This is a genomic window from Pseudomonas sp. UBA1879, from assembly GCF_002338065.1.
GTDB lineage: Bacteria > Pseudomonadota > Gammaproteobacteria > Pseudomonadales > Pseudomonadaceae > Aquipseudomonas.
In genome coordinates this window covers 1-57,671 of sequence record NZ_DDHJ01000024.1, presented here as the reverse complement: position 1 = coordinate 57,671, position 57,671 = coordinate 1, and the positions used below count along the sequence as shown (strand labels likewise).

Below are 57,671 nucleotides of genomic sequence, written 5' to 3'. Positions count from 1 at the left end.
CAAGAAATCGTGCTGTTCATCATGGGCGGCGTGTTCGTGATGGAGACCCTGTCAGTCGTCATTCAGGTTGCGTCCTTTAAATTGACCGGCCGCCGCGTTTTCCGCATGGCGCCGATCCATCACCACTTTGAACTCAAGGGCTGGCCCGAGCCGCGCGTGATCGTCCGTTTCTGGATCATCACCGTGATTCTCGTGTTGATCGGTCTTGCCACGTTGAAACTGAGGTAATTGAAGTGTCGCTGATCGCTTCTTCTCACTTCCGCATCGTTGTCGGTCTCGGCAAAAGCGGCATGTCCCTGGTTCGCTACCTGGCGAACCGGGGCGTGTCGTTCGCCGTCGCCGATACGCGGGAGAATCCTCCGGAGTTGGCGACGTTGCGTCGCGACTACCCGCAGGTGGAAGTGCGTTGCGGCGAGCTCGACGTCGAATTCCTCTGCCGCGCCGACGAGTTGTACGTAAGCCCCGGCCTCGCGCTGGCAACCCCTGCCTTGCAGCAGGCGGCCGCTCGGGGTGTGAAGCTGTCCGGCGACATCGAGCTGTTCGCCCGCGCTGCAAAGGCGCCGATTGTCGCGATCAGCGGCTCCAACGCGAAAAGCACCGTGACCACGCTGGTCGGCGAAATGGCCGTTGCGGCTGGGAAACGCGTGGCGGTCGGCGGCAACCTCGGTACGCCCGCGCTGGACCTGCTCAGCGATGACGTCGAGCTGTACGTGATGGAGCTGTCCAGCTTCCAGCTGGAAACCACAGATCACTTGGGCGCTGAAGTCGCCACGGTGCTCAACGTCAGCGAAGACCACATGGACCGCTACAGCGGCCTGCCGGCTTACCATCTGGCCAAACACCGGATTTTCCGGGGTGCGCGGCAAGTGGTGGTGAATCGTCAGGACGCGCTTTCGCGACCATTGATCGGGGAAGGCGTGCCGTGCTGGACCTTTGGTCTGAACAGGCCTGACATCAATGGCTTCGGTCTGCGAGAAGAGAACGGCGAAAAGTACCTGGCATTCCAGTTCGAGAACCTGATGCCGGTCAGCGAATTGAAAATCCGTGGCGCGCACAACCAGTCCAACGCATTGGCCTCGCTGGCCCTCGGCCACGCCGCCGGTCTGCCGTTCGAGCCGATGCTCCAGGCCCTGCGCAACTTTGGCGGGCTGGTGCATCGTTGCCAATGGCTGCGCGAGCGCAACGGTGTCAGCTATTACGACGATTCCAAGGCCACCAACGTCGGCGCTGCGCTGGCCGCCATCGAAGGCCTGGGCGAAGACATCCCCGGCCAGTTGGTACTGATCGCAGGGGGCGACGGCAAAGGTGCTGATTTCTCTGCGCTGAAAAACCCGGTCGCCACCCATTGCCGCGCCGTCGTCCTGCTGGGACGCGACGCTGAACTGCTCGCCACGACGTTTGGCGATTCAGTGCCTTTGATACGCGTCAAAACATTGGAAGAAGCTGTGCAACGTGCTGCTGAATGCGCGCAAGAAGGGGACGCCGTGTTGCTGTCGCCTGCCTGCGCAAGCCTGGATATGTTCAAGAATTTCGAAGAGCGCGGACGTGTGTTCGCCCAGGCCGTGGGGGACTTGTCATGATCTTTGGCGTGATCAAGCCTTACCCGTCGCCGATCATCAGCGGCCGTGGCGTGGACGTCGATTTCCCGATGCTCGCCGGCTGCCTGGCGCTGCTGGGCCTGGGGCTGGTGATGATCACTTCTGCGTCGTCCGAAGTGGCCGCCGTGCAGTCGGGCAACGCGCTGTACATGATGACCCGTCATCTGATCTATCTGGTGTTGGGCCTCGGTGCCTGCATCGCCACCATGATGATCCCGGTCGCGACCTGGCAGCGCCTTGGCTGGTTGATGCTGATTGGCGCCTTTGGCTTGCTGGTAATGGTGATCGTGCCCGGCATCGGCCGCGAGGTGAACGGCTCGATGCGCTGGATCGGCTTCGGCATGTTTAACGTGCAGCCGTCAGAAATCGCCAAGGTGTTCGTGGTGATTTTCCTTGCGGGCTATCTGATTCGTCGCCAGCAGGAGGTGCGCGAGAGCTGGATGGGCTTCTTCAAGCCATTCATCGTCCTGCTGCCGATGGCCGGTCTGCTGCTGATGGAGCCTGACTTCGGTGCCACTGTCGTCATGATGGGGTCGGCGGCTGCGATGCTGTTCCTGGGCGGTGTGGGCCTGTTCCGTTTCACGTTGATGGTGGCGCTGGCCGTTGGCGCGGTGTTTGTGCTGGTTCAGGCACAGCCGTATCGGATGGCGCGTTTGATCACCTTTACCGACCCGTGGTCGGATCAGTTCGGCTCGGGCTACCAGCTGACTCAAGCGCTCATCGCTTTTGGTCGCGGCGAGTGGTTCGGCGTCGGTCTGGGCAACAGCGTACAGAAGCAGTTCTACCTGCCGGAAGCGCACACTGACTTCGTGTTCTCGGTACTCGCTGAAGAACTGGGCGTCGTGGGTTCGCTGGCCACTGTTGCGCTGTTCGTGTTCGTGAGTATTCGCGCCATGTACATCGGCATGTGGGCCGAGCGCGCCAAGCAGTTCTTCGCCGCGTACACCGCCTACGGTCTGGCCTTCCTGTGGATCGGTCAGTTCTTGATCAACATCGGCGTGAACGTGGGCCTGTTGCCGACCAAGGGGCTGACCCTGCCATTCCTGAGCTACGGCGGCAGTTCGTTGATCATTTGCTGCGCCAGCCTGGGCCTGTTGCTGCGCATCGAATGGGAATCGCGCAACAACATGGGCAGTGAAGAGGCTGAATTCAAAGAGAGCGATTTTGCCGAGGAGCCTGCCCATGGCCGTCGGTAATGTGCTGATCATGGCGGGCGGTACCGGCGGACACGTGTTCCCGGCGCTGGCGTGCGCTCGCGAATTCCAGGCGCGCGGCTACACCGTGCACTGGCTCGGGACGCCCCGTGGCATCGAAAACGAACTGGTGCCCGCGGCGGGTTTGCAACTGCACCTGATCAACGTCACCGGTCTGCGAGGCAAGGGGCGGCTGTCGCTGCTCAAGGCGCCGTTCATGCTGGTCAAGGCCTTGTGGCAGGCGCGCAACGTGGTGCGCAAGCTGAAGCCAGTGTGTGTCGTCGGTTTCGGTGGCTACGTGACCGGGCCGGGTGGTCTGGCGGCCAAGCTGGCGGGCGTGCCGCTGATCATCCACGAGCAGAACGCCGTGGCCGGAACCGCCAACCGCAGCCTGGCGTCCTTCGCCGCTCGCGTGTGTGAAGCGTTCCCGCAGACGTTCGCGGCCTCAGCCAAGCGCCGCACCACTGGCAATCCGGTGCGTGCCGAGCTGTTCTTCGAAACGCCGCGTCAGGCGCTGATCGGACGCAAGCCCCGGTTGCTGGTGCTGGGCGGAAGCCTGGGCGCCGAGCCGCTGAACAAACTGCTGCCTGAAGCGCTGGCTCAGGTGCCGTCGGAGCTGCGACCTGAAGTGTTCCATCAGGCCGGCAAGCAGCACGATGAAGTCACCGCTGAGCGTTATCGCGCGGTAGGTGTCGAGGCGCAGGTCGCCCCCTTCATCAAGGACATGGCTCAGGCCTATGGCTGGGCCGATCTGGTGGTGTGTCGCGCGGGCGCGCTGACCATCAGTGAACTGGCGGCCGCTGGCTTGCCTTCGTTGCTGGTGCCGCTGCCCCATGCGATCGACGATCACCAGTCGCGCAATGCTGATTATCTGGCCCGCGAAGGCGCTGCCTTCGTGATGCCGCAAAGAACAACTGGCGCCGCCGAGATGGCCGCTCGCCTGACAGAGGTTTTGATGCAACCCGAACAACTGAAACGCATGGCTACCACGGCTCGCCAATTGGCCAAGCCGGATGCCACCAACACCGTTGTCGACGTCTGCCTGGAGGTGGCCCATGGTTGAGAACCAGCGCGCCATGCCACAGCCGGAAATGCGCCGTATCCGCCGCATCCACTTCGTCGGCATCGGCGGTGTGGGCATGTGCGGGATCGCCGAGGTATTGCTGAACCTGGGTTACGAAGTGTCCGGTTCCGACCTCAAGGCATCGCCGGTGACCGAGCGTCTCGAATCGTTCGGCGCGCATATCTTCATTGGTCATCGTGCTGAAAACTCGGCAGCGGCAGACGTGCTGGTGGTGTCCAGTGCCGTCAACACCTCCAACCCGGAAGTGGCGACCGCCCTTGAGCGCCGTATTCCTGTCGTGCCACGCGCCGAAATGCTCGCCGAACTGATGCGCTATCGGCACGGCATCGCGGTTGCCGGGACCCACGGCAAAACCACCACTACCAGCCTGATCGCGTCGGTGTTTGCAGCCGGCGGACTGGACCCGACATTCGTGATCGGTGGCCGCTTGAACGCGGCTGGCACCAACGCCCAACTGGGCACCAGCCGCTATCTGATCGCCGAAGCCGACGAAAGCGATGCCAGCTTCCTGCACCTGCAGCCACTGGTCGCCGTGGTCACCAACATCGACGCCGACCACATGGCAACCTACGAAGGCGACTTCAACAAACTGAAGAAAACCTTCGTCGAGTTCCTGCACAACCTGCCGTTCTACGGGCTGGCCGTGGTCTGCACTGACGACCCGGTTGTGCGCGACATCCTGCCGGCGGTGAAACGCCCGGTCATGACCTATGGCTTCAACGAAGACGCCGACGTGCGCGCGATCAACGTGCGTCAGGACGGCATGCGCACCCACTTCACCGTTCTGCGCCGCGACCGCGAGCCGCTGGATGTGTCGGTGAACATGCCGGGCAACCACAACGTCCTCAACTCGCTGGCAACCATCGCCATCGCGACGGACGAAGGCATCACTGACGAAGCCATCATTCAGGGCCTGTCAGGCTTCCAGGGCGTGGGCCGTCGCTTCCAGGTCTACGGCGAACTGCCGGTGGAAGGCGGCAACGTGATGCTGGTGGACGACTATGGTCACCACCCGCGTGAAGTCGCTGCGGTCATCAATGCCGTGCGCGGTGGCTGGCCGGATCGTCGTCTGGTCATGGTTTACCAGCCGCACCGTTACAGCCGTACCCGCGATCTGTATGACGATTTCGTGCAGGTGCTCAACGACGCCAACGTCCTGCTGTTGATGGAAGTCTACCCGGCGGGTGAAGAGCCGATTCCGGGCGCGGACAGCCGTCAACTGGCCCACAGCATTCGTCAGCGTGGCCAGTTGGACCCGATCTACATCGAGCGGGGCGTTGAGCTGGCCCCGCTGGTCAAACCACTGCTGCGCGCGGGCGACATCCTGCTGTGCCAGGGCGCCGGTGACATTGGCGGTCTCGCACCGCAATTGCTCAAGAGCCCGCTGTTTGCGGGTGCCATCGTGGCCTCAACCGAAGGTAAGCTGAAATGACAGCCGCCGCGCCCGTCTCCCTGTTCTCGACCCTTGAGCCAAAAAGCTTCGGCCGCGTTGCCGTGCTTTTTGGTGGCAAGAGTGCGGAGCGGGAGGTTTCCCTCAAATCCGGCAACGCAGTGCTCGAAGCGCTGCTGAGTGCGGGCGTCGATGCCTTCGGGATCGATGTGGGCGACGATTTCCTTCAGCGACTGGCCAGCGAGACCATGGACCGCGCGTTCATCGTGCTGCACGGTCGCGGTGGCGAAGACGGCACCATGCAGGGCCTGCTCGAATGCCTGGAGATCCCGTACACCGGCAGCGGCGTGCTGGCGTCGGCGCTGGCGATGGACAAGCTGCGCACCAAGCAGGTCTGGCAGAGCCTGGGCCTGCCGACGCCGCGTCATGCTGTGCTGACCAGCGAATCGGACTGTATTTCTGCGGCGACGGAACTGGGCTTTCCTTTGATCGTCAAACCCGCTCATGAAGGCTCCAGTATCGGTATGGCCAAGGTGACCCGCGTCGAAGAATTGATCGACGCCTGGAATACCGCCAGTACCTACGATTCAAACGTGTTGGTCGAACAATGGATTCAAGGTCCAGAGTTCACTGTCGCTTCTCTACGCGGGCAAGTGCTGCCCCCCATCCGCCTGGGCACTCCCCACACTTTCTACGACTACGACGCCAAGTACCTGGCTTCCGATACCCAGTACCGGATCCCGTGCGGCCTCGACGCAGCCAAAGAACAGGAACTCAAGGCGCTGACCGCCCGTGCCTGCGACGCCGTGGGCATCACCGGCTGGGCACGCACAGACGTCATGCAGGACGCCGAAGGCCGATTCTGGCTACTGGAAGTCAACACCGTGCCCGGCATGACCGACCACAGCCTAGTCCCCATGGCAGCTCAGGCTGCGGGGCTCGATTTTAAACAGTTGGTGTTGGCGATTCTGGCCGACAGTGTCCAGGTGCGGGGGTAAGTCATGCTCGGCGCGACGCTACGTCATCAGCAATCCACTCCGAGCCGCAAGCCGGTGCCTCGCGGCGCCAGTCGTATGGTGGCCAAAGAGCCACTGTCGGCCCGTATTCCGAAGCCAAATTTCGGTTTCCTGCGCAGCCTGATGTGGCCAGTGCTACTGGTTGTGCTGGCTTTCGGCACTTACGAGGCAGCGCAGCGTCTATTGCCCTACGCCGATCGGCCTATCTCGCGGATCAACGTTCAGGGCGACCTGAGCTACATCAGCCAGCAGGCCGTGCAGCAGCGGATTGCGCCGTACGTGGCCACCAGTTTTTTCAACATCGACCTCGCCGGGATGCGTACCGAGCTTGAGCAGATGCCCTGGATTGCCCACGCCGAAGTGCGACGTGTGTGGCCCGATCAGGTGGTGATTCGCCTGGAAGAGCAATTACCGGTTGCGCGCTGGGGCGATTCGGCCCTGCTGAACAACCAGGGTCAGGCCTTCACCCCGCGTGAGCTGGCCAATTACGAACACCTTCCGCAGTTGTTCGGGCCTCAACGGGCTCAACAGCAGGTGATGCAGCAGTACCAAGTATTGAGCCAGATGTTGCGCCCGCTGGGCTTCTCTATCGCTCGGTTGGAATTGCGCGAGCGAGGCAGCTGGTTCCTCACCACTGGCGCAGGCAATGCAGGCCCCGGCCTGGAGCTGCTGCTGGGACGAGGCAATCTGGTTGAGAAGATGCGCCGCTTTATCGCCATCTACGAAAAAACGCTGAAAGAACAGATCACGAACATTGCGCGAGTAGACCTGCGTTACAACAACGGTTTGGCCGTTGGGTGGCGTGAGCAGGCGCCAGCGCCAACGACGGACAAACCCGCCGTCGCGAAGAATTGATAAGAGGCAGGACCCATGGCAAACGTGCAAAGCGGCAAAATGATCGTCGGATTGGATATCGGCACCTCCAAAGTGGTGGCGCTGGTAGGCGAAGTCGCGGCTGATGGCACGCTGGAAATCGTCGGTATCGGCACCCACCCATCGCGCGGCCTGAAGAAGGGCGTGGTGGTGAACATCGAGTCGACCGTGCAGTCGATTCAGCGCGCAGTGGAAGAAGCGCAGCTGATGGCTGGCTGCCGCATTCACTCGGCGTTCGTCGGTGTGGCGGGCAACCACATTCGCAGCCTGAATTCCCACGGCATCGTGGCGATCCGCGACCGCGAAGTGAGTTCGGCTGACCTGGAGCGCGTCCTCGACGCGGCTCAGGCGGTGGCGATCCCGGCGGACCAGCGCGTCCTGCACACCCTGCCGCAAGACTACGTGATCGATAACCAGGAAGGCGTTCGCGAGCCGCTGGGCATGTCGGGCGTGCGTCTGGAAGCCAAGGTTCACGTCGTGACCTGCGCCGTGAATGCCGCGCAGAACATCGAGAAGTGCGTGCGCCGCTGCGGTCTCGAAGTCGACGACATCATCCTCGAGCAACTGGCCTCGGCGTACTCGGTGCTGACCGACGACGAGAAAGAGCTGGGCGTGTGCCTGGTGGACATCGGCGGCGGCACCACTGACATCGCGATCTTCACCGAAGGCGCGATCCGTCACACGGCGGTGATCCCGATCGCGGGTGATCAAGTCACCAACGACATCGCCATGGCCCTGCGCACCCCGACGCAGTACGCCGAAGAGATCAAGATCCGTTACGCCTGCGCCCTGGCCAAGCTGGCCGGTGCCGGTGAAACCATCAAAGTGCCGAGCGTGGGCGACCGTCCACCGCGCGAACTGTCACGTCAGGCGCTGGCCGAAGTGGTCGAGCCGCGTTACGACGAGCTGTTCACCCTGATCCAGGCTGAACTGCGCCGCAGCGGTTACGAGGACCTGATTCCGGCTGGCATCGTGCTGACCGGCGGTACCTCGAAGATGGAAGGCGCGGTCGAGCTGGCCGAGGAGATTTTCCACATGCCGGTGCGCTTGGGCGTACCGCACAGCATCAAGGGTCTGGCGGACGTCGTTCGCAACCCGATTTACTCCACCGGTGTTGGCTTGCTGCTGTACGGGCTGCAAAAGCAGTCCGACGGCATCTCGCTTTCAGGGCTTTCCAACACGGGTAGCAGTTATAGCGATGAACCTAAGGCACCCGTGTTTGAGCGTCTCAAGCGCTGGGTCCAGGGGAATTTCTAAGATTCAAAAAGTGGTAGGCAGGCAACAGGCGACATAAAACTAGAGAACTGAAGGAGAGGGAACATGTTCGAGCTCGTAGACAACATCCCACAAAGCCCGGTAATTAAAGTTATCGGCGTTGGTGGCGGCGGCGGCAACGCGGTCAATCACATGGTCAAGAGCAACATCGAAGGCGTCGAGTTCATCTGCGCCAACACCGATGCTCAAGCACTGAAGAACATTGGCGCACGTACCATTCTGCAACTGGGTACCGGCGTGACCAAGGGCCTGGGTGCAGGTGCCAACCCTGAAGTCGGTCGTCAGGCGGCACTGGAAGATCGTGAGCGCATTGCGGAAGTTCTGCAGGGCACCAACATGGTCTTCATCACCACCGGCATGGGTGGCGGTACCGGTACCGGTGCAGCGCCGATCATCGCCGAAGTGGCCAAGGAAATGGGCATTCTGACCGTCGCGGTCGTGACCCGTCCGTTCCCGTTCGAAGGCCGCAAGCGCATGCAGATCGCCGATGAAGGCATCCGCGCGCTGTCCGAAAGCGTCGACTCGTTGATCACCATTCCCAACGAGAAGCTGCTGACCATTCTGGGTAAAGACGCAAGCCTCTTGTCGGCTTTCGCCAAGGCAGACGATGTACTGGCCGGTGCCGTTCGCGGTATCTCCGACATCATCAAGCGTCCAGGCATGATCAACGTCGACTTCGCCGACGTACGCACCGTGATGTCCGAAATGGGCATGGCGATGATGGGCACTGGCGCCGCCAGCGGTCCTAACCGTGCGCGTGAAGCCACCGAAGCGGCCATTCGCAACCCACTGCTCGAAGACGTGAACCTGCAGGGTGCTCGCGGCATTCTGGTCAACATCACTGCCGGTCCTGACCTGTCTCTGGGCGAGTACTCCGACGTGGGTAGCATCATCGAAGCGTTCGCCTCCGAGCACGCCATGGTCAAGGTCGGTACCGTTATCGATCCGGACATGCGCGACGAGCTGCACGTGACCGTGGTTGCCACTGGCCTGGGTGCCAAAATCGAGAAACCTGTGAAGGTCATCGACAACACCCTGCAGACCGCTCAAGCCGCCCCAGTGCAGCAACAAGCCGTTCGCCAGGAGCAGCCGTCGGTGAATTACCGCGATCTGGACCGTCCTACCGTGATGCGCAATCAGGCACACGCAGGCGCGACAGCAGCGGCAAAAATGAACCCGCAAGACGATCTGGATTACCTGGATATTCCAGCCTTCCTGCGTCGTCAGGCTGATTGATGAGTTCTATCAGGGGTATGAGGGTGATTGGTGTTCAGCAAAGGCGAGGTCTGCTATCATCGCCAGCCTTTGTTGATACTAATTCGCGATATGCGCTGAAGCGGCCAATGCCATGATTAAACAACGCACCCTGAAGAATATTATCCGTGCCACAGGTATCGGCCTGCACTCGGGGGAAAAGGTTTACCTGACCCTCAAACCTGCACCTGTGAACGCTGGCATTGTGTTTTTCCGTACCGACCTCGAGCCGGTTGTCCAGATCAACGCACACGCGCTGAATGTGGGCGATACCACGCTTTCCACAACGCTGTTCAACGGCGACGTGAAGGTCGATACGGTCGAGCACTTGCTATCGGCCATGGCTGGCCTTGGCATCGATAACGCCTACGTTGAACTTTCTGCCTCCGAAGTTCCCATCATGGATGGCAGCGCAGGTCCTTTCGTATTCCTGATTCAATCGGCTGGCCTGGAAGAACAGGACGCGCCGAAGAAATTCATCCGGATTCTGAAAGAAGTCCGCGTTGAAGAAGACGGCAAGTCTGCCAAGTTTGTGCCGTTCGAAGGTTTCAAGGTGGGCTTCGAAATCGATTTCGACCACCCTTACCTGAAGAATCGCACGCAAACTGCCTGTGTCGACTTTTCAAGCACCTCTTTCGTAAAAGAAGTCAGCCGTGCGCGTACATTCGGTTTCATGAAAGACATCGAATATCTGCGTAAACACAACCTTGCGCTGGGCGGGAGCGTCGAAAACGCAATCGTCGTGGACAAGGACGGCGTGTTGAACGAAGACGGTCTGCGTTACGAGGACGAATTCGTCAAACACAAGATTCTGGATGCCATCGGTGACCTGTATCTGTTGGGCAACAGCCTGATCGGCGAGTACCAGGGCTTCAAGTCGGGACACGGCCTGAACAATCGTCTGCTGCGTGCCTTGATTGCACAGAGCGACGCTTATGAAGTCGTGACCTTCGAAGATGCCAGTACCGCACCGATCTCGTACATGCGCCCTGTAGCGGCGGTGTAACAGTCTCTTCTTCTCAGTTTCACTATTTAAGGCCACCGTTGGGTGGCCTTTTTTTATGGGGGCTTTTTGTCGGCACCCGTTTGCTGCGGGTCTTATAGAGCCCCGGAGGCAGGAGAGAAGCAAGGTGTAAGGCAGTCACGATAGATGTGCCTGATATACCGCCTCGCTGCCGTCGCTACTCCGGCGGCGCCTACCGGCTCAGCGGCAGTCTTCGATTGGGCGAAACGCGCCTGCAACCGGCAAGCACGGCGTATTCAATTTGGCGCCCATAAAAAAGCCCCGCCGAAGCGAGGCTTTTTCAGTTCAGGCGTTCATCACGCCACGAACTGCTCCGCGTAATGGCAAGCCACTTGACGGTTATCCACAGTCCGCAATTCCGGAACCTCTGCCACACAGCGCTCGGTCGCGTATGGGCAGCGCTTGTGGAAGGCGCAGCCTGACGGGGGATTCAGCGGGTTGGGCAGTTCGCCGACGATCTTGATCTTCGGCTTCGACGGATCCGGGTGAATCGTCGGGGTGGCCGACAGCAGCGCCTGGGTGTACGGGTGCAGGGGGCGATTATAAATCTCCTCCTTTGGCCCCATTTCGGCAGGACGCCCGAGATACATGACCAGCACGGTGTCCGCAACGTGACGCACCACCGCGAGGTTGTGCGAAATGAACACGTAACCGGTGTTGAATTCCTGCTGCAGATCCATGAACAGGTTCAGCACCTGGGCCTGAATCGACACGTCCAGCGCCGAGGTGGGTTCGTCGGCGACCAGCACTTTCGGTTGCAGCATCATCGCGCGCGCCAGGGCAATACGCTGACGCTGACCGCCCGAGAACATGTGCGGGTAGCGCTGGTAATGCTCAGGACGCAAGCCGACCTGTTTCATCATCGCCTGCACTTTCTCACGGCGCTCGGCTGCCGACAGCTTGGTATTGATCAGCAGCGGCTCGCCCAGTTGATCACCGATCTTCTGACGTGGGTTGAGCGAGGCATACGGGCTCTGGAACACCATCTGCACGTCTTTGCGCAGTTGTTTACGTTGCTCCTTGGTCGCGCCTTTGACTTCCTGACCGGCGATTTTCAACGAGCCCGAGGAGGGCTCTTCGATCAGGGTCAGGGCGCGGGCGAGGGTGGACTTGCCACAGCCAGATTCACCGACCACTGCCAGGGTCTTGCCGGCTTCCAGTTCGAACGACACGCCGTTCAGCGCGCGAACGGTTGCGTGAGGCTTGAACAGGCCTTGGGATACATCGTAGTGACGGGTGAGGTCACGGGCGGTCAATACGATTTCGCTCATTACGCCACCTCCTGATTCAGCGGGTAGAAGCAGCGGGCGAGGCTGTTGGTTTTAGGGTCCAGCGCAGGACGTTGCTGGCGGCATTTCTCTTGGACATACGGGCAGCGTGGCGACAGCAGGCAGCCGCTTGGGCGGTCGTAGCGACCGGGCACGATGCCTGGCAGTGTCGAGAGGCGCGACGCCCCCATGCTGTGCTCCGGAATCGCTGCCAGCAGGGCTTCGCTGTACGGGTGCGCAGGCACGTCGAACAGACCAGGCACCTGACCGACTTCAACCGCTTGCCCGGCGTACATCACGCACACGCGCTGGGCGGTTTCGGCCACGACCGCCAGGTCATGAGTGATGAGCACCAGTGCCATGTCCTGCTCTTTTTGCAGGGCCAGCAGCAGGTCCATGATCTGCGCCTGAATGGTCACGTCGAGCGCGGTGGTCGGCTCGTCGGCGATCAGCAGCTTGGGCTCACCGGCAATCGCCATGGCAATTGCGACGCGCTGGCTCATGCCGCCCGACAATTGGTGAGGGTAAGCGTCCAGACGCTGTGCCGCGCCCGGAATTTCCACCTTCTGCAGCAGCTCCAGCGCCCGCTGGCGTGCTGCGCGACCTGACATGCCGAGGTGCGCGCGCAGCACTTCCTCGATCTGAAAGCCCACGGTGTAGCTGGGGTTCAGCGCCGTCATCGGGTCCTGGAAGACCATCGACAAGTCTTTGCCGACGATCTGCCGACGCTGACGCGGGCTGAGTTTGAGCATGTCCTTGCCGTCGAAACTGAGCGCGTCGGCGGTGACGATGCCGGGGTGATCGATCAGGCCCATCAGCGCCATCATGGTCACGGATTTGCCCGAGCCGGATTCGCCGACGATGGCCAGGACTTCGCCTTTGTCCACGGCCAGGTCCAGGCCGTCGACGACCGGGGTGGCAGTGGCATCGCCGAAGCGAACGTTGAGGTTCTTGATTTCTAAAAGTGGCATTCGGACGTCCTCAGGCGGCGTTCTTGAGTTTCGGGTCCAGCGCATCGCGCAGTCCGTCGCCCATCAGGTTGATTGCCAGCACGCTGAGCAAAATGGTCAGACCCGGCAGGCTCACCACCCACCAGGCGCGTTCGATGTAATCGCGGGCCGAGGCAAGCATGGTGCCCCACTCAGGGGTTGGCGGCTGTACACCCAGACCCAGGAAGCCCAGCGCCGCAGCGTCGAGAATGGCCGAGGAAAAACTCAGGGTCGCCTGCACGATCAGCGGCGCCATGCAGTTCGGCAGCACGGTGATGAACATCAGGCGTGGCAGGGTGGCGCCGGCCAGACGGGCAGCGGTCACGTAGTCGCGGTTCAGTTCGCCCATGACGGCGGCGCGGGTCAGGCGCACGTAGGACGGCAGCGAGACGATGGCGATGGCGATCACGGTGTTGATCAGGCCAGGGCCGAGAATCGCGACGATGGCCACGGCCAGCAGCAGCGAAGGCAGAGCCAGCATGATGTCCATCAGGCGCATGATGGTCGGGCCGAGGACTTTCGGGAAGAAACCGGCCAGCAGGCCCATGAGGATCCCGGGAATCAGCGACATGACAACGGACGACAGGCCGATCAGCAGCGACAGGCGCGAGCCCTGGATCAGACGCGACAGCAGATCGCGCCCCAGCTCATCGGTGCCCAGCAGGAATTGCCATTGACCGCCTTCAAGCCAGACCGGTGGGGTCAGCAGAAAGTCACGGTATTGCTCGCTTGGGTCGTGAGGCGCGACCCACGGCGCGAACAGCGCGCAGAAAACAATCAGCAGCATGAACGCCAGGCCCGCAACGGCGCCTTTGTTCTTCGAGAAGTGCTGCCAGAACTCTTTGTAAACGGACGGGTAGAGCAGGCTTTGATCGACTGCTACTACGGGAGTAGGTGTGCTCATAAAAAGTGATCTCAGCGCTGGTGACGAATACGTGGGTTGGCAAAGCCGTAGAGGATGTCCACCACGAAGTTGACCAGAATCACCAGGCAGGCGATTAACAGGATGCCGTTCTGCACGACAGGGTAGTCACGGGCGCCAATGGCTTCGATCAGCCATTTGCCGATGCCCGGCCAGGAGAAGATCGTTTCGGTCAATACGGCCCCCGCGAGGAGAGTGCCCACTTGCAGGCCGAACACGGTCAGAACAGGGATCAGCGCGTTGCGCAGGCCGTGGACGAACACCACGCGGGCTGGCGACAGGCCTTTGGCGCGGGCGGTCCGCACGTAATCCTCGCGCAGCACTTCGAGCATCGAGGAGCGGGTCATCCGGGCGATCACCGCCAGCGGAATGGTGCCCAGCACGATGGCCGGAAGAATCAAGTGACGCAGGGCGTCGATGAACGAGCCTTCTTCATCGCTGAGCAGGGTGTCGATCAGCATGAAGCCGGTTTTCGGCGGAATGTCGTATAGCAGGTCGATTCGACCCGATACCGGGGTCCAGCCCAGCGACACCGAGAAGAACATGATCAGAATCAGGCCCCACCAGAAGATCGGCATCGAGTACCCCGCCAGGGAGATACCCATCACCCCATGGTCGAACAGGGATCCTCGTCGCAAGGCCGCGATGACACCGGCCAGAAGCCCGATGATGCCAGCAAATATCAGCGCCGCAATCGACAGTTCCAGGGTCGCCGGGAACAGTGATGTGAATTCGGTCCACACGCTCGTGCGCGTCCGCAGCGATTCGCCGAGGTCGCCATGGGCGAGCTTGCCGACGTAATCGATGTATTGGGCATACAGGGGCTTGTTCAGGCCAAGACGTTCCATGGCTTGGGCGTGCATTTCCGGATCGACCCGGCGTTCACCCATCATGACTTCGACCGGGTCGCCCGGAATCAGGCGAATCAGTGCGAAGGTCAGCAAGGTGATGCCGAAGAAGGTGGGTATTAGCAACCCCACTCGGCGAGCGATAAAACTAAACATCTTCTCGTGTACCTCATCTGCCGGTTAGGCGTGTTCCGGCGGGGTTCGTTTTTGCGAACCCGCCGGATTCTTCTTCTACTTCACCTGGGTGGTGGCGAAGTTATTAGTGGTCAGAGGGCTAATGTGATAGCCCTCTACGTTTTTACGCATTGCAGTGAACATCTTGGTATGCGCCATGCTGATCCATGGCTGATCCTGATTGAAGATCGCCTGTGCCTGCTCGTAGAGCGCGGCACGTTCGGCCGGGTCGGTTTTTTCCCGGGCCTGATCGATCAGGGTCTGGAACTTCTCATTGCACCAGCGTGCGTAGTTTTCGCCATTCTTGGCGGCTTCGCAGCTGAGGTTCGGCGTCAGGAAGTTATCAGGGTCGCCATTGTCGCCTGCCCAGCCCGCCGACACCATGTCGTGCTCGCCGTTTTTGGCACGTTTGAGCATTTCGCCCCATTCCATGACGCGAATATCTAACTTAATGCCGACTTTCGCCAAATCCGACTGCATCATTTGCGCGCCCAGCATCGGATTGGGGTTGGTTGGACCACCGCCATTGCGGGTGAAGAGGGTGAGCACGGTGCCCTCTGGCACGCCCGCTTCCTTCAACAAGGCACGTGCCTTGTCCAGGTCGTGGGCCGGGTTTTTCAATTCCTTGTTGTAGCCCAGCAGGGTGTCCGGGTACGGGTTGACGCCAACGGTCGCGTTGCCTTTGCCGAACAGGGCGTTGACGTAGGCTTCCTTGTCGAAGGCGATATTGATCGCTTTACGCACCCGTACATCGCTCATGTATTTGTGGGTGGTGTTCATCGCGATGTAAGACGTGGTCATCGCGTTCAGTTCGTCGACCTTCAGATTCGCATCGTTCTTGATGCTCGGAATGTCGTCCGGTTTCGGGTACAGCGCGATCTGACATTCGTTGGCCTTGAGCTTCTGCAGGCGCACGTTGTTGTCGGTGGCGATGGCCAGAACGAGTGTGTCAGCCGGTGGCTTGCCACGGAAATAATCCGGATTCGCCTTGAAACGCACTTGGGCGTCTTTGGCGTAGCGCTGGAACACGAAGGGGCCGGTGCCGATCGGCTGGCTGTTCAGGCCTTCGAGCTTGTTGCTCTTGAGCAGTTGATCAGCGTACTCGGCCGAGTAGATCGAGGAGAAGGCCATGGCGACGTCGGCCAGGAACGGCGCTTCGCGGCGGGTCAGGGTGAATTTGACGGTGCTGTCATCAACCTTCTCGACGCTCTTGAGCAGGTCTTTGAAGCCCATGCTTTCGAAGTATGGGAAACCCACGGTCGATTGTTTGTGCCACGGATGGTTTGGGTCCAGCTGACGCTGGAAACTCCAGACCACGTCGTCAGCGTTCATCTCACGCGTCGGTTTGAAGTAATCGGTGGTATGGAACTTGACGCCTTTTCGCAGGTGGAAGGTGTAATTGAGGCCGTCTTCGCTGATGTCCCAGGATTCGGCCAAGGCCGGTTCAATGTCAGTGGTGCCGGGCTTGAAGTCCACCAGACGGTTGTAAATGGTTTCCGCCGCGGCGTCCGCGGTGACGGCGGTGGTGTACAGCGCCGTGTCGAACCCTTCGGGGCTGGCTTCGGTGCAGACCACCAGAGGCTTGGCCGAAACGCCGGCCGCAGCGCTGAGCAGTGTCACCCCCAGCGCCAGTGCGACTGCGTTGCGCAATGTTGCGAGTTTGAATGTCGATTTCAAGAAAACGCCCTCGGCAAGTGATGAAGCCATTACTCAGTGGGTGTTTCGGGGCATTAAGTTCTGCATGAACCACGCCCCGAAACTGCCCAGCGGTTGATTAAAGGATGTTGAACGGGATGGTGGTCACCAGACGGAACTCGTTGATGTTGCCATCAGCCTGGTTGGCGCTCGCGCGGTGGGTGGTGTAGGTCCCGCGCATGGTCGAGGCCTTCAGCGGGCCAGACTGCAGGGTGTACGAGGCACCGACGCCGTATTCGTAGTGAGTTTCGCCGTCCATGCTGCGCACGTCATAAGCGGTGCCCTTGTAATGGGTACCGTCGATGTCGAAACCGCGGGCTTGATAGACGTTGAACTTCAGGCCCGGCACGCCGTAGTCGGCCATGTTCAGCAGGTAGCTCAGTTGCACCGACTTCTCGTTCGGTCCGTTGAAGTCCGACAGCAGGGAGTTGGCGAGGAAGATGGCGTTGCTGTCGTGGACGTAGTCGAAGTAGGTGTCACCTTCGACTTCCTGATACGCGATGCTGAAGCTGTGCGCCTTATGGGTCGCGGTCAACGACAGGGAGTAGGTGTCGTTGTCGATCGGGCCCATTTTCTTCGAGCCGGAATCTTTGGTTTTGTAGTAGTTCAGGTTGGTGCTCAGGCCGAGAACATCGGTGTCGCCTAGTTCATGCAGGAACGAGAAATAGTACTGGTGCCAGAAATCCTGGACGTTCGAGGCGTAGAAGCTGGTGGTCAGGCTCTTGAACGGTTTGTAGTCCACGCCGGCCATGTCCACGCGGTCCGCTTCGATGTTCGCGTTTGCGGTGTACTCGGAGCGAAATTTGGTCAGGCTTTGCTCGGAACGCGGGGAAACACGGTCGAAGCTGCCAGCGGTGAACGACAGGTTGTTGAATTCTTCGCTGAGGATGCTCACACCCTCGAAGCTCGACGGCAGTGCACGGTTACCGATGTACGCCAGTACCGGCGTGTTCAGCGACTGGCGGCCGGCGGTCAGCGTGGTGTTGGAGATACGTGCCTTGATGTTGCCCAGGCCCAGCTTGCTCCACTGGCCAACGGGCTCGCCGTTGTTCTTGGTCAACGTACGGTTGGAGCCACCCATCAGGTCGTCCCTGTCGCGATCCAGTGCAACAGCGTTGTAGACCGCCATCTGCGTGGCGAAACCTACAGTCCCCTGGGTGAACCCCGAGCTGTAGTCAACGATGGTGCCCTGCACCCAGTTGATACGGCGTGGATCACGATCGACCACAACGCCGTTTTCGCTGCGGCTGAAGGTGCCGCCGCGACGCAGCAGTTCGTTGGCGTACCAGTTCTTGGTCGAACCGGTGACTTTCGAGTCTTCCAGAAAGCCCTTTGCTTCGCTCTGGGCGTTGGACGTAGCCAGTGTCGTTGGTACGAATTCCTGACTGGTTGGCTCTGCCTGGGCCGCCATGCTCAAGGTGAGGGCGGAGAGGGCGAATACAGCGGTGCTGGCTTTTTTCACGTTGTGAAGCTCCCTTTTTACTTCTTTATAGAGGCCGGTTTTTATGGAGGACCGGCTTTGATGAAACGGCCTTATGGGCCTTTTTTGCGCTCGCACCGCGGTTCGCGGATAAAGCAGTGCCCAAGGCGATCACTCGCCTGTGGCACGGTTGCTCGGGTTAGTCGGCGATGCTGACGCCGGAGAAGTTATTGCGATTGAACGGGCTGACCAGGAAACCCTGGACCTCTTTGCGCAACGGCTGGATGACCGTGGAATGGGCGATTGGCGTGATCGGCACCTGGCTCTTGAGGTATTGCTGGGCCTGCTTGTAGAGGCTGACGCGCTGGTCCTTGTCCGCGGTGGAAACGGCTGACTTGATCAGGGCGTCATATTTCTCGTCGCACCACATCGAGTAGTTGTTGCCGCCAATGGAGGCGCAGCTGTACAGGGTGCCCATCCAGTTGTCCGGATCACCGTTGTCTCCAGTCCAGCCGATCAGGGAAATATCGTGCTCGCCGTTCTTGCTGCGTTTGAGGTACTCGCCCCATTCGTAGCTGACGATGGTGGCCTTGATGCCGACTTTGGCCCAATCGGCCTGGAGCATTTGTGCCATTAGCTTGGCGTTCGGGTTGTAGGGGCGCTGCACGGGCATGGCCCAGAGCGTGAGTTCGGTGCCTTCCTTCACGCCGGCGGCGCGCAACAACTCACGGGCTTTTTCAGGGTTGTAGGGCGCGTCTTGAATGGTTTCGTCGTAAGACCACTGGGTCGGCGGCATGGCGTTCTGGGCCAATTGGCCCGCACCCTGGTACACCGCGTCAATGATTGCCTTCTTGTCTACCGCCATGTCCAACGCTTGGCGAACCTGGACGTTATCCAGTGGCGCATGGCGCACGTTGTAGGCGATGTAGCCGAGGTTGAAGCCCGGTTTCTCGATCACCTGAAGGTTTTTGTCCGCCTTGATCGACTCAACGTCAGCGGGACGTGGATTGAGCGTCACCTGACATTCGTTTTTCTTGAGCTTCTGCACCCGTACGGAAGCATCTGTATTAATGGCAAAGATCAACTGATCAATCTTCACCCGGCTCGGGTCCCAGAAGTGTTTATTGGCGACGTAGCGGATCTGCGAATCTTTTTGATAACGCTGGAATACAAAGGGTCCGGTGCCGATGGGCGACTGATTGATCTCGCGAACATTGCCCGATGCCATCAGTTTGTCAGCATATTCAGCCGACAGAATTGAAGCGAAGTTCATGGCAATGTTTTGAATGAAAGCTGCGTCCACTTTGTTAAGTGTGAACACAACTGTCATCGCGTCAGTCTTTTCTACCGATTTGATGTTTTTGTCCAGCCCCATGCTGGTCAAGTACGGGAACTCGGTAGGGTAGGCGATACGAAACCGATGGTCCTTCTGCAACATGCGATTGAAGGTGAACAACACGTCGTCGGCATTGAAGTCGCGGGTCGGTGTGAAGAGCTTGTTGTGGTGGAATTTCACACCCTCACGCAAGTGAAAGGTGTAGCTCAAACCGTCCGGCGAGATATCCCAGCGCGTGGCCAAGGCAGGTACCACGCCCGTCTGGCCACGTTCGAACTCGGCGAGCCGGTTATAAATCGGCTCTGCGGCATCGTTGTCTGTGCCCGATGTGTATTGAGCGATGTCGAAACCTGCAGGACTGCCCTCAGAGCAAAACACCAAACTCTTGGCGGCCGCTTGAACAGGGGGAATAGTGGCTAATAGCCCAGCAGTTAATAATGAACACACAGCGCGGTTTTTACGCATGACAATCCTTATCGTCTAGCACTTGTATCACGTTCGAAGATGCGGAAAATCCCAGCGCAATCGTTTGCGCAAATAGAATTATCCGATCAGATAAACCGACCGACGGGAAAACGATAACTATCGGATACGGGAACTCAGGACGGTATGTCCGTCCGGCCGTACAGTAAATACTTCAGACTTCTTCAATGTTTGTAGGAAAAGTGCATATCGTTAGTAGGCAATTTCTTTCGGCTGCAAACTTACACGTCTAACGATATTCATTTTCGTTTAGCAATCACGCACATAACGGCACAGTCGCGATACCCGGAGGTAACGCGACTGTGATATCACAGAGAGGTATTACTTACCGCTGACGCTCACGCCGTAGAACGAGTTCAGACCGAATGGACTGATCTTGAAGTCCTGAACTTCCTTACGCATCGGCTGGTAAACCGTCGAGTGCGCAATAGGTGTCATCGGGACTGCGTCCTTGAGCAGGTGCTGAGCCTGTTTGTACAGCTCGGTGCGCTTGGACTGGTCGGTCGTTTCCTTGGCTTGATGGATCAGCTTGTCGAAACCGTCCTTGTCACACCATTTGGCGAAGTTGTTGCCGTTGATCGCGTCGCAACCGAACAGCGTGCCCAGCCAGTTATCCGGGTCACCGTTGTCGCCGCTCCAACCAATCAGCATCGCGCCGTTTTCGCCGTTTTTGGCGCGCTTGATGTACTCGCCCCACTCGTAGGAAACGATCTTGGCGTTGATGCCGATCTTCTTCCAGTCGTTCTGGAGCATTTCAGCCATCAGCTTGGCGTTCGGGTTGTACGGACGCTGAACCGGCATCGCCCACAGGGTGATTTCGGTGCCGTCGGCCACGCCTGCCTTTTTCAGCAGTTCTTTGGCTTTGGCGACGTCGTACGGGGCGTCTTTGATGGTGGTGTCGTAAGACCACTGGGTCGGCGGCATGGCGTTAACCGCCAATTGGCCTGCACCCTGGTAAACGGCGTCGATGATGGCTTTCTTGTCGACCGCCATGTCCAGCGCCTGACGCACTTCCAGTTTCGACAGCGGGTTCGGTTTGCTGTCGCCCTTGATTTGCGGCATGACGTTGTAGGCGATGTAACCCAGGTTGAAGCCCGCCTGATCCGGCATCTTCAGCGCAGGATCATCTTTCAGCGGCTTCAGGTCGGCTGGGCGTGGGTAAGCGGTGATCTGGCATTCGCCTTTCTTCAGCTTTTGCGCACGAACCGATGCGTCAGTGGTGATGGCGAAAATCAGGTTGTCGACTTTGACGTCTTCAGGCTTCCAGTAGTCTTTGTTTCCGGTGAAACGGATGTTGGAGTCTTTCTGGTAGCTCTTGAACACGAACGGGCCAGTGCCGATCGGCTTCTGGTTGATGTCTTCAGGCTTGCCTTCTTTGAGCAGTTGCGCAGCGTATTCAGCGGACTGAATGGACGCGAAACTCATCGCCAGGTTCTGAATGAACGCGGCATCGACCACGCCGAGGGTCATTTTGACAGTGTGATCGTCGACCTTCTCGATCTTGGTGATGTTGGTGTCCATCGCCATGTCGGTGAAGTACGGGAATTCGGTCGGGTACGCCTTACGGAACGGATCGTCCTTGTTGATCATGCGGTTGAACGTGAACAGCACGTCATCGGCATTGAAGGTACGGGTCGGTTTGAAGTACGGCGTGGTGTGGAACTTGACACCTTCACGCAGGTGGAAGGTGTAGCTCAGGCCGTCGGGGGAGACGTCCCAGCTGGTGGCCAGACCTGGAATGACGGCGGTGCCGCCCCGTTCGAACTGGCTCAGACGGTTGAAAACGGTCTCGGCCGAAGCGTCGAAGTCGGTGCCTGTGGTGTATTGACCTGGGTCGAAACCAGCGGGGCTGCCTTCGGAGCAGAACACCAGGTTCGATGCTGCTTGAGCGAAGGGAGCGCTGGCGATCAAACCTGCGCCGAGAAGAAACGGAATGACCGCTTTTTTGAGCATGGTGGCCTCAGTTGTTGTCATTTTTTAGTTGAGGGTACGACCTCGTGGGTCGGTCCCGCGGATACTTATGCAGGCGCCATACCCAAAGCAAGATGCTGGCGCCAAACACGTGTCAAAGAGTGGCACGAACGTACACGAATGTCGCAAAACTATAATTTATGGCGCGGGTGAACGTTTGCGTGTCGCATATTGACATTTCCCCTGCGCATTTCTGGTGCATCGCCCCGTGGCAAATGCACCCGTATGTCTCGCAAGTGTTACTTCGCTGTTGGTGCCAGATGATGCTATTTGGCCAGGCTTACCCCGTAGAAGGGTGTCAGGCCAAATGGGCTGAGTTTGAAGTCCTGCACCTCCTTGCGCATGGGCTGAAAGACTTTGGAGTTGGCGATCGGGGTGATCGGCACGTCGTTTTTCAGAATGTTCTGGGCCTGCTGGTACAGCTTGATCCGCTCGTCGCGGTTGCTGGTCAGCTTCGCCTGCGTGACCAATTTGTCGTAGCTCGGGTTGCACCATTTGGCATAGTTGCTGCCTTTAACAGCCGCACAGCTGTAGAGCACGCCCAGCCAGTTGTCCGGGTCACCGTTGTCGCCTGTCCAACCATAGATCATCACGTCGTGCTCGCCAGCCTTGGCGCGCTTGATGTACTCGCCCCATTCGTAGCTGACGATGTTGGCTTTGATGCCGATCTTGGCCCAGTCCGACTGAATCATCTGCGCTGACATGCGTGCGTTCGGGTTCGACGCCCGCTGCACGGTCATGGCCCACAGGTTGATCTGGGTCCCTGGTGCAACGCCCGCTTCCTTGAGCAGCTGCCTGGCTTTTTCAGGGTTATAGGGCGCGTCCTTGATGTTCGGGTCATAGCCCCATTGCGCCGGCGGCAGGGCGTTCTGCGCCAATTGACCTGCGCCTTGATACACCGCCTTGATGATCGCGGGTTTGTCGATTGCCATGTCCAGCGCTTGACGCACCTTGAGTTGATCCAGCGGCGCATGGGTGACGTTGTACGCCAGAAAACCGAGGTTGAAACCGGGCTGACTCAGCACTTTCAGGTTCGGGTCTTTCTGCGCTTCTTCGATGTCCTGCGGACGCGGGTAGCCGCTGATCTGGCATTCGCCGGTCTTGAGTTTCTGCAAGCGGGTGGCCGCGTCGGTGTTGATCGAGAAGATCAGGTTGTCGAGCTTCACGTCCTCCGGCTTCCAGTAATCCTTATTGCCGACGAAACGGATCTGCGCATCTTTCTGATAGCGCTTGAACACGAAGGGCCCGGTGCCGATCGGCTTCTGGTTGATGTCTTCGGCCTTGCCTTCCTTGAGCAACTGCGCCGCATATTCGGCGGACTGAATCGACGCGAAGCTCATGGCCAGGTTCTGGATGAATGCGGCATCGATGTTGTTCAGATGGAATCTGACGGTGTGATCGTCGACTTTCTCCACCTGTTTGATGGTCTTGTTCATGTCCATGTCGGTGAAGTACGGCGACTCGGACGGATACGCCTTGCGGAATGGGTCATCGGCATTGAGCAGACGATTGAAGGTGAACAGCACGTCGTCGGCATCGAAGTTGCGCGTGGGTTTGAAGTAATCGGTGGTGTGGAATTTCACCCCCTCACGCAAATGAAAGGTATAGGTCAGGCCGTCTCCAGACACGTCCCACTGAGTGGCCAGCCCAGGCTCGACTTCCGTACCGCCGCGTTTGAACTGGGTCAGGCGGTTGAACACGGTTTCGGCCGACGCATCGAACTCCGTGCCACTGGTGTACTGGCTGGGATCGAAGCCTGCAGGGCTGGCTTCGGAGCAATAGACCAGCGTGCTGGCGGCGTGCACAGACGGCACGCACAGCGCCACGGCGGCAGCCAGAAGCAGCGGTTTAAAGGTTTTCTCCATGTGAACCTCATGCAAGTGCGGCATTCATGCCGGAATCATCGACGGATGATAGACAGCGCAGAATGCCGCAGGGTTGAGCGTTCGAACAAGAAAACCCTTAGACCTATTTGATGATGCCTAATGCCTGATAAAGCGCATAAAGCGCAGAGCCGGCGGGGGTGAGTTTCAGTAATACCCAGAGGGGCGAATCCTTATCCTGGAACTCGCCTCTCATGAAGTTCAGGTACGCGGCGCCATCCTTGGCCAGACGATCAAGCGTGGCTTGTCCCGTATCAGCGAGTTGCTCATGAATGGCGCGCAGCTCGAACTTCGAGGTGGCGCGGCGCACGTTTTCAGTGTTTTTTGCCGCCCAGTCAGCGACTGGCGCATCTTGCCACTCACTGTTGTAGGGATGTTTGAAATAGGCCGTAGCGATTGCAACGGGGTCTGCCCGGGTGTCGCCGTTCCAATGCCTGACCATGGCGGCGCCGACCGCTCTCACGGCTTCGGATGCCAGCTGGCTTGCCAGCAGGTGCAGTGGGTGTTCGGCATGGTCCTTGGCCAGCTGTGAGTGAGTCGGGTCAGTCGAACCATTGTCGTGGGGATCTTCGCCGTACCGGGTCTGCCAGTCCTTGATGTTTTCCCCGAATCGCGTCAGCACACCTTGCATGACGATGCCAAGCGCATTGCCGAGCACAGAGGCCGGTCCTGTCAGGTAGGCTGCGCTTCGTTGAACGAACTCTGCGAAGGGCAGGCCGACCCATCCATCACGAGCGTTCAGAAAGGCCTGGAAGTGCGCGAGGTAGGACGGGTTCTCATGCTCTTCGAGAAGAATCAACAACATCTGTTCGCGAGGGCTTCGGTCACCCGGTTTGATCGGCCTATAGGTGAGGTCGTCCAGCGAGAAAAGAATCTTGCCCATAGGCCCGGCCACGCTGGCCAGGACATCGGTAGCGCCGAACATCCCTGTCACGAGTGGCAGGCGCGCCTCACACTCGGCGGGAGAGGTCCATGGCAGCACCTCGGAATGGCCATTTTTGATCAGCGCCAGCTCCACGAAGTTGGAGTGGGCGAAAAAGTCTTCAAGTACATGCAACGCCGAGCCGAATGCGCGCAAGCCCCAAGGCTTGCGCGGGTGTTCCATGGCGAATCGCAGCTCGCGCGCCATGAAGTCGACCGACCTGCCGATGTAGCGCTTCATCGATGTTGCGTAATCAATTTGCAGCAGAGGATCACCGTCAAACACCAGCGGTTCAAAATCCTGGTCCCTTGACTTCGGGTCCGGTGTATTGCGGTCGACGACGCGTGGATTGTCGATGTGTTCACTGGGGCGGTACACACCGAGCACATCGGGGGTCACCCGGTATAAGTCCCCGCCAGCCTGGCGAATGTCCCCGAATCGTTTCAGGGAAAGCACGTCGACGATCCGGGTAAGGGCGTCTCGGGACAGCACGTCGGGGAAGTCCTTAGGGGCGCTGGCCGCCCGAACGATCTTGGGATCGAGCAACTGCGAATAATCCCGCAGCCAGTTGCCAAAATAGAGGGTGTTCAGTTCATAGGGGCTCATCTCCAGGTCATACAGCACGGACTCGATCGTCTCGTGGGTATGGTGATGTTCATCGCCGTCTCCGGCTTCGAAGCGTTCGCGCTCGGGGTGCGGGTGGAGGAGGTTTGAGGTTTCGTTGAGGTTCGAGTAGCGCCACAAGATGCGGATGCGCGCGTCAGTCCATTGCACTTCGATTCCCAGCGGTTGGCTGGTCGATCCGTGCCGGTAGCTGGCAATGCGCACACGTTCGGTATCGAACTGGCCGATCGTAGCCATCGCAATGGAGAACCGGCTGCCTTCTTCACCACTTGCGTCGTTGGCGATCGGCGTTGCGCCGTCATCCAGATCAGGGGTGAGGTCGTTGCGCAGAACGTTGTCGATGTGGTGGCCGAACTCATGAAGCAACACGTCGAGAAAATCGGCGCCCTGTCCATTTTCCAATGCGTTGTGGATAACCTCGCTGTGAATGCGGATCACCTTTTCGCGGTTGCTGTAGTCGGCCAGGTAGTCGCCGTCTTCGATGAGAATGACCGGGTTGTCGATTTCTCCGGCAATCAGCCGGTCCTGCAGGGCGCGGTAAACACTCTCGGGTATGTCCTGGCCAAAGATGCGGGCCATCTGCTTGGCGAAATCATCAGCAGAGAGGGTCGCCGCCACCTGGGTCAGCAGATCCAGGGCGAACGTGCTGCGCACGGCGGTTTCTGGCTGGTCGAGGAAACGAGGTGTCGCGAGTTGAAAAGCCATGATGGATTCTTCCGTGAATCAGTAATGAGCGACCGGTCGGGCGTTTTGAGGCCGGGACAATCCGGGCAGTCAGACGCTCCAGTCGTGAAATGTTTTGTAGTGCTACGGGGGGCGAGTGTACGGATCTGGCGGGGTGTGCAAATCAGACAGGGCGCGGCTCTGCGTAGGACCCGTTAGCAGGTGAATGGAGAAGGGGCGACTGGACGTCAGGAAAAGGGCGGGGGTAGAAAGAAGGACCCGCGGCAGCCCTTGACTGCCGCGGGTTGTTGTCAAGGTATCGCGACTTCGATCACCCCGTCGGCGGTGACGCTGACCTGGCTAGTGCCGGCTTCGACATCAGGCGTTGGCGCAGCGTCGGAGCGGGCGGCGGCTTTCATCATCATGACCGGCGCACGCAAATAAGGCTGTGGATAACCCGAGGTGTTCAGGTTCAGGTTGACCAGCTTGTAACCGCTGCCGCCCAGGGCATCGGTGACCAACTGCGCACGGGCTTTGAAAGCTGTGACGGCGTTTTTCAACAGGGTGTCTTCGCTGGCCTTGCGCGCCGGATCAGAGATCGAGAAGTCCATGCCGCCCATTTTCATGTCGCTGCCCAGCAGTTCGCCGGTGAGTTTGGACAGCGCTGCAAAATCCGGACTTTCCAGGCGCAGCTCGGCGCGCTCACGCCAGCCGGTGATCTTCTGTCCTTTGTCGTCATAAATGGGGTAGCTGTTACGGCTGCCTTGGCGGATGGTCACTTCCTTGACTTGACGGGCTTCGCCGAGAGCTTTGTTGAGGGATTCGGTGATCCCGGCGGCGAGTTTGGCCGGGTCGGTGTTCTGGGACTCGGTGTACACGGTCACGGTCATCAGATCGCGCTGAACTTCCTGATTGACCTCGGCACGTACGGACACCTGATTGTAATGCACGTCTTCGGCCATGACGCCGGCGCTGGCCAGCGTGGCGGCGCCGAAGGTGAGGGCGATGGCAGTGGGGCGAAGGCTGAACATGTGAAACTCCTTGTTTGGCGAGCCGTCCGAGGGGCTGGTGTGAAGCGCTGGCGGACGGATGCCCATCAGACTGTCATGCCGGGTTCTTGTTCCGAAAGGACCGAGGTACCCACTATTGCGGGAGCCGGCTCGCTGGCGAAAGCGGTCTGGCTGTACCTGCTGAAGCGACGGATGCGCCGCCTTCGCCAGCAAGCCCGCTCCCACATGCGTGAGTCGATCGCTTGTCTGCGCGAAAGCCGTCTACTGTGGCGCTTTGACGCACATTGGCGGAAACCGCTGTCCCATTGGTTATACTCGCTCCGGTCTGCCTGGAGCGCTCATCAGGAGAGCTCATGCTCGCCCCCGTACAATTACTCTCTGCCACGCGTCAGAACCTTTGGCGACTGACGTTCATCCGCATTCTGGTGCTCGGCGCCCAAGCCGGTTCGGTGGGCTTTGCGTACCTGTTCAACCTGCTGCCGTTGCCATGGCTGCAACTGGACATCACCCTGGGTTTTTCCGCCATCGTCTGTCTACTGACGGCGATCAGGTTGCGCACCTCCTGGCCTGTGACCGAACTGGAATACGCCGTACAGCTGGCGTTCGACCTGTTCATCCACAGCGCGCTGCTGTTTTTTTCCGGTGGGTCGACCAATCCTTTCGTTTCCTACTATCTGGTGCCGCTGACCATTGCTGCGGTGACCCTGCCGTGGCGCTATTCGCTGATTTTGTCGGGCATCGCGTTGGCGCTGTACACGTTGATGCTGGCCAATTTCTACCCGATCGAGGCGTTCGCTGCTGCGCGGGAGAAGATGCAGATCTACGGCATGTGGCTGAGCTTTGCCCTTGCAGCGGGGGTCATCACATTTTTTGCGGCACGCATGGCCGAAGAATTGCGGCGTCAGGAACAGATGCGTGCATTGCGCCGCGAAGAAGGCGCTCGGGATCAGCAACTGCTGGCGGTGGCGACCGAGGCAGCGGGCGCTGCTCATGAGTTGGGCACGCCGCTGGCGACCATGAGCGTGCTGCTCAAAGAAATGCAGCAGGATCACAAAGATCCGGCGCTGCAAGAAGACCTGTCGGTGCTGCAGGATCAGGTCAAGCTGTGTAAGGAAACCTTGCAGCAACTCGTGCGTGCGGCTGAGGCCAATCGTCGTCTTGCCGTGCAGGAGCAGACCGTCACCCACTGGCTCGATCAGGCCCTCAACCGCTGGCACCTGATGCGCCCGGAAGCGAGCTACCGGTTTCAGCGTCTGGGGCAGGGCGACGTACCAATGGTCGCGCCGCCTCCCGATCTGACCCAAGCCCTGCTGAACTTGCTGAACAACGCCGCCGACGCCTGCCCCGAAGGGCTGGAGGTCAATCTGGACTGGAGCGCCGTGGAAATCAGCATCCGCATTCGCGATCACGGGGCAGGGGTCCCGCTGGCGGTTGCCGAACAGATCGGCAAACCTTTTTTCACCACCAAGGGCAAAGGCTTCGGCCTGGGCCTGTTCTTGAGCAAGGCCAGCGTGACCCGCGCCGGTGGCTCGGTGAAACTCTATCCCCACGAGGAAGGCGGCACGCTCACCGAGCTGCGCCTGCCCCGGAACGCAACAGGAGATGAAGCATGACTGAAGAAATCCAGGTCGAGGGCGAAGAGCTGCCGCACCTGTTGCTGGTGGACGACGACGCCACCTTTACCCGAGTGATGGCCCGGGCCATGGCGCGCCGTGGTTTTCGCGTCAGCACCGCCGGTTCCGCTGAGGAAGGTCTGAAGCTGGCACAGGAAGATCTGCCGGACTATGCCACCGTCGATTTGAAGATGGAGGGCGACTCCGGTCTGGTGCTGCTGCCCAAGCTGTTGGAACTGGACCCGGAAATGCGGGTCCTGATACTGACCGGTTATTCGAGCATTGCCACCGCTGTCGAAGCCATCAAGCGCGGCGCCTGCAACTACCTGTGCAAACCCGCCGATGCAGACGATGTGCTGGCCGCGCTGTTGTCCGAGCACGCCGATCTCGACACCCTGGTGCCAGAGAATCCGATGTCCGTGGACCGCCTGCAGTGGGAGCACATTCAGCGCGTATTGACCGAGCACGAAGGCAATATTTCGGCCACAGCGCGAGCATTGGGGATGCATCGACGGACGTTGCAACGGAAGCTGCAGAAGCGCCCGGTCCGCCGCTAAGCGAGGATCGCTGGTTAAAGATTTATTCATGGAAGACCGTGCGTGGCGTCTGGCACATTGGTCCCGACGCCACTAAATGCCTGCCGCCGAGCCGCTGCCATGAATTTTGATATTGATGAATCCAGGGTCAATGACGCTGTGACCGGAAGCTTTTTCTCCCGGGTCTGGAAGTTGGTTGCGCCGTACTGGCGCAGCGAAGAAAAGGGCATGGCCTGGGTCTTGCTCATTGCAGTGATCGCGCTGTCGCTGTTCAGTGTGTTCATCTCCGTGCTGGTCAACCGCTGGTATCGCGATTTTTACAACGCCCTGCAAAACAAGGATCTCGGGGCGTTCACCCACCTGATTCTGTATTTCTGCGGCATCGCTGCTATCGCCATTCTTGGCGCGGTGTATCGCCTATATCTGACGCAAATGCTGACCATCCGCTGGCGTCGCTGGCTCACCGAAAAGCATTTCACCAAGTGGCTCGCCCACAAGAATTATTACCGGCTGGAGCAGGGCGGTTACACCGATAACCCTGACCAGCGTCTGTCCGAAGACCTCAACAACTTCACCTCCGATACCCTGAGCCTGAGCCTTGGCCTGCTGCGCACGGTGGTGAGTCTGGTGTCGTTCTCGGTGATCCTGTGGGGCGTGTCCGGCAGCATCGAATTGTTCGGCATCACCATCCCCGGTTACATGTTCTGGGCCGCGCTGCTTTATGCCGCCGTCGGCAGTTGGCTGACTCACCTGATCGGCAGACGCCTGATCGGCCTGAGCAACCAGCAACAGCGCTATGAGGCCGACATGCGTTTCTCACTGGTGCGGGTGCGTGAAAATGCCGAGAGCATTGCGCTGTCCGACGGCGAGGCCAACGAGAATCAACGCCTTAGCGCTCGCTTCGGCATGGTCTGGAGCAACTTCTGGACCATCATGAAAGTGCAGAAACGTCTGACGTTCTTCACCGCCGGTTACTCACAAATTGCCATCGTGTTCGCCTTCGTCGTGGCCGCGCCGCGCTATTTCGCCGGGAAGATCGAGCTGGGCGAGCTGATGCAAATCAACTCGGCGTTCGGCAACGTGCAGGAAAACTTCAGCTGGTTCATCGACGCGTATACCCAGTTGGCATCGTGGCGGGCGACCTGCGATCGTCTGCTCAGCTTCCGTCAGGCCATGGACGAAAACGAAGCCTGCGTGCCCTCCATTGATGTCGACCATCAGGGCGACGCGCTGCACGTGCAGAATCTGGGCCTGTCATTGCTGGGTGGTCGTCAGTTGCTGAACAACGCCAACATCGACATCGCCGCGGGCGAGAAGGTGATGTTGAGTGGTCGCTCCGGCAGCGGCAAAAGCACGCTGTTGCGCGCCATGGGTGGCCTGTGGAATGAGGGCCACGGCGCGGTGAAGCTACCCGCGAAACGGGCGTTCTTCTTGCCGCAGAAACCTTATCTGCCGATCGGCACGTTGCGCGAAGCCTTGAGTTATCCCCAGGCACCAGAGGTGTATCCAGCCGAGCGCTTTGCCCAGGTCCTGGACACTTGCCGTTTGAGTCATCTGGTGCCGCGGTTGGACGAGAGCAATCACTGGCAGCGCATGCTGTCGCCCGGTGAGCAGCAGCGCGTGGCATTCGCCCGGGCACTGCTGTTCGCGCCCGACTGGCTATATCTGGACGAAGCGACTTCGGCGATGGACGAAGAAGACGAAGCGACGCTGTATCAGGCAGTGCTTGATGAGCTGCCGGGCGTGACGCTGCTCAGCATCGGGCATCGCAGCAGCTTGAAACGTTTCCATCGCCGCCATGTGCGCATCGAGGATAGCCAGTTGAAGGAGCAATCCATTACCGAGACCGCGATCTGACGCAACGTTAAATGGTGAATCTGCCGCAAAAACCTACGAACTCGCCGGGTTTGTTGTGTGATCGTACAACCCGGTGAGCTATGATTGACCTTTCACCGTATTTAGAGATGCATGTTGGATATGGAAAATCAGAGTGCTCCGCCTCGCGCCCGTCGAAAGCACCGCAGCCTGGCACAAGAATTGGTCACCGAACTCTCCGAGCGCATCCGCAACGGAGCGCTCAAACGCGGTGACAAGCTGCCGACCGAGTCGGCGATCATGGAAGAGCAGGGCGTCAGCCGCACTGTCGTGCGTGAAGCCATTTCCCGATTGCAGGCGTCGGGGCTGGTCGAAACACGCCACGGCATCGGCACTTTCGTACTCGACACGCCAAGCCCGAGCGGCTTTCGGATCGATCCGGCCACCATCGTCACCTTGCGCGATGTATTGGCGATTCTCGAACTGCGAATCAGCCTCGAAGTCGAGTCAGCAGGGCTTGCGGCGCAACGTCGTTCGACCGAGCAGCTCGCCGACATGCGCGCTGCCCTCGATGCCCTCAATGAAGGCGCCTCCCACGCCAGCGATGCGGTAGGCGCGGACTTCCAGTTCCACATGGCAATAGCGCTGTCCACCGGCAACCGCTACTTCACCGACATCATGAATCACCTGGGCACCAGCATCATTCCACGCACCCGGTTGAATTCGGCGCGTCTGGCCCATGACGATCATCAGCACTACATGAACCGCCTGAGCCGCGAACACGAAGAAATCTACGACGCCATTGCGCGCCAGGATTCCGATGCTGCACGCGCCGCGATGCGCCTGCACCTGACCAACAGCCGCGAGCGGCTGCGTCATGCGCATGAAGAGGCGGAGTCGCAGCGGGCCTGAGGTTGCCCGAGCCCTCTCGCCAAGTGCAACGCCATCGGGCGGTGCGCTAACGCTGAGCAGATTGGGCAGGGCGCATCTCCCGGCGCAGGTAACGGGTCAGTAATACACAGATCCAGACGGCGATGGATGGAGTCATGCTTAGCCACATGATGGTGAAGCAATCCAGCATGTCACGCAGATCCTTGCTGCCCATTGCTTCCAGAAACCACCGGTGGGCACTCGCACCTATCCAACTGTCGAATAACCATTGCACGGGTTTCAGATTCAGAACGCAATAACCGAGCGCGATCGTGAGCACGAAAATGAATGCGACTTGGGCCATCTTTACCAAGGCGATATTTATTAGAGTGCGGAGGCGCATTTTTTATGACCTCGTACTTTCAAGGTGCGCAAGTAACGGGTCAGCAAATTACATAGCCAGATTGCCGCAGGCAACACTGCCCCGCAAGACGTGACGATAAGTGTATCCAAGGCGCCCTCGCAGCCCATCCAATCGAATTCGCTCATTAGCCAATGAAGTGCGTCTCGCCCAAAACGGGATTGTAGTATCCAGTCAGCCGGCCCCCAATTCATCATGCAGTAGGCTAAAAACAGTGTCGTCGCAAGAGTAAACGCAATCTGCAGGGCTTTTATTGCAATATGCTTAATCAACCTTCTGTTGATCACTTTTGTTTCTCCTGAATATGAGTTTCCAACGACGCGTCAGCAGAGCGCAGATCCATATCGACAATGGCAGCACGGAGCCATACGACATGAAAATCAATGCGTCCAATGTGTCTTCGATTCCTTGCCACCCCATAAAATGAAGCAGCCATTGCAGTGCATTAAAGCCGAATCGGGTTTGATACAGCCATCCCACAGGACCCAGGTTAAACAAGACATAGGCCAATAGTCTGACAAGTGCGAGCGTAATGACGATCTGTAGAGCGAAGACCATAAGCGGTAAACCAGAATTTTCATTCCCTGAAATTGATTTTTTTCCAATAGTTTGGTCACACCCCATGCAGAACAAAATTGATTAGCGCTTCCGTTTCTGTAGAAATCCCTTTGCTAATACACAGATCAAAATTGAAGGAGGTAGCGCCAGGCACAGTGAAATGAGGCTGAGTAAATCTTCGGCGTCCTCGGTACCTTGCAAATCCAACACACCCATTAACCAGAAAAAAATTTCCCGGAGCACCCCATTTTGAAGCATCCATTTAATGGGGCCCAGATTCAATACGCAATAACCGAGTGCAACTGTGAGCGCGAGCGTGAATACAATTTGGGCGATGTTGGCCAGGCTATATGTCATTAAGGTGTGGGGACGCATTTTTTATAATCTCGGGCTCTTCAAATTTTCAAGCGGCGCCTGAGCGAAGCGTATAATCAGATTGCTGGGGGCAATACTGCGCGGTATGACACCACGATGAGTGTATCCAGGGCTGTGAATGGATCCTGATACCTTCTCGACTAACCGGTTGACAAGCATTCTCACTCCCTGAAATTGATTTTTTTCAATAGTTTGGTCACAACCCTACAGATCAAAATTGACGGTGGAACCGTTGCGAGCAGCGAGATAAATACAAGTGTGTCCAATGCGTCTTCCATGCCGCTCATTCCCAAGGACTTCAGTAACCACAAGTGTGCGTGTAGTCCTATTTTGGTCTGGAGTAACCAGCTTACTGGTCCCAACGTCATCAAGCATCTTGCGAGTAAGAGCGTCAGTACAAACGTAAAGATGACTTGGGCGATTGCCGAGAGGCTTTTTTTAAAAGTCTTTGAAGGAATATATTTATACCTATGATGTTGGAATTTTCCTAAAAAGTAGGCGGATGATCTTGCAGATCAAAATGGCGAGCGGTAACGCTATGCCTAGCGCCAGGAGAGTAAGCATATCCTCTCCATCCTCAATGCCGCTGCCGCCCCACGAATGAAGTAACCATATGTACGCCTGCATGCCTCCTTTTGTCTGAAGGATCCATTTAAACGGTCCCATATTCATTGCGAAGTACGCTATGGATAAGGTCAGTGCAAGTGCAGAGCTCGTTTGCGTAAGTATCAATAAGATCTTTTTCATTGAATGGTGGTCGTGACTTCCTCGATAACTTCCAGTATGCCGTAGTATTTAATACTTTTCCCTGGCAAGGTTTCACCTGGACGGTTGCGTATGTAACCTCTAAGTACTTCAAACGCAAGGGGGGAAACAGTGTCACACAACCTTGGCTGATGCCACGCGGTCCGATTGGGTGTATTCGGAATGCACCTCTCTGAGTGTTATTGATACTGGTTTTATCATCAATCAAGTCGTCGTCCCGATACAGGCTTAGCCATTCACTTCTGTCGGTTTCTGCGATGCGGTCTTGTATAGGGTCTCTGATCCACCCTGTCCATCCCCCAGACTCTCTATCGAGAATGTAATACTTCCCAAGGGGCAAAGGACCAAGATCGGGTACATCCTGATAGCGCACATCATTAACGTAACTGGAAGCGTCTCCAGAAAACGCATCATAAGACACCCCATCACACACCAATCGGCTTAAAGGCTCACCGTTCAGTACATAGGTGCAATAGACAAGGTCGGGAGTTGTTTCTTTATTGCTCATTCCCGCCGCTCCTGATCAGGCATAAACCTTGTTAGCAACACCATCCCAACCCCCTACAATTTGTCCGCCGCCCGAGCCGTCGGAGCGTTTCTGCTGGATGTAGGCCATTTTGATTCTGGCGTAGTTCAGGCGAACGATTTCGCTTGGGAACCCGCCTTCTACGCTGCCATTGCCGACCAGCGATACCGACGAGATGATCACCTCTTCCAGCGTGATTTCCATGTACTTGACCTTATCGGCCCCGGCGCGGTTGAGTGCGATCTTCACCTCTTTGAAGTGCTTGCCGCTGCAACAGGCTTCGTGAAGCTTGGGCGTGGCTTTGTCGACGGCTTTGCGAAAGAACAAGTCGCTCATTCGAGCTCGCCCACTGGAGGCGCCGCCTGAACTGGTGGTCGTTGCCGATGCTGACTGACTGGCGCCAACGTCGAAGTCTTCCATCTCGATCCACTGGGGGAACTGGGCGTCCAGTGATTCACCTGGAATACCGTCGATCTGTAGAAAAGCGTCAATTGCCATGGGATGTCCTTGCTTTGAAATATCCGTGGAGGGGGCGAAGAGGACTGTAGCGGCGGGCCTTGCGGCATCGGAAGATGGCCGGGCGTTGATGCGGATCAACTTCAGACATGGACTACATGCAGGCGAGGCGAGAGGCTACGGAATGATCTCACCGAATCGCACTGAGGCTGAGGTCGTATGACCTCATGTGATGGACGCCGGCTTCTCGTTTCCTCCCTTTACCTTGCGTAGAGGAGCGACCCGTGGGAGTGAGCTTGCTCTCGAAGAGGTCAGTACATCCGCCATACATTCAGCAGCTTCAATCGCGCCTTCGTGAGCGAGTTCACTCCCACAGGGCGCACGTGCTCTGGCCTACCAGCGCATCTTTATATTGGCAATGACTGATTTCCCTGCCGCGCCACCACTCATCCCCTCCCCAGATAAATAATTCCGCACCCCTATTGAGAGATGTCATTCCTAGTTGTACGATGACTTACGACATCAGCACAGGTCTGGTGATCCATTCATACAATTAGCTTCCCAGGGTGTTCGAATAATGAATCCACAAGAACTGAAGTCCATCCTTTCCCACGGTCTGCTGTCCTTCCCGGTTACCGACTTCAATGCCCAGGGCGATTTCCACCGCGCTGGCTACGTCAAACGTCTTGAGTGGCTGGCCCCTTACGGCGCTTCTGCCCTGTTCGCGGCAGGCGGTACAGGTGAGTTTTTCTCCCTGACCGGCAGCGAATACTCCGAAGTCATCAAGACGGCCGTAGATACCTGTGAGAAGAGCGTGCCGATCCTGGCGGGCGTCGGTGGTCCGACCCGTCAAGCGATCCAACAGGCTCAGGAAGCTGAACGTCTGGGCGCCAAAGGCTTGCTGCTGCTGCCGCACTACCTGACTGAAGCCAGCCAGGACGGTGTGGCCCGCCACGTTGAAGAGGTGTGCAAGTCGGTCAAGATTGGTGTCGTCGTCTACAACCGTAACGTTTGCCGCCTGACCCCTGCGCTGTTGGAGCAACTGGCCGAGCGTTGCCCGAACCTGATCGGCTACAAGGACGGCCTGGGCGACATCGAGCTGATGGTTTCGATTCGCCGCCGTATGGGCGACCGTTTCTCGTACCTCGGCGGTCTGCCAACCGCAGAAGTCTACGCCGCTGCCTACAAGGCGCTGGGCGTGCCTGTGTACTCCTCCGCCGTTTTCAACTTCGTGCCAAAACTGGCCATGGACTTCTACCACGCGATCGCTAAAGACGATCACGCCACCGTGGGCAAGCTGATCGACGACTTCTTCCTGCCGTACCTGGACATTCGTAACCGCAAAGCTGGCTACGCGGTCAGCATCGTCAAGGCAGGCGCGAAAATCGCTGGCTACGACGCCGGCCCGGTCCGGGCGCCACTGACCGACCTGACGCCGGAAGAGTTCGACATGCTCGCTGCGCTGATGGACAAGCAAGGTCAGCAATAACGGCCGGCTTCCCGCAAAACCGCTGAGTGATCAGCGGTTTTTTGCCGTCGAGGCTTCGTTCATTTCAACAACGTTTCACGCAATTCGTGCGGGCAGGGCTGCCTGCGCGTGAGTTCAACTCTGGGCATCACCCGCGACACCTTGCAACGCTTCAATCGCATCTGGATTTAGGGGCAGAGGCGAGCAGCACACACATAAAAAATCGTTTAACCCGCGTAAAAAAATAATGAGTGGGAGTTTTCGAACATGCAAAAAACCAAGCCGACGCACGTCCGCTATTTGATTCTGCTCATGCTGTTTCTGGTGACCACGATCAACTACGCCGACCGTGCCACCATCGCCATCGCTGGCTCCAGTCTGCAAAAAAGCCTCGGCATCGACGCCGTTACCCTCGGTTATATCTTCTCCGCCTTTGGCTGGGCCTATGTTGCCGGTCAGATCCCTGGTGGCTGGCTGCTCGACCGTTTTGGTTCGAAGAAAATCTACGCACTGAGCATCTTCACCTGGTCGTTGTTCACCGTGCTTCAGGGCTACGTGGGTGAATTCGGCCTCTCGACCGCGATCGTCGCGTTGTTCATGCTGCGGTTTCTGGTGGGCCTGGCCGAAGCGCCTTCGTTCCCCGGCAACGCGCGTATTGTCGCGGCCTGGTTCCCGACCTCCGAGCGCGGCACCGCCTCGGCGATCTTCAACTCAGCGCAATACTTCGCCACCGTGCTGTTCGCGCCCATTATGGGCTGGATCGTTTTCAGTTTCGGTTGGCAGCATGTGTTCATCGTGATGGGCGGCATCGGCATCCTGTTCTCGCTGATCTGGCTGAAAATCATCCACAGCCCGCGCAACCACCCGATGATCAACAAGGCCGAACTCGATCACATCGCCGACAACGGCGGCATGATCGATATGGATAACGATCAGGGCAAGGGGAAAAGTGGCGGTCCGAAATGGGACTACGTGAAGCAACTGCTGACCAACCGTATGATGTTGGGCATCTATCTGGCCCAGTACTGCATCAACGGCATCACGTACTTCTTCCTGACCTGGTTTCCGGTGTACCTGGTACAAGAGCGCGGCATGACCATCCTCAAGGCCGGTTTCATCGCCTCGCTGCCCGCGATCTGCGGCTTCATCGGTGGCGTACTCGGCGGGATCATTTCCGACTGGCTGCTGCGTCGCGGCAAGTCCCTGACCTTCGCGCGTAAGGCGCCGATCATTGGCGGTCTGTTGCTCTCGACGTCGATCGTGACCTGTAACTACGTGGACATTGAGTGGGTCGTCGTGGGCTTCATGGCGCTGGCCTTCTTCGGCAAAGGCGTGGGCGCATTGGGCTGGGCGGTGATGTCTGACGCTTCGCCGAAACAAATCGCGGGGCTGTCCGGCGGGCTGTTCAACATGTTTGGCAACATCGCGTCGATCACCACCCCGATCGTCATCGGCTACATCATCAGCTCTACTGGCTCTTTCAAATGGGCGCTGGTGTTCGTCAGCGCCAACGCGCTGGTGGCGGTGATCAGCTATGTGTTCATCGTGGGCGAGATCAAACGTGTGGAATTGAAAGACACCCCAACGCAGGGTGATTTGCGAGCCAGCGACGTCGGCAGTGTTTCTCAAGCCAAAAGCTGAGCTCAAGCGCAAAAAACGAGGAAAACCGTGATGAACTTGATTCAACATGCCGACTCGCCGCGTTACATCCGCTTGCATGAGCGCGATAACGTTGTCGTCGTGGTCAATGACCAGGGCGTACCGGCGGGAACAGAGTTCGACAATGGTCTGGTGACCATCGATAACGTGCCGCAAAGCCACAAGGTCAACACCGTGGACATTCCCGAAGGCGGGGCGGTGATCCGGTACGGGCAAACCATCGGGTATGCCCTGCAGCCGATTCCCCGCGGCAGTTGGGTCAAAGAAGATCAATTGCGCATGCCGAGCGCGCCGCCGCTGGACAGCCTACCGCTGTCCACCGATGTGCCGGGCCGAGGCGAGCCGCTGGAAGGCTTCACCTTCGAGGGCTATCGCAACGCCGATGGCACGGTGGGTACGCGCAACATCCTCGGCATCACTACCACGGTCCAATGCGTCACTGGCGTGCTGGACTTCGCAGTGAAGCGCATTCGTGACGAGCTGCTGCCGAAATACCCGAACGTCGATGACGTGGTGGCCATCACCCACACCTACGGCTGTGGCGTGGCGATCACGGCCAAGGATGCTTACATTCCGATCCGCACCGTACGCAACCTGGCGCGCAACCCGAACCTGGGGGGCGAGGCGTTGGTGGTCGGCTTGGGTTGCGAGAAATTGCAGGCTGAGCAGGTGATGCATCAGAACGACCCCTCGGTCGACCTGAGTGACGAGTGGATGTATCGCCTGCAGGATTCGAAACACGGTTTCAATGAGATGATCGAGCAGATCATGGAGCTGGCCGAGGTGCGCTTGAAGAAGCTCGATCAGCGTCGTCGCGAGACGGTGCCAGCCTCCGAGCTGATTCTGGGCATGCAGTGCGGCGGCAGCGATGCGTTTTCCGGCATCACCGCCAACCCGGCGCTGGGCTACGCCTCCGATCTGCTGTTGCGCGCTGGCGCGACGGTGATGTTCTCGGAAGTGACCGAAGTGCGTGACGCGATCTACCTGCTTACCTCCCGCGCCGAAACCACCCAAGTGGCCGAAGCGCTGGTGAGCGAAATGGACTGGTACGACCGTTATCTGGCCAAGGGCGAAGCGGACCGCAGCGCCAACACCACGCCGGGCAACAAGAAGGGCGGGTTATCGAACATTGTCGAGAAGTCCTTGGGATCGATCGTCAAATCCGGCAACAGCGCGATCAACGGCGTGCTAGGCCCAGGTGAGCGGGTCAATCGCAAGGGGCTGATTTTCTGCGCTACGCCCGCCAGCGACTTCGTCTGCGGCACGCTGCAACTGGCGGCCGGGATGAACCTGCATGTGTTCACCACGGGACGCGGCACGCCGTATGGCCTCGCGATGTCGCCGGTGGTCAAGGTCTCGACCCGGACCGAGCTGGCACACCGCTGGCCGGACCTGATCGATATCGACGCCGGCCGCATCGCAACCGGTCGCGCGAGCATCGAGGAACTGGGCTGGGAGCTGTTCCACTTCTACCTCGATGTCGCCAGCGGCAAGAAGAAAACCTGGACCGAGCACTATCGTCTTCACAACGACATCACCCTGTTCAACCCGGCGCCGATCACCTGAATGACGGGCTCGTCGCCTTCAGGCAGCGCGGGTGATGTAAGTCGTTGGCACAGTGTTCTCATGCAGCGCAGATGACCTGTGGGAGTGAGCTTGCTCACGAAAGCGGTGAACCTTTCACTCAAAAGTGACTGACCCAACGCCTTCGTGAGCAAGCTCACTCCCACAGTGCTGTGCGCACGGCGCCGAACGTTCATCTCCACCCAACGCCCGATCGCGCTTCGCATCGGCCGAGGCCGTTGGTCACCTGCATGACGCACCCCTGAACTTCGTCGCGCAGGCGCCTATCCTTATTGCATGCCTCTGGAAAGCGCTCTGGCCTGCGGGCCAAGGAGATGTTCATGCGTGCTTTGACGTATCACGGCGCCCACGATGTACGTGTCGAAACCGTCGCCGATCCCATCCTCCAGGAAGCCGACGATGTGCTATTGAAGGTTACGGCCACCGCCATTTGTGGCTCGGACCTGCACTTGTATCGCGGCAAGATTCCGGCCACCGAGCAGGGCGACATCTTTGGCCATGAATTCATGGGCATCGTCGAGGAAGTGGGGCCGCAGGTGACGGCGGTCAAGCCGGGCGACCGGGTGGTGATTCCCTTCGTGATCGCGTGCGGCAGTTGCTTTTTCTGTCAGATGGACGCATTCGCCGCGTGCGAAACCACCAACACAGGGCGAGGGGCGATTCTGAATAAGAAATCCATTGCGCCTGGCGCGGCCTTGTTCGGTTACAGCCATTTGTACGGCGGCGTGCCGGGTGGGCAAGCGGAGTACGTGCGGGTGCCGAAAGGCAACGTCGGGCCGTTCAAAGTCCCGGGGACGCTCGCGGATGAAAAAGTGCTGTTCCTGTCGGACATCCTGCCCACGGCTTGGCAAGCGGTCGTCAATGCGGGCGTTAAACAGGGCTCAAGTGTGGCGATTTATGGCGCCGGGCCTGTGGGATTGCTCAGCGCCGCATGCGCGAAGATGCTCGGTGCGGAGAAGATCTTCATGGTCGATCATCACGCCTACCGTCTCGCTTACGCCCAGTTCACCTATGGCGTGATCCCGATCAACTTCGACCAGGATGACGACCCGGCGGACACCATCGTTCGCCAGACCTCGGGCATGCGTGGTGTCGATGCAGTGATCGACGCAGTGGGCTTCGAGGCTAAAGGCAGTACCACGGAAACCATCCTCGCGACCCTCAAACTGGAGGGCAGCAGCGGCAAGGCGTTGCGCCAGTGCATCGCTGCCGTGCGAAGGGGAGGGACAGTGAGCGTGCCGGGGGTTTACGCAGGCTTCATCCATGGTTTTATGTTTGGCGACGCATTCGATAAGGGGCTGACGTTCAAGATGGGCCAGACCCATGTGCATCGCTATTTGCCAGAGCTCTTGAAGCTGATCGAGGAAGGCGCATTGTCCCCGGATGCGATCATCACCCATCGGCTTTCGCTGGAAGAGGCGGCGGACGGTTACCGGATCTTCGATAAGCGCGAAGAGGACTGTCGCAAGATCATCCTCACGCCGGGGTTCGACAGTAGGGTGGATGTGTCGGCGAATGATGTGGATATGTCGGGCGCCTGATGTTTGAGGCGGTTTACAGTGTGGGAGCCAGCAAGCCGGCTCCCTCAGGTTGTGAGTCGCGTGGAGTATCAGGAATACGCCGCTGAATGATGTGGGTAATCCACCAGCCGCGAACCGATGACCATCTCGCTGATCCAGTCCGTCAACAAGGTCGTATAGGCATGCTGGCTGGTGTCGCTGCTCAGACCGTGATCGGCGCCGTCCAGCAGACGGTAGGTGAGTGAATGCGCCAGGTCGAACGCCGTGCGGTAACTCATCAACGTCGCGTGGGGTACGTAGTCGTCTTGCTCCGACTCCACCAGCAACACGTCGCCCTTGAAATCTTTACACGCGGCCAGCGCGCGGTTGTCGGCGGCGGTCACGGCCGAGCGGCGATAGTGCGCAAGTTTGTCCCGGTCCAGTGCCTGTTTCGGCATGTCCCAATCTGCGTCCCAGTACAGTGCCGGCACGCGCAGGGCGAGCCATTTGACCGGGCGCACGCTGCTGAGGATCGTCGCCAGGTACCCGCCATAACTGCTGCCAATCACCGCAATGGCGTTGTTATCCACCGCGGGATGGCTCGCCAGGCGGTCATACGCCGCCAGCAGGTCTTCCATGCTGTGTTCACGCGATACGGACGTGCGCATTTCATGAGTGCGTTCATGCCCGCGCAAGTCGAACGTCAGGCAGACGCAGCCCAACCCCGTGATGTTCTTGGCCCGTGCCAGGTCGCGCTGCTGGCTGCCGCCCCAACCGTGGACGAACAGAATGCCGGGCATTTTTGCGCCGGGGGTGAGGATGGTGCCGGAGATGGTGTCGTCGCTGACATGAATGTCGATGGTTTCACTGCGTACGGTCATAAGGCTGGACCTGTGTGAATTTGCTGATAAGACCGACGTCGGGATCGTCGCCCTCGTAGAGAAGATGGGCATTGGCGGGCAGGGTAGTCGGCCCGTAGATTTCATGGCTGGACGCGGCCATCCGTTGCAACGACGGGTCGGCTGCAAAGGCCACCAGTGCCTCGATTTCGGCAGGGCTGGCGCCACCGATCCGCCACGACTGCTCCAACACACCGGAGCAAACTTCTTCCCGCGCGTTGGTGCCATGGGCGATGTCGTAATTGCGTCGCGAGGCGAGGAAATCGGGAAAACAGTCCAGCGCCGCCTTTTCATAGCTCATGGCTTGAGTCACGGAGCGACGCACATCGTCTTCAAGATCAAGCTTGAGCAGCGTCTCGTAACCGCCACGCACCAGCCATAACTGCGAACCGCCGTAGACCGTTTCGCCGTTGTTATCTGGTGTCAGGCTTTGGGTGCCGTGGTAGCTGATCGTGATACCCGCAACCTGGATTTGACCCACGCTGTAGGTGACGACGTCGCACAGGTCCTCTTCAAGCACCAACCCCCACTCGTCGATTTCAGCCATGTCTTGCTCGGCCAGCGCATCATCAAGTTCGGCTTTAGAGGTAACCACCCTTTGTCCACGACCGGCCGTGGCCAACACCGGTTTCACGCGCACCGGGCCGTCGTTCAACAGCAGCACGCCGGCACGTCGGGCATCGGCCTCGTTGAACACGCTAAAGCCCGACAGTACGGCACCGGCGGCGTCCTTGAAGAATCGGTCAGACCAGCCTTTGGGTTTAGCGGTTGCGTCTTTGAGCAAGGGGTGGGAGATGGCTTTGGTCGCCATGAAGGGGTGATCGATGAGCCCTCCGAAGAAATCATCGACGCTGCGAATGTTCAGCGCTTCGCCTGCGGCTTTTCCGATGAGCGTGTCAGAGGGGATGTAATACAGCGCGTGATCCTTGTGCAACGCCGGATCGTAAGCCCCCACGAACTTCGCCCCCAACACGCTGGCGATCCGCTCTGCCAAGGCTTGTTGCACGACGGTTTCGTGGGTCGCCAGACGCTTGTGTGTCGCCAGCAGAACGACTTCAGACTTTGCGGTGCTGCGTGATCCGCTCATAGGCGAGCTCCCTTTAGCGGCGTGTTGCCGTAAATCGCGATTGGCCAGGCCTGACGGCTCAAGCCGCTTTGCGAATCGCGCTGATCAGTTCCTGCTTGGTCATGGTCGAGCGGCCGCGAATGTTCAACCCACGGGCGCGCTGCATCAGATCGACTTTGGTCTGCGCATCCAGGGACTGCCCACTGTTGCGAGGAGCGCCCTGTTTGGTGGCCACTGCGCGTTTGGCTGAATCCTTACGGTCATGAGATTTGGCCGTGGATGGCTTTTTCGCGCCGGACCCGCCTTTCTTTTCACCCCCGCCGGACTGCTTGTTCACTGTCGCCCACGCACGGGCTTCTGCTTCGCCTTTCGAGACGCCCTTGGACTCGTAACTGTCTTCGATATGCGCCGCTTTGCGCTTCTGCTCGGTGGTGTACTTCTCTTTGTTTTGAGTAGGCATGTTTGACTCCCGAATCCATCAAGCCGCCCGGACGACGGGCTTATCAGGTAAGAAGAGCGGCTCGCGGAGGAGTTCCGGCAAGGATGATCAATGGTCGGCGGCCGGCGCGGTCTTCGCGCTCGCGATATCGGCATCGCACGCCGGAAACGGCTGGGTATGGTCCGCCTCCTCTCGGGCTCCCATGGCCTTGTACTTTTTGCGCAGAGCGTGCAGCTCTTTTTGATCCAGATTGTCCAGGCTCAGCACTGCGTTCTGCGCGTCTTTGGTCACTCGCAGCAGCTCGTCGATTTTGATGTGCAGCTCATCCGTGTCGCGGTTCTGAGTGTTCTGTACGAGGAAAACCATCAGAAAGGTGATGATCGTCGTGGACGTGTTGATGATCAGCTGCCACGTGTCGTTGTAATGGAAGAACGGCCCGGTCACGGCCCATACACAAATCAGCACGACTGCCGCAACAAAGGTCTTCGGGCTGCCGGTCCATTTCGACAATGCCTGTGAAAACTTCGAGAATTTCATGCCTGGGTCCTTCGCTTGCGGGGTATGTGCAACAGACCGCTGCTCAGCCTTGAAATTTCTTTTTACAAAATGAAATCGGCTAGGGGAGGGCTGGGGGGTATTCCCAACCGAACACCCTGCAAGCGTTCTCAGTGCTGGCGTTTGCCAGGTCGTTGGGCGAGATGTTCATCAGCCTGGCGAGTGCCAGGCAAATATCCGGCAAATGCTCGGGACTGTTGCGCTGACCGGGGTACATCGCAGGGGCCATGTCCGGCGAGTCAGTCTCCAGCACGACGCTGTCCAGCGGCAGTTCGGCGATCACCCGGTGCATGCGCAGGGCTTGGGGCCAGGTCGCGGCGCCGCCGAGGCCAAGCTTGAAGCCAAGTTTGATGTACTCCTTCGCTTCTTCCCGGCTGCCGGCGAAGGCATGAACGATGCCGCTGCGTTTGAGCTTGAACCGTTTGAGCGTGGCAAGGGTGTCGGCGTGGCTGCGACGGACGTGGAGCAGGGCCGGGAGGTTGAAGTCGACCGCCATCTGTAGCTGGCTGTCGAACACGGCTTTCTGCCGTTCTCGATCCAGCGACTCGACGTAGTAGTCCAGCCCGATTTCGCCCACCGCGCAGAGCTTGGGATGGCCAGCCAATTCGGCCAGGCGGTCGCGCAACGCCTGGAGATGCTCGGGACGATGCTCATCCACATAGACGGGATGCAGCCCCAGCGCGGCGTAAACGGAGGGCTCGTTCAGCGCAAGATCCCACACCCGTTGCAGATTGCGCTGATAGACCCCTAACACCACCATGCGGTCTACTTGCAGCGTTCGACAGCGGCTGAGGACGGCCGCCCGATCGGCGTCGAAATCATCGAAGTCCAGATGCGTATGGGTGTCGATCAGTCGCACGCTCAGGCCCCGTGAATACGCTGCTTGAAGGTACGAACAATGGCGTGGACACCGGGCTCGTAGCGATCCTGCTCCACCGCCGACAACGCCAGGGCGAGCGCTTTTTCCGCGATCAACTGATGCTGCTGGGCCATGGCATTGACCGGCAGTGGCAGGAAGTCGAGCAGTTGGGTGTCGCCGAAGGTGCCGAGGTGCAGTTGATCCGGATTCAGGCGCCGCGCGTGCAGCAGGTCGAACACCCCTTGCAGCAGGACATAGGAGGTCGTGATCAGGGCATCGGGGAAATAGCCGAGACGATCCAGCATGTCGCCCGCGATCTGCAGACCGCAGTCACGACTGAACGCTTCGCCATGCTCGATGATCACAGCGCCTTTGAACCCCTCCAAGGCATCTTCGAAGCCGCTGGCACGGGCTTTACTGACGCTCAACTCTGGCCGTGCGCCGATGAGCGCAATGTGCTGGGGGTGGGTTTCCAGCAGGCTGCGCGTCAATTGCTGGCTGGCGTCATGGTCATCGCTGACCACCGAGCAGAAATGCGCGGGGTCCATTTCGCGGTCGATGGCGATGACGTGAATGCCGTGTTGTTGCAGGTCGCGGTAACTGTCGTCACTGGCCGGGAGGCAACTGGCGACGAACAGCGCGTCGCAGCGACGAGCGCGAAACAACTGCAACAACTGCAATTCGCTGATGGGATCGTCGTCGGAACTGGCGATCAGCAGTTGATAGCCGCGGGCGCGGGCGCCTTGTTCGAGCTGCTTGGCAATCCGGGCGTAACTGGGGTTTTCCAGGTCCGGCAGAATGAAACCCAAGGTGCGGGTATGGCGGCTACGCAGGCCGGCGGCTTGGGGATTGGGGCGAAAGCCATGGGCCTCGACCACCGCGCGCACACGCTCCACGGTCGCGTTGCTGATGCGCTGCTGCTCGGCCTTGCCGTTGATCACGTAGCTGGCGGTGGTGACGGAGACGCCGGCCAGACGCGCAATATCACTGAGTTTCAAGCGGACCTTCCTCTTATTCTTTGGCACGGACGGAATGCTTCGGATTTTCACCGATTCATCAGCATGATTACAGCAGAGCATTATCGTTTAGGTTTCAGAATGCGCTGCGCGCCAGTCGGCAGGATGCGCTTCAAACGGCCGAAGATATCGAGTAACGTGCCGGGCAACTTAGGTTAAACGATTCAGCAAGCCCTTTTATGCCATTAATTGCGCAAAATCGCTGGTCTGACGATACGAGCTCCTCAATCTCTGTCAGTCAGTCTTACAACAAGAATCACAGGAGAACGCGATGCTCGAACTGACCGTTGGGCAAATTTCCATGGGCCAGACGGCTGTGGACAAGGCCGCCGCGCTGCAATTGCTCGCCGATCTGCTAGTCGCCGACGGCCTGGTGGCGCCCGGCTATCTGCAAGGGTTGCAAGCTCGGGAACAGCAAGGCTCGACCTTTCTCGGGCAGGGCATCGCGATTCCCCATGGCACGCCGCAGACCCGCGATCAGGTGTACGCCACGGGAGTGCGCTTGATGCAGTTTCCGGAAGGCGTGGATTGGGGCGATGGGCAGACCGTGTATCTGGCCATCGGCATCGCTGCCAAATCCGACGAGCATTTGCGTCTGCTTCAGTTGCTGACCCGTGCCCTGGGTGAAACCGATCTGGGCGAAGCGCTGCGTCAGGCGAAAACCCCCGAAGCGCTGCTCAAGCTGCTGCAAGGCGCTCCGCAGGAACTGGCGCTGGATGCCCAAATGATCAGCCTGGGGGCGTCGGTCGATGATTTCGAGGAGCTGGTTTGGCGCGGTGCGCGACTGCTGCGCCGCGCCGAATGCGTGAACAACGGTTTCGCCGCCGTATTGCAACAAGTCGAGCCACTGCCGTTGGGTGACGGCCTCTGGTGGCTGCACAGCGAGCAAATGGTCAACAAACCGGGGCTGGCGTTTGTGACGCCCGACAAGGCCATGCGCCATTTGGGCCAGCCGTTGAACGGTCTGTTCTGCCTCGCCAGCCTGGGCGAATCTCACCAGGCGTTGCTCGAAAGGTTGTGTGCGCTGTTGATCGAGGGGCGCGGTCAGGAGTTGGGCCAGGCGACCAGCAGTCGTGCCGTACTGCAAGCGTTGGGCGGTGACGTTCCCCCCGACTGGCCGAGCGAGCGTGTCCCACTGGCCAATGCCCACGGGCTGCACGCGCGCCCGGCGAAGATCCTCGCGCAACTGGCCAAAAGCTTCGAGGGTGAGGTGCGTGTGCGTGTTGTCGACAGCGCCGAAAACCCTGTCTCGGTCAAAAGCCTGAGCAAACTGCTGAGCCTCGGCGTGCGTCGAGGGCAAGTGTTGGAGTTCATCGCCGAGCCCGCAATTGCCAGTGATGCCTTACCCACGCTGGTCGCGGCCGTGCGCGAGGGGCTTGGCGAAGAGGTCGAGCCGCTGCCGACTGATTCCGCGGTTCCCTCGATCGCCGCAGGGGTCGAGAAACGCCTGGACGCACCCACCGCAGGTTCGCAGCTTCAGGCCGTGCCAGCCGCGCCCGGCATCGCCACCGGCCCGGCCCATGTGCACGAATTGCCGGTATTCGATTACCCGCTACGGGGTGAGTCCTTCCACGCCGAACAGGCGCGGCTGCAGGCGGCATTGGCGCACGTGCGCGCCGACATTGAAGCGTTGATCCAACGCAGCGCCGCCAAGGCCATTCGCGAAATTTTCATTACCCATCAGGAGATGCTCGACGACCCGGCGTTGGTGGACGAGGTCGTTGTGCGGCTCAACAGGGGTGAAAGTGCCGCTGCGGCCTGGAACCAAGTGGTCGAGGCCGCCGCGCTGCAACAGGAACAACTCAAGGACGCGTTGCTCGCCGAGCGAGCAGCGGATTTGCGTGATGTAGGGCGTCGTGTGTTAGCGCAACTGTGTGGCGTCGACGATCGGGTCGAGCCGCTTGAACCTTACATTCTGGTGATGGACGAAGTCGGCCCATCCGATGTAGCGCGGCTTGATCCCGCCCGCGTCGCCGGGATTCTCACCGCGCGCGGCGGCGCCACGGCCCACAGCGCCATTGTCGCGCGCGCTTTGGGCATTCCGGCGCTGGTGGGTGCCGGAGACGCCGTGCTGTTGATCAAGTCCGGCACGGTTCTGCTGATCGATGGTCAGCGCGGGCGTCTCGACGTCGCGCCCGTTGAAGCGACGCTTCAACGGGCATTGCTTGATCGCGACACCCGCGAAGCACGTTTGAAAGCTGCGGCGGCGTTGCGCATGGAGCCGGCGATCACCCAAGACGGCCACGCCGTCGAAGTCTTCGCCAACATCGGCGACAGCGCCGGCACGCCCGCTGCGGTGGAGCAGGGGGCCGAAGGCATTGGCCTGCTGCGTACCGAATTGCTGTTCATGGCCCACAGCTCAGCGCCGGACGAAGCGACCCAGGAAGCCGAATACCGCCGCGTGCTGGACGATCTCAACGGGCGTCCTTTGGTCGTGCGCACCCTCGATGTGGGTGGCGACAAGCCGCTGTCGTATTGGCCAATCGACAAGGAAGAAAACCCCTTCCTTGGGGTGCGCGGCATTCGCCTGACCCTGCAACGTCCTGACGTGATGGAAAGTCAGCTGCGCGCCTTGTTGAGGGCCGCAGACAACCGCGCGTTGCGGATCATGTTCCCGATGGTCGGTACGGTCGAAGAATGGCATCAAGCACGGGACATGACGGAACGCCTGCGGCGGGAGATCCCGGTGGCCGACTTGCAACTGGGGATCATGATCGAAGTGCCATCGGCCGCCTTGCTGGCGCCGGTGCTGGCGCGGGAAGTGGACTTCTTCAGTATCGGCACCAACGACCTGACGCAATACACCCTGGCCATCGACCGTGGCCATCCGACCCTGTCGGCCCAGGCTGACGGTCTGCACCCAGCGGTGCTGCAACTGATCGACATCACCGTTCGCGCGGCTCACGCCCATGGCAAATGGGTCGGGGTGTGCGGCGAGCTGGCAGCCGATCCATTGGCCGTGCCGGTGCTGGTCGGGTTGGGGGTGGATGAATTGAGTGTCGCGGCGCGCAGTGTCGGCGAAGTCAAAGCCTGCGTCCGTGAATTGAATGTGACCGGCGCCCGACACCTCGCGCAGCGCGCGTTGGCGGTCGGTAGCGCCGCTGAAGTGCGTGCCCTCGTGGAGGGGCTGTAATGGCGAAGATTTTGACATTGACCATGAACCCGGCGCTCGACCTGACCGTGCAGCTGGGGCCGTTGCAGGTCGGCCAGGTCAACCGCAGCGAATGCATGCTGACCCACGCGGCTGGCAAGGGTCTCAACGTGGCGCAGGTGCTGGCGGATTTGGGGCATACGCTGACCGTGGCAGGTTTTCTCGGCGTTGATAATCAACTGCCGTTCGAATCGCTGTTCGCCAAACGTGGCTTCGTCGACGAGTTCGTGCGCGTGCAAGGCGAGACCCGCAGCAATATCAAACTTGCCGAGAGCAGCGGCCGCATCACTGACCTGAACGGGCCCGGGCCTGAAGTCAGCGCGCAGGCACAACAGGCGTTGGCCGCCCGTGTCGAACAGATTGCCAGCACTTTCGACGCGGTAGTGGTTGCGGGGAGCCTGCCACGGGGCGTCGATGCGCAGTGGTTGAAGGCGCTGCTGCTGATGCTCAACGCGAAGGGGCTGAAGGTCGCGCTGGACACCAGCGGCGAGGCCTTGCGCGCCGGGCTGGACGCATCGCCGTGGCTGATCAAGCCCAACACCGAAGAGCTGGCCGACGCGCTGGACGCGCCGATCATTTCCATCGCTGCGCAGGCACAGGCTGCGGCGGCCCTGCATCAGCGTGGTATCGAACACGTGGTGATTTCCCAAGGCTCGGAAGGCGTGCATTGGTTCAGCACCGACGTGGCGTTGCAGGCATTACCACCGAAAGTCACGGTCGCCAGCACGGTAGGGGCGGGAGATTCGCTGCTGGCAGGCATGATTCACGGCCTATTGAGCCACCATGCCCCCGAGCGCGTCTTGCGAACAGCCACTGCAATTGCGGCGATGGCAGTGACTCAGATCGGTTTTGGCATCACGGACGTCGGGCAACTCAAGCGGCTGGAAGGCGGCGTCAACGTGCGCGCCATGGACAATAGCCTCGACAGAACAAGAAAAGAGGAAGAGTGATGAAGTTAGCCATTGTCACGGCCTGCCCGAACGGCAAAATCAGCAGCGTCCTTAGTGCCCGCCTGCTCGATGCCGCTGCGCAGCGTAAAGGCTGGACGACCTGCGTCGAAGTGCACGACCCGCGTCACCCTGAAAAACAACTGTCTTCCGACGATATCCAAAGCGCTGACTGGGTGTTGGTGGTCAACACCGGCCCGCTGGACCTGAGCCGCTTCGCAGGCAAGCGTCTGTATCAATCGACGCCTTCCCGCGCGTTGCAGGACACGGATGCTTTCCTGCATTCCGCCCACGAACTGGCGACGGTGCATGTGCCCAGCGAAGGCGCGGCACCTGCCGCTGCTGCCAGCCTGAGCAAAATTCCGAAGTTGGTGGCGGTGACGGCTTGCCCGACCGGGGTTGCCCACACGTTCATGGCCGCCGAGGCCATTCAGCAGGCCGCGAAAAAACTTGGCTACGAGCTGCAAGTGGAGACCCAGGGCTCGGTGGGTGCGCGCAATCCCCTCAGCGCTCAGGCGATTGCCGACGCCGACGTGGTGTTGCTCGCAGCGGACATCGAAGTCGCCACCGAGCGTTTTGCAGGCAAACGGATCTACCGCTGCGGCACCGGCATCGCGCTCAAGCAACCTGAGGCCACCCTTGGTAAAGCGCTGGCAGAAGGCGAGGTCGAGTCGTCGGCCGTCACGTCCAAGGCCTCTGCAAAGAAAGAGAAAACCGGTGTCTACAAACACTTGCTGACGGGCGTGTCGTTCATGCTACCGATGGTGGTGGCGGGCGGGTTGCTCATCGCCCTGTCGTTCGTGTTTGGCATCACCGCGTTCAAAGAGCCGGGCACGCTGGCGGCGGCCCTGATGCAGATCGGCGGCGACGCGGCGTTCAAACTGATGGTGCCGCTGCTTGCGGGGTATATCGCCTATTCCATCGCCGATCGGCCAGGCCTGGCCCCGGGGATGATCGGCGGGCTGCTGGCCAGCACGCTGGGCGCGGGGTTCATCGGCGGCATCATCGCAGGCTTCATTGCCGGCTACGCCGCTGCGGCGATCAATCGCTACGCCAAGCTGCCTGCCAGCGTCGAGGCCTTGAAGCCGATTCTGATCATTCCGCTGTTGGCCAGTCTGGTGACCGGGCTGGTCATGATTTACGTGGTCGGCAAACCGGTGGCGGGCATGCTGGAAGGGTTGACCCATTTCCTCGACAGCATGGGCACCACCAACGCGATTCTGTTGGGCGTGTTACTGGGTGCAATGATGTGCGTCGACCTCGGGGGGCCGATCAACAAAGCGTCGTATGCGTTCTCAGTAGGGCTGCTGGCGTCTCAGAGCTACGCACCGATGGCCGCGACCATGGCCGCTGGCATGGTCCCACCGATCGGCATGGGCATCGCCAGCTTCATCGCCCGCCACAAATTCGCGCAAAGCGAGCGTGAAGCCGGCAAGGCGGCCTTCGTGCTGGGACTGTGCTTCATCTCGGAAGGCGCGATTCCGTTTGCCGCCAAAGACCCGCTGCGGGTGATCCCGGCCAGCATCGTCGGCGGCGCGCTGACGGGGGCGTTGTCGATGTTCTTCGGCTGCAAGCTCATGGCGCCCCATGGCGGTTTGTTCGTGCTGCTGATTCCGAACGCGATCAACCATGCGTTGCTGTACCTGCTGGCGATCGTCGTGGGCAGCGTGGTGACAGGCGTGCTGTATGCGGTGTTGAAGCGCCCTGAAGTCGTCGAGCTGGATGCGGTGCCTGCTGGCGCTTGATTCAGCAGCCGCCGAATGGTCTGTAGGAGTGAGCTTGCTCGCGATAGCCTTCTGTCTGTGCCGTCACTGGCGACTGACACCCCGCCATCGCGAGCAAGCTCACTCCTACAGGTGCTCTGTACAAATCTGACGCTGTCACAAACCCCCAACATTCCATTGTTACGTTCCTCTCTTTGGCATTCGCTTGAGGAACAGACATGACTCAGTTCGACCTGACCCGCCGTCGCATCATTCAAGCCGCTGGCGCCGGTCTGCTCCTGCCGGGGTTGGCCCCGGCGGTCATCGCGTCGGTCAAGGATCGGCCGAAGATGACCGATGGCGTGCAATCCGGTGATCTGCTCGGCGACCGCGCCATGGTCTGGAGTCGCAGCGATCGCCCTTCGCGCATGGTCGTCGAATGGGACACCCGCAGCATGTTCACCAACCCCCGTCGCGCCGTCTCACTGCTGGCTGATCAACGTACCGACTTCACGGCGCGGGTCGAGCTGACCGGGCTGCCCACCGATCAAGCCATTTTCTACCGGGTGTTTTTTGAAGATGCGCAAACCGGTGTCGCCAGCGAGCCGTGGTTTGGCCATCTGCGCAGTGTGCCGCAGAGCCGTCGCGACATTCGTTTCGTCTGGAGCGGCGACACTGTGGGACAGGGCTTCGGCATCAACCCTGATATCGGTGGCATGCGCATCTACGAAGCCATGCGCCTGCGTCTGCCGGACTTCTTCATTCACAGCGGTGACACGATCTACGCCGACGGCCCGGTGCCTGCCGAGGTGGTCACGGAAGGCGGGCGCATCTGGCGCAACATCACCACCGAAGAGAAGAGCAAGGTCGCTGAAACCCTCGACGAGTATCGCGGCGCCTACCGCTACAACCTGATGGACGAAAACCTGCGCCGCTTCAATGCCGAAGTGCCGCAGATCTGGCAGTGGGACGATCACGAAGTCAGCAACAACTGGTCGCCCAGCAAACAGCTGGACGAGCGCTACAAGGTCAAAGACATCCAGCTGTTGGCCGCGCGGGGGCGTCAGGCGTTTCTCGAATACGCACCGATGCGTTTGCAGAACGCCGACAACGGCGGGCGCGTGTACCGCAAGCTCAGTTATGGGCCGATGCTCGACGTGTTTGTGCTCGATATGCGCAGCTACCGCGACGGCAACGACGCCAACCTGGCCGAGACACCGGGGCCAACCACGGCGTTTCTCGGGCGCCCGCAGCTGGACTGGCTCAAGCGCGAATTACAGGCTTCGAATGCCCAGTGGAAGGTCATCGCCGCGGACATGCCGATCAGCCTGGGCGTGCCGGATGGCGAGATCAGCCCCGGGCTGATGCGCTGGGAAGCCATCGCCAACACTGATGACGGCGCGCCAAAAGGCCGTGAGCTGGAAGTCGCCGAACTGCTGGGTTTTCTGCGCCGGCAGAAGGTGCGCAACATGGTGTGGCTGACCGCTGATGTGCATTGCTGCGCGGCTCATCACTATCACCCCGATCAGGCGGTGTTTCAGGATTTCGACCCGTTCTGGGAGTTTGTCGCCGGGCCGTTGAATGCCGGCAGCTTTGGTCCTAACGCGCTGGACAAGACCTTCGGCCCGGAGCTGGTGTTCCAGAAAGCCCCACCCGCGCAGAACACCTCGCCCTTCGCCGGGTTTCAATTTTTTGGCGAGGTGAACATTGAAGGGCAAAGCGGCGAGATGACCGTGACGCTGCGGGATCTGGACGGGGTCGCGGTGTTCGAGAAGAAGCTGGCGCCTGCGGATCCAGCTTGATGTGAAACGCCGTACAACCTGTGGGAGCCGGCTTGCTGGCGAATCGGGTGGGTCAGCCAACGTCTACCTCTCTGACACGCCGCTGTCGTCCGATCGGGGGCCCGAAGCAAGCCGGTTCCCACAGGTTCCGCGGTGTCAGACAGTGCATCAAGAACCTCGCACCTATGGCAGTTGTACGATCTCCACGCAATTCCCGGTAACACTTACTTCGCCCTTCGCCTATCATTAGCCCCCTAACGACAGTTCAGGGCGCGACGTGCATGCTGGCCATTTTTTTAGAAACCCTGAACATCACCGCTCCGGTCTTCGCCATGTTGTTTCTAGGCGTGGTTCTCAAACGCGTCGGCTGGATCAACGATAGTTTCATCCACACCGCTTCCTCGCTGGTGTTCAACTGCACCATGCCGGCCTTGTTATTCCTCGGCATCATCCACGCCGACCTGCACGCGGCGCTGCAACCGGGCGTGCTGATCTACTTCATCGTCGCCACCTTGGTGGGTTTTGCGCTGGTCTGGGGCTGGGCGATCTACCGCGTGCCCTTCATCGAGCGCGGCATTTACGTGCAAGGGGCGTTTCGTGGCAACAACGGCGTTATCGGCCTCGCGCTGGCGGCCAGTATGTATGGCGATTACGGGATTTCCCTCGGCGCGATTCTCGCCGCGTTGGTGATCCTGTTCTACAACACGCTGTCGACCGTCGTGCTGGCGGTCTACAGCCCGGTGATCAAATCCGACCCTTGGAGCATCTGCAAAAGCGTCTTCGCCAACCCGCTGATCATCAGCATCATTGCCGCAACGCCTTTCGCCTATTTCGGCGTCGGCCTGCCGAAATGGCTCGACACCTCCGGCAGCTACCTGGCGCAGATGACCCTGCCGCTGGCCTTGATGTGCATTGGTGGCACGTTGTCGTTGAAGTCGTTGCGTGAAAGTGGCGGGCTGGCGGTCAGCGCAAGCCTGATGAAAATGGTCTGGCTGCCGTTGGTGTGTACCTTTGGCGCGTGGCTGCTGGGGTTTCGCCATACCGAGCTGGGGATTCTTTTTCTGTACTTCGGCGCACCCACGGCGTCTGCCAGCTTCGTCATGGCCCGGGCCGCCGAGGGCAATCATGAACTCGCCGCGTCGATCATCGTCATGACCACCCTTGCGGCGGCTGTGACGACGAACATCGGGATTTTCATTTTGCAGTGGGGTGGGTGGATTTGACCTTTTGCTTTAGCCAATACCGGTTGTGAACCCCCACTTTGCGAGCCGACTCGCCAGCAAGCCGGCTCGCACAATTCGATAGCGAAGGCTGTCAGTGTTGCCTGCGCCATGCGCGAACGGTGCTGATCAACACGCCCAGGCCTAGCACCGGCAGCGCGTAAACAATCATCAACCGTTCCAGCCGTTCGGCCAGCGGCATACCGGTAGTGAACGAGACGATGTGCAGCCCATACACCGCGTACAACCCGAGCAGCAACAGGCCTTCCAGCCGCGTGATGCGGTAGCCGGAGTAAAACAGCGGCAGGCAAAGCACCGCAACGCCGAGCATCACAGGCAGGTCGAAATCCAGCGCGTTGGGTGAGATCGACAGCGGCGTCGAGGCAATCAGCGAAGTGAGCCCCAATACGCCCAACAGGTTGAACAGGTTGCTACCGATGATGTTGCCGACCGCTATGTCCCGCTCTCCGCGCAGGGCGGCGATCAGTGAGGTCGTCAAGGCGGGGAGGGAGGTCGCGATGGCAATCACGGTCAGACCGATGACCCGCTCCGACAGACCCAGGTCCTGAGCGACGATGACCGCCGCGCCCACCAGCAAATGGCTGCCGAGAATCATCAGCGCCAAGCCACAGCCCATCAGCGACAGGCGTCCCAGGATTGGCCAGGCCCTGCGCTTCGCTGTCGCTTCCGTGGGGTTGAAATGCCGCGCGCCGTGGGCGAACTGCCGCACCACCACGCCCAGATACCCGGCCATGGCGATCAATAGAATGACGCCGTCCATGCCGCTCAACACGCCATTCCAGGCCAGTACTGCGACAAGCGCGGTGGCGCCAATCATCAACGGTAGGTCCACACGCACCAATTGGCGCGCCACCCGTAGCGGGATGATCAAAGCCGAGAGGCCCAGGGTCACCAGAACATTGAAGATGTTGCTGCCGATGACGCTGCCGATCGCGATGTCGGTGCTGTCAGTGAGCGCGGCTTGCAGGCCGACGGCCATCTGCGGCGCGCTGCTGCCGAGGGCAACGACGGTAAGGCCGAGGAACAAGGGGCGGGTTTTCAGCAGGGCAGCCAACGCCACCGCCGCACGTACCGACAGCTCGGCACCGATGATCATCATCAGCAGGCCACCGATCAGTTCTATCAGCGTGGGCAGGGGCAGGGTCGAGAGCGCGAGAATTCAGGGCACCTTTAATCGTCGAGGGCTTGCACCCGCACTTGGGCGGTTCCGCTGCGCAGCATACCCAATTGTTCGGCGGCTGCGCGCGATAGGTCGATCAACCGGCCACGGGTGTGCGGCCCACGGTCGTTGATGCGGACGATGACCTTCCGGTCGTTGTTCAAATTGGTGACCTGCACGCGGGTGCCGAACGGTAATTGGCGGTGTGCGGCGGTCAGGGAATTCTGGTCGTAGCGTTCACCGCTGGCGGTGCGCTTGCCTTGATGGCGCGCACCGTAATACGAGGCGCCGCCACTGGCGTTGTAGCCGTGTGGATCGATGATGCCTTCGCTGGCGCAACCGGCCAGCAGGGAGAGCAGCGCAAACGCGCCGAAGAGCCGCCACATGGGGTTCATTCCTTAAGGGGATGTTTTCCTGGCAATTCTAAGTTGCCGATAGAAAGCACTCGCGAGCAAGCTCACTCCTACATGACTGCGCACATGCCTGTTGGACCGCGCTTGCTCGCGAAATCGGTGTGTCATTCATCCATATAGCGACTGACACCACGCATTCGCGGGCAAGTGCGTGCCTACACGGGCAGTGCTCAGCCTTCCAGCTTGCGTTTCAACAGTTCGTTGACCTGCCCCGGGTTGGCCTTGCCTTTCGACGCTTTCATCGCTTGCCCGACGAAGAAGCCGAACATCTTGCCGCGTTTGGCTTCGTCGGCCGCGCGGTATTGTTCGACCTGTTCAGCGTTGGCTGTGAGTACGTCGTCGAGGATCGACTCGATGGCGCCACTGTCGGTGACTTGCTTCAGGCCGCGTTGCTCGATGATTTCGTCAGCGCTGCCCTCGCCATTGGCCATCGCCTCGAAGACCATCTTGGCGATCTTGCCGGAGATGGTGTTGTCGGTGATGCGCTGCAGCATGCCGCCCAATTGCTCGGCGCTGACCGGCGATTCGTCGATTTCCACACCTTGTTTGTTCAGCAGCGAACCCAGCTCGACCATGACCCAGTTGGCCGCCAGCTTGGCGTCACCGGCGATACTCACCACCTTCTCGAAGTAGTCCGCTTGTTCACGGCTGGAGGCCAGCACGCTGGCGTCGTACAGCGACAGGCCGAACTGCGACTGGAAGCGCTCGCGCTTCTGCGGCGGCAATTCCGGCAGGGTGGCGCGGGTCTGTTCGAGGAACGCGTCTTCGATGATCACCGGCAGCAGGTCAGGATCAGGGAAGTAACGGTAGTCGTTGGCTTCTTCCTTGCTGCGCATGGCGCGGGTTTCATTGGTGTTCGGGTCATACAGGCGGGTCTGCTGGATGACCTTGCCGCCGTCTTCGATCAAATCGATCTGGCGCTGGATCTCGCTGTTGATCGCCTTCTCGATGAAGCGGAACGAGTTGACGTTCTTGATCTCGCAGCGGGTACCAAACTCGACCTGGCCTTTCGGACGCACCGAGACGTTGCAGTCGCAGCGCAGCGAACCTTCGGCCATGTTGCCGTCGCAGATGCCCAGGTAACGAACCAGCGCGTGCATTGCTTTGACGTAAGCCACGGCTTCCTTGGCCGAACGCATGTCCGGTTCGGAAACGATCTCCAGCAGCGGGGTGCCCGCACGGTTGAGGTCGATACCGGTCATGCCGCTGAAGTCTTCGTGCAGGCTCTTGCCCGCATCTTCTTCCAAGTGCGCGCGGGTCACGCCGATGCGCTTGATGGTGCCGTCTTCCAGGGTGATGTCCAGATGCCCTTTGCCAACGATCGGCAGCTCCATCTGGCTGATCTGATAGCCCTTCGGCAGGTCCGGGTAGAAGTAGTTCTT

At 59.6% G+C, this 57,671-nt stretch carries 46 protein-coding genes (1 of these 46 running past the window's edge); 23 read left to right on the top strand and 23 right to left on the bottom strand.

Annotated features, from left to right (window positions below):
- The 10 genes from mraY to lpxC all read left to right on the top strand — a co-directional run.
- Positions 1-228, top strand: partial view of a phospho-N-acetylmuramoyl-pentapeptide-transferase gene (mraY, locus tag B3N48_RS25440; RefSeq protein WP_296188429.1) — the end only. Its footprint begins 855 nt before the window's first position; only the last 228 of its 1,083 coding nucleotides appear in the window; the start codon falls outside the window, past its left edge; it ends in the stop codon at positions 226-228.
- Positions 229-233: 5 nt separating this feature from the next.
- Complete coding sequence (gene murD / locus B3N48_RS25435) at positions 234-1,580, top strand: UDP-N-acetylmuramoyl-L-alanine--D-glutamate ligase (protein WP_296188428.1); 1,347 nt, start codon at positions 234-236, stop codon at positions 1,578-1,580.
- Positions 1,577-2,794: a putative lipid II flippase FtsW gene (ftsW, locus tag B3N48_RS25430; protein WP_414704285.1), complete on the top strand. Its 1,218-nt coding sequence runs from the start codon at positions 1,577-1,579 to the stop codon at positions 2,792-2,794. The genes murD and ftsW overlap by 4 nt, the downstream gene beginning before the upstream one ends.
- Positions 2,781-3,854, top strand: coding sequence for an undecaprenyldiphospho-muramoylpentapeptide beta-N-acetylglucosaminyltransferase (murG, locus tag B3N48_RS25425; protein ID WP_296188426.1), 1,074 nt, complete (start codon positions 2,781-2,783; stop codon positions 3,852-3,854). Before ftsW ends, murG begins: the two co-directional genes overlap by 14 nt.
- Entirely contained in the window at positions 3,847-5,307 is a 1,461-nt protein-coding gene (murC, locus tag B3N48_RS25420; RefSeq protein ID WP_296188425.1) for a UDP-N-acetylmuramate--L-alanine ligase, read from the top strand. Before murG ends, murC begins: the two co-directional genes overlap by 8 nt.
- Positions 5,304-6,263, top strand: a complete 960-nt coding sequence (locus tag B3N48_RS25415) for a D-alanine--D-alanine ligase (protein ID WP_296188424.1) — start codon at positions 5,304-5,306, stop codon at positions 6,261-6,263. The genes murC and B3N48_RS25415 overlap by 4 nt, the downstream gene beginning before the upstream one ends.
- 3 nt (positions 6,264-6,266) lie before the next feature.
- Positions 6,267-7,136, top strand: coding sequence for a cell division protein FtsQ/DivIB (locus tag B3N48_RS25410; protein ID WP_296188422.1), 870 nt, complete (start codon positions 6,267-6,269; stop codon positions 7,134-7,136).
- Between the two features lie 15 nt (positions 7,137-7,151).
- On the top strand, positions 7,152-8,411 hold the full coding sequence (ftsA, locus tag B3N48_RS25405; protein WP_296188420.1) for a cell division protein FtsA: 1,260 nt from the start codon (positions 7,152-7,154) through the stop codon (positions 8,409-8,411).
- A gap of 63 nt (positions 8,412-8,474) precedes the next feature.
- Entirely contained in the window at positions 8,475-9,665 is a 1,191-nt protein-coding gene (ftsZ, locus tag B3N48_RS25400; protein WP_074753941.1) for a cell division protein FtsZ, read from the top strand.
- A 112-nt stretch (positions 9,666-9,777) separates the two neighbouring features.
- Positions 9,778-10,689 (top strand): UDP-3-O-acyl-N-acetylglucosamine deacetylase, encoded by a 912-nt coding sequence (lpxC, locus tag B3N48_RS25395; RefSeq protein ID WP_296188416.1) that lies wholly within the window; start codon positions 9,778-9,780, stop codon positions 10,687-10,689.
- A 314-nt stretch (positions 10,690-11,003) separates the two neighbouring features.
- On the opposite strand, the gene B3N48_RS25390 is transcribed toward lpxC, so the two are convergent.
- The 11 genes from B3N48_RS25390 to B3N48_RS25340 all read right to left on the bottom strand — a co-directional run bounded on the left by B3N48_RS25390 (position 11,004) and on the right by B3N48_RS25340 (position 26,936).
- Positions 11,004-11,978 (bottom strand): peptide ABC transporter ATP-binding protein, encoded by a 975-nt coding sequence (locus tag B3N48_RS25390; protein ID WP_296188415.1) that lies wholly within the window; start codon positions 11,976-11,978, stop codon positions 11,004-11,006.
- Positions 11,978-12,946 carry an ABC transporter ATP-binding protein gene (locus B3N48_RS25385; RefSeq protein WP_296188412.1) on the bottom strand — a complete coding sequence of 323 codons (969 nt, stop codon included), beginning with the start codon at positions 12,944-12,946 and terminating at the stop codon, positions 11,978-11,980. The genes B3N48_RS25390 and B3N48_RS25385 overlap by 1 nt, the downstream gene beginning before the upstream one ends.
- A 10-nt stretch (positions 12,947-12,956) precedes the next feature.
- A complete protein-coding gene (locus B3N48_RS25380) occupies positions 12,957-13,868 on the bottom strand; it encodes an ABC transporter permease subunit (RefSeq protein ID WP_296188411.1) in 912 nt (303 codons plus the stop codon).
- 11 nt (positions 13,869-13,879) lie between these two features.
- On the bottom strand, positions 13,880-14,890 hold the full coding sequence (locus B3N48_RS25375) for an ABC transporter permease subunit (RefSeq protein ID WP_166593749.1): 1,011 nt from the start codon (positions 14,888-14,890) through the stop codon (positions 13,880-13,882).
- A gap of 75 nt (positions 14,891-14,965) precedes the next feature.
- A complete protein-coding gene (locus tag B3N48_RS25370) occupies positions 14,966-16,585 on the bottom strand; it encodes an ABC transporter substrate-binding protein (protein ID WP_296188407.1) in 1,620 nt (539 codons plus the stop codon).
- Between the two features lie 97 nt (positions 16,586-16,682).
- Positions 16,683-18,065, bottom strand: a complete 1,383-nt coding sequence (locus B3N48_RS25365) for an OprD family porin (protein ID WP_296188404.1) — start codon at positions 18,063-18,065, stop codon at positions 16,683-16,685.
- Positions 18,066-18,222: 157 nt separating this feature from the next.
- Entirely contained in the window at positions 18,223-19,824 is a 1,602-nt protein-coding gene (locus B3N48_RS25360; RefSeq protein WP_296188402.1) for an ABC transporter substrate-binding protein, read from the bottom strand.
- A 339-nt stretch (positions 19,825-20,163) separates the two neighbouring features.
- A complete protein-coding gene (locus tag B3N48_RS25355; RefSeq protein ID WP_296188399.1) occupies positions 20,164-21,795 on the bottom strand; it encodes an ABC transporter substrate-binding protein in 1,632 nt (543 codons plus the stop codon).
- Between the two features lie 284 nt (positions 21,796-22,079).
- Positions 22,080-23,678 (bottom strand): ABC transporter substrate-binding protein, encoded by a 1,599-nt coding sequence (locus tag B3N48_RS25350; protein ID WP_296188397.1) that lies wholly within the window; start codon positions 23,676-23,678, stop codon positions 22,080-22,082.
- Positions 23,679-23,781: 103 nt separating this feature from the next.
- A complete protein-coding gene (locus B3N48_RS25345; RefSeq protein ID WP_296188394.1) occupies positions 23,782-25,947 on the bottom strand; it encodes an HET-C-related protein in 2,166 nt (721 codons plus the stop codon).
- Positions 25,948-26,216: 269 nt separating this feature from the next.
- On the bottom strand, positions 26,217-26,936 hold the full coding sequence (locus B3N48_RS25340) for an SIMPL domain-containing protein (RefSeq protein WP_296188393.1): 720 nt from the start codon (positions 26,934-26,936) through the stop codon (positions 26,217-26,219).
- A gap of 332 nt (positions 26,937-27,268) precedes the next feature.
- Between B3N48_RS25340 and B3N48_RS25335 the strand changes: the two genes are divergently transcribed.
- From B3N48_RS25335 to B3N48_RS25320, 4 genes are all read left to right on the top strand, one after another.
- Entirely contained in the window at positions 27,269-28,528 is a 1,260-nt protein-coding gene (locus B3N48_RS25335; RefSeq protein ID WP_296188392.1) for an ATP-binding protein, read from the top strand.
- Positions 28,525-29,085, top strand: a complete 561-nt coding sequence (locus tag B3N48_RS25330) for a response regulator transcription factor (protein ID WP_296188388.1) — start codon at positions 28,525-28,527, stop codon at positions 29,083-29,085. The genes B3N48_RS25335 and B3N48_RS25330 overlap by 4 nt, the downstream gene beginning before the upstream one ends.
- A gap of 99 nt (positions 29,086-29,184) precedes the next feature.
- Complete coding sequence (locus B3N48_RS25325) at positions 29,185-30,921, top strand: ABC transporter ATP-binding protein/permease (protein ID WP_296188386.1); 1,737 nt, start codon at positions 29,185-29,187, stop codon at positions 30,919-30,921.
- A gap of 120 nt (positions 30,922-31,041) precedes the next feature.
- Positions 31,042-31,791, top strand: a complete 750-nt coding sequence (locus B3N48_RS25320) for a FadR/GntR family transcriptional regulator (protein WP_296188541.1) — start codon at positions 31,042-31,044, stop codon at positions 31,789-31,791.
- Positions 31,792-31,837: 46 nt separating this feature from the next.
- Here the strand turns inward: B3N48_RS25320 and B3N48_RS25315 are convergent, their stop codons facing one another.
- The 3 genes from B3N48_RS25315 to B3N48_RS25305 all read right to left on the bottom strand — a co-directional run bounded on the left by B3N48_RS25315 (position 31,838) and on the right by B3N48_RS25305 (position 34,892).
- The gene (locus B3N48_RS25315; protein WP_296188384.1) at positions 31,838-32,152 is read right to left on the bottom strand and encodes a hypothetical protein; all 315 of its coding nucleotides are present in this window, start codon (positions 32,150-32,152) and stop codon (positions 31,838-31,840) included.
- A gap of 1,603 nt (positions 32,153-33,755) precedes the next feature.
- A complete protein-coding gene (locus B3N48_RS25310; protein WP_414704284.1) occupies positions 33,756-34,376 on the bottom strand; it encodes a DUF2778 domain-containing protein in 621 nt (206 codons plus the stop codon).
- 15 nt (positions 34,377-34,391) lie between these two features.
- Positions 34,392-34,892 (bottom strand): Hcp family type VI secretion system effector, encoded by a 501-nt coding sequence (locus B3N48_RS25305; protein ID WP_296188381.1) that lies wholly within the window; start codon positions 34,890-34,892, stop codon positions 34,392-34,394.
- Between the two features lie 535 nt (positions 34,893-35,427).
- Between B3N48_RS25305 and kdgD the strand changes: the two genes are divergently transcribed.
- The 4 genes from kdgD (at position 35,428) to B3N48_RS25285 (ending at position 41,102) form a co-directional block, all read left to right on the top strand.
- Complete coding sequence (gene kdgD, locus B3N48_RS25300) at positions 35,428-36,339, top strand: 5-dehydro-4-deoxyglucarate dehydratase (RefSeq protein WP_296188379.1); 912 nt, start codon at positions 35,428-35,430, stop codon at positions 36,337-36,339.
- 246 nt (positions 36,340-36,585) lie between these two features.
- A complete protein-coding gene (locus tag B3N48_RS25295; RefSeq protein WP_296188377.1) occupies positions 36,586-37,959 on the top strand; it encodes an MFS transporter in 1,374 nt (457 codons plus the stop codon).
- A gap of 30 nt (positions 37,960-37,989) precedes the next feature.
- Positions 37,990-39,543 (top strand): galactarate dehydratase, encoded by a 1,554-nt coding sequence (gene garD / locus B3N48_RS25290; protein ID WP_296188375.1) that lies wholly within the window; start codon positions 37,990-37,992, stop codon positions 39,541-39,543.
- A 338-nt stretch (positions 39,544-39,881) separates the two neighbouring features.
- On the top strand, positions 39,882-41,102 hold the full coding sequence (locus B3N48_RS25285) for a zinc-dependent alcohol dehydrogenase (RefSeq protein WP_296188372.1): 1,221 nt from the start codon (positions 39,882-39,884) through the stop codon (positions 41,100-41,102).
- Between the two features lie 68 nt (positions 41,103-41,170).
- On the opposite strand, the gene B3N48_RS25280 is transcribed toward B3N48_RS25285, so the two are convergent.
- The 6 genes from B3N48_RS25280 to cra form a co-directional block, all read right to left on the bottom strand.
- On the bottom strand, positions 41,171-41,941 hold the full coding sequence (locus B3N48_RS25280) for an alpha/beta hydrolase family protein (protein ID WP_296188370.1): 771 nt from the start codon (positions 41,939-41,941) through the stop codon (positions 41,171-41,173).
- Positions 41,925-43,046 carry a DUF3182 family protein gene (locus tag B3N48_RS25275; RefSeq protein WP_296188367.1) on the bottom strand — a complete coding sequence of 374 codons (1,122 nt, stop codon included), beginning with the start codon at positions 43,044-43,046 and terminating at the stop codon, positions 41,925-41,927. Before B3N48_RS25275 ends, B3N48_RS25280 begins: the two co-directional genes overlap by 17 nt.
- Positions 43,047-43,104: 58 nt before the next feature.
- The gene (locus tag B3N48_RS25270) at positions 43,105-43,485 is read right to left on the bottom strand and encodes a Rho termination factor N-terminal domain-containing protein (protein WP_296188366.1); all 381 of its coding nucleotides are present in this window, start codon (positions 43,483-43,485) and stop codon (positions 43,105-43,107) included.
- 87 nt (positions 43,486-43,572) lie between these two features.
- Entirely contained in the window at positions 43,573-44,001 is a 429-nt protein-coding gene (locus tag B3N48_RS25265; RefSeq protein ID WP_296188363.1) for a low affinity iron permease family protein, read from the bottom strand.
- Between the two features lie 79 nt (positions 44,002-44,080).
- Positions 44,081-44,884 (bottom strand): TatD family hydrolase, encoded by an 804-nt coding sequence (locus tag B3N48_RS25260; protein ID WP_296188539.1) that lies wholly within the window; start codon positions 44,882-44,884, stop codon positions 44,081-44,083.
- Positions 44,881-45,876 carry a catabolite repressor/activator gene (cra, locus tag B3N48_RS25255; protein ID WP_296188360.1) on the bottom strand — a complete coding sequence of 332 codons (996 nt, stop codon included), beginning with the start codon at positions 45,874-45,876 and terminating at the stop codon, positions 44,881-44,883. The genes B3N48_RS25260 and cra overlap by 4 nt, the downstream gene beginning before the upstream one ends.
- A gap of 289 nt (positions 45,877-46,165) precedes the next feature.
- On the opposite strand from cra, the gene ptsP reads away from it, so the two are divergent.
- From ptsP to B3N48_RS25230, 5 genes are all read left to right on the top strand, one after another.
- Positions 46,166-49,027, top strand: a complete 2,862-nt coding sequence (gene ptsP / locus B3N48_RS25250; protein WP_296188357.1) for a phosphoenolpyruvate--protein phosphotransferase — start codon at positions 46,166-46,168, stop codon at positions 49,025-49,027.
- Positions 49,027-49,995: a 1-phosphofructokinase gene (gene pfkB / locus B3N48_RS25245; protein ID WP_296188355.1), complete on the top strand. Its 969-nt coding sequence runs from the start codon at positions 49,027-49,029 to the stop codon at positions 49,993-49,995. Before ptsP ends, pfkB begins: the two co-directional genes overlap by 1 nt.
- On the top strand, positions 49,995-51,737 hold the full coding sequence (locus tag B3N48_RS25240; RefSeq protein WP_296188353.1) for a PTS fructose-like transporter subunit IIB: 1,743 nt from the start codon (positions 49,995-49,997) through the stop codon (positions 51,735-51,737). The genes pfkB and B3N48_RS25240 overlap by 1 nt, the downstream gene beginning before the upstream one ends.
- A 197-nt stretch (positions 51,738-51,934) precedes the next feature.
- On the top strand, positions 51,935-53,497 hold the full coding sequence (locus tag B3N48_RS25235) for an alkaline phosphatase D family protein (RefSeq protein WP_296188352.1): 1,563 nt from the start codon (positions 51,935-51,937) through the stop codon (positions 53,495-53,497).
- A 260-nt stretch (positions 53,498-53,757) separates the two neighbouring features.
- Complete coding sequence (locus tag B3N48_RS25230) at positions 53,758-54,699, top strand: AEC family transporter (RefSeq protein WP_296188349.1); 942 nt, start codon at positions 53,758-53,760, stop codon at positions 54,697-54,699.
- A gap of 91 nt (positions 54,700-54,790) precedes the next feature.
- Here B3N48_RS25230 and B3N48_RS25225 read toward each other — a convergent pair whose 3' ends face one another.
- The 3 genes from B3N48_RS25225 to gatB all read right to left on the bottom strand — a co-directional run.
- The gene (locus B3N48_RS25225; RefSeq protein ID WP_296188537.1) at positions 54,791-55,843 is read right to left on the bottom strand and encodes a calcium/sodium antiporter; all 1,053 of its coding nucleotides are present in this window, start codon (positions 55,841-55,843) and stop codon (positions 54,791-54,793) included.
- Positions 55,844-55,887: 44 nt separating this feature from the next.
- Complete coding sequence (locus tag B3N48_RS25220) at positions 55,888-56,262, bottom strand: septal ring lytic transglycosylase RlpA family protein (RefSeq protein ID WP_296188347.1); 375 nt, start codon at positions 56,260-56,262, stop codon at positions 55,888-55,890.
- A 197-nt stretch (positions 56,263-56,459) separates the two neighbouring features.
- Positions 56,460-57,671, bottom strand: a 1,212-nt coding sequence (gene gatB / locus B3N48_RS25215) for an Asp-tRNA(Asn)/Glu-tRNA(Gln) amidotransferase subunit GatB (protein ID WP_296188344.1), incomplete at its 5' end; no start/stop codon positions are given.

Coding starts and splice junctions, on each gene's coding strand:
- B3N48_RS25230 (WP_296188349.1), top strand. CDS start 53,758: ATGCTGGCCATTTTTTTAGAAACCCTGAACATCACCGCTCCGGTCTTC.
- B3N48_RS25350 (WP_296188397.1), bottom strand. CDS start 23,678: ATGGAGAAAACCTTTAAACCGCTGCTTCTGGCTGCCGCCGTGGCGCTG.
- B3N48_RS25325 (WP_296188386.1), top strand. CDS start 29,185: ATGAATTTTGATATTGATGAATCCAGGGTCAATGACGCTGTGACCGGA.
- B3N48_RS25335 (WP_296188392.1), top strand. CDS start 27,269: ATGCTCGCCCCCGTACAATTACTCTCTGCCACGCGTCAGAACCTTTGG.
- B3N48_RS25415 (WP_296188424.1), top strand. CDS start 5,304: ATGACAGCCGCCGCGCCCGTCTCCCTGTTCTCGACCCTTGAGCCAAAA.
- murG (WP_296188426.1), top strand. CDS start 2,781: ATGGCCGTCGGTAATGTGCTGATCATGGCGGGCGGTACCGGCGGACAC.
- B3N48_RS25340 (WP_296188393.1), bottom strand. CDS start 26,936: ATGTTCAGCCTTCGCCCCACTGCCATCGCCCTCACCTTCGGCGCCGCC.
- B3N48_RS25275 (WP_296188367.1), bottom strand. CDS start 43,046: ATGAGCGGATCACGCAGCACCGCAAAGTCTGAAGTCGTTCTGCTGGCG.
- B3N48_RS25240 (WP_296188353.1), top strand. CDS start 49,995: ATGAAGTTAGCCATTGTCACGGCCTGCCCGAACGGCAAAATCAGCAGC.
- B3N48_RS25360 (WP_296188402.1), bottom strand. CDS start 19,824: ATGCGTAAAAACCGCGCTGTGTGTTCATTATTAACTGCTGGGCTATTA.
- B3N48_RS25270 (WP_296188366.1), bottom strand. CDS start 43,485: ATGCCTACTCAAAACAAAGAGAAGTACACCACCGAGCAGAAGCGCAAA.
- B3N48_RS25380 (WP_296188411.1), bottom strand. CDS start 13,868: ATGAGCACACCTACTCCCGTAGTAGCAGTCGATCAAAGCCTGCTCTAC.
- murC (WP_296188425.1), top strand. CDS start 3,847: ATGGTTGAGAACCAGCGCGCCATGCCACAGCCGGAAATGCGCCGTATC.
- B3N48_RS25305 (WP_296188381.1), bottom strand. CDS start 34,892: ATGGCAATTGACGCTTTTCTACAGATCGACGGTATTCCAGGTGAATCA.
- B3N48_RS25375 (WP_166593749.1), bottom strand. CDS start 14,890: ATGTTTAGTTTTATCGCTCGCCGAGTGGGGTTGCTAATACCCACCTTC.
- B3N48_RS25285 (WP_296188372.1), top strand. CDS start 39,882: ATGCGTGCTTTGACGTATCACGGCGCCCACGATGTACGTGTCGAAACC.
- B3N48_RS25220 (WP_296188347.1), bottom strand. CDS start 56,262: ATGTGGCGGCTCTTCGGCGCGTTTGCGCTGCTCTCCCTGCTGGCCGGT.
- B3N48_RS25265 (WP_296188363.1), bottom strand. CDS start 44,001: ATGAAATTCTCGAAGTTTTCACAGGCATTGTCGAAATGGACCGGCAGC.
- B3N48_RS25280 (WP_296188370.1), bottom strand. CDS start 41,941: ATGACCGTACGCAGTGAAACCATCGACATTCATGTCAGCGACGACACC.
- B3N48_RS25315 (WP_296188384.1), bottom strand. CDS start 32,152: ATGCGCCTCCGCACTCTAATAAATATCGCCTTGGTAAAGATGGCCCAA.
- B3N48_RS25330 (WP_296188388.1), top strand. CDS start 28,525: ATGACTGAAGAAATCCAGGTCGAGGGCGAAGAGCTGCCGCACCTGTTG.
- B3N48_RS25295 (WP_296188377.1), top strand. CDS start 36,586: ATGCAAAAAACCAAGCCGACGCACGTCCGCTATTTGATTCTGCTCATG.
- pfkB (WP_296188355.1), top strand. CDS start 49,027: ATGGCGAAGATTTTGACATTGACCATGAACCCGGCGCTCGACCTGACC.
- lpxC (WP_296188416.1), top strand. CDS start 9,778: ATGATTAAACAACGCACCCTGAAGAATATTATCCGTGCCACAGGTATC.
- ptsP (WP_296188357.1), top strand. CDS start 46,166: ATGCTCGAACTGACCGTTGGGCAAATTTCCATGGGCCAGACGGCTGTG.
- B3N48_RS25345 (WP_296188394.1), bottom strand. CDS start 25,947: ATGGCTTTTCAACTCGCGACACCTCGTTTCCTCGACCAGCCAGAAACC.
- B3N48_RS25310 (WP_414704284.1), bottom strand. CDS start 34,376: ATGAGCAATAAAGAAACAACTCCCGACCTTGTCTATTGCACCTATGTA.
- ftsW (WP_414704285.1), top strand. CDS start 1,577: ATGATCTTTGGCGTGATCAAGCCTTACCCGTCGCCGATCATCAGCGGC.
- garD (WP_296188375.1), top strand. CDS start 37,990: ATGAACTTGATTCAACATGCCGACTCGCCGCGTTACATCCGCTTGCAT.
- B3N48_RS25410 (WP_296188422.1), top strand. CDS start 6,267: ATGCTCGGCGCGACGCTACGTCATCAGCAATCCACTCCGAGCCGCAAG.
- B3N48_RS25235 (WP_296188352.1), top strand. CDS start 51,935: ATGACTCAGTTCGACCTGACCCGCCGTCGCATCATTCAAGCCGCTGGC.
- B3N48_RS25355 (WP_296188399.1), bottom strand. CDS start 21,795: ATGCTCAAAAAAGCGGTCATTCCGTTTCTTCTCGGCGCAGGTTTGATC.
- ftsZ (WP_074753941.1), top strand. CDS start 8,475: ATGTTCGAGCTCGTAGACAACATCCCACAAAGCCCGGTAATTAAAGTT.
- kdgD (WP_296188379.1), top strand. CDS start 35,428: ATGAATCCACAAGAACTGAAGTCCATCCTTTCCCACGGTCTGCTGTCC.
- B3N48_RS25320 (WP_296188541.1), top strand. CDS start 31,042: ATGGAAAATCAGAGTGCTCCGCCTCGCGCCCGTCGAAAGCACCGCAGC.
- ftsA (WP_296188420.1), top strand. CDS start 7,152: ATGGCAAACGTGCAAAGCGGCAAAATGATCGTCGGATTGGATATCGGC.
- B3N48_RS25390 (WP_296188415.1), bottom strand. CDS start 11,978: ATGAGCGAAATCGTATTGACCGCCCGTGACCTCACCCGTCACTACGAT.
- B3N48_RS25385 (WP_296188412.1), bottom strand. CDS start 12,946: ATGCCACTTTTAGAAATCAAGAACCTCAACGTTCGCTTCGGCGATGCC.